The 55,282-nt window shown below is 66.7% G+C and carries 43 protein-coding genes, 1 other RNA gene and 1 pseudogene (1 of these 45 running past the window's edge); 24 read left to right on the top strand and 21 right to left on the bottom strand.

What is annotated here, in order from left to right; genetic code table 11:
* From ORI27_RS20740 to ORI27_RS20730, 3 genes and pseudogenes are all read left to right on the top strand, one after another.
* Positions 1-127: pseudogene (locus tag ORI27_RS20740) on the top strand (lipoyl synthase); the annotation flags it as partial.
* A gap of 42 nt (positions 128-169) precedes the next feature.
* Positions 170-922 (top strand): DUF4191 domain-containing protein, encoded by a 753-nt coding sequence (locus tag ORI27_RS20735; RefSeq protein WP_265998908.1) that lies wholly within the window; start codon positions 170-172, stop codon positions 920-922.
* An 18-nt stretch (positions 923-940) separates the two neighbouring features.
* On the top strand, positions 941-2,701 hold the full coding sequence (locus ORI27_RS20730) for an amidohydrolase (RefSeq protein WP_265998907.1): 1,761 nt from the start codon (positions 941-943) through the stop codon (positions 2,699-2,701).
* Here the strand turns inward: ORI27_RS20730 and ORI27_RS20725 are convergent.
* A complete protein-coding gene (locus ORI27_RS20725) occupies positions 2,698-3,981 on the bottom strand; it encodes an HNH endonuclease (protein ID WP_265998906.1) in 1,284 nt (427 codons plus the stop codon). The two genes, ORI27_RS20730 and ORI27_RS20725, sit on opposite strands and share 4 nt — an antisense overlap.
* Positions 3,982-4,014: 33 nt before the next feature.
* The gene (locus tag ORI27_RS20720) at positions 4,015-4,479 is read right to left on the bottom strand and encodes an RDD family protein (protein ID WP_265998905.1); all 465 of its coding nucleotides are present in this window, start codon (positions 4,477-4,479) and stop codon (positions 4,015-4,017) included.
* Between the two features lie 179 nt (positions 4,480-4,658).
* Here ORI27_RS20720 and glnA (ORI27_RS20715) point away from each other — a divergent pair, with 179 nt between their 5' ends.
* The 3 genes from glnA (ORI27_RS20715) to ORI27_RS20705 all read left to right on the top strand — a co-directional run bounded on the left by glnA (ORI27_RS20715) (position 4,659) and on the right by ORI27_RS20705 (position 10,954).
* Complete coding sequence (glnA, locus tag ORI27_RS20715) at positions 4,659-6,095, top strand: type I glutamate--ammonia ligase (protein WP_265998904.1); 1,437 nt, start codon at positions 4,659-4,661, stop codon at positions 6,093-6,095.
* 1,212 nt (positions 6,096-7,307) lie between these two features.
* On the top strand, positions 7,308-8,858 hold the full coding sequence (locus ORI27_RS20710; RefSeq protein ID WP_265998903.1) for a carbohydrate-binding domain-containing protein: 1,551 nt from the start codon (positions 7,308-7,310) through the stop codon (positions 8,856-8,858).
* Positions 8,859-8,947: 89 nt separating this feature from the next.
* The gene (locus tag ORI27_RS20705) at positions 8,948-10,954 is read left to right on the top strand and encodes a hypothetical protein (protein WP_265998902.1); all 2,007 of its coding nucleotides are present in this window, start codon (positions 8,948-8,950) and stop codon (positions 10,952-10,954) included.
* Here ORI27_RS20705 and ORI27_RS20700 read toward each other — a convergent pair.
* The 7 genes from ORI27_RS20700 to ORI27_RS20670 all read right to left on the bottom strand — a co-directional run bounded on the left by ORI27_RS20700 (position 10,951) and on the right by ORI27_RS20670 (position 19,635).
* Positions 10,951-12,186, bottom strand: a complete 1,236-nt coding sequence (locus ORI27_RS20700; RefSeq protein WP_265998901.1) for a glycosyltransferase — start codon at positions 12,184-12,186, stop codon at positions 10,951-10,953. The genes ORI27_RS20705 and ORI27_RS20700 overlap by 4 nt on opposite strands.
* Positions 12,183-13,331, bottom strand: coding sequence for a glycosyltransferase (locus ORI27_RS20695; protein ID WP_265998900.1), 1,149 nt, complete (start codon positions 13,329-13,331; stop codon positions 12,183-12,185). The genes ORI27_RS20700 and ORI27_RS20695 overlap by 4 nt, the downstream gene beginning before the upstream one ends.
* The gene (locus ORI27_RS20690) at positions 13,328-14,266 is read right to left on the bottom strand and encodes a hypothetical protein (protein ID WP_265998899.1); all 939 of its coding nucleotides are present in this window, start codon (positions 14,264-14,266) and stop codon (positions 13,328-13,330) included. The genes ORI27_RS20695 and ORI27_RS20690 overlap by 4 nt, the downstream gene beginning before the upstream one ends.
* 23 nt (positions 14,267-14,289) lie before the next feature.
* Positions 14,290-15,384 (bottom strand): glycosyltransferase family 4 protein, encoded by a 1,095-nt coding sequence (locus tag ORI27_RS20685; protein WP_265998898.1) that lies wholly within the window; start codon positions 15,382-15,384, stop codon positions 14,290-14,292.
* A gap of 62 nt (positions 15,385-15,446) precedes the next feature.
* Entirely contained in the window at positions 15,447-17,462 is a 2,016-nt protein-coding gene (locus ORI27_RS20680; RefSeq protein ID WP_265998897.1) for an O-antigen ligase family protein, read from the bottom strand.
* Positions 17,459-18,100, bottom strand: coding sequence for a hypothetical protein (locus ORI27_RS20675; RefSeq protein WP_265998896.1), 642 nt, complete (start codon positions 18,098-18,100; stop codon positions 17,459-17,461). Before ORI27_RS20675 ends, ORI27_RS20680 begins: the two co-directional genes overlap by 4 nt.
* The gene (locus ORI27_RS20670) at positions 18,097-19,635 is read right to left on the bottom strand and encodes a lipopolysaccharide biosynthesis protein (protein WP_265998895.1); all 1,539 of its coding nucleotides are present in this window, start codon (positions 19,633-19,635) and stop codon (positions 18,097-18,099) included. Before ORI27_RS20670 ends, ORI27_RS20675 begins: the two co-directional genes overlap by 4 nt.
* Before the next feature lie 143 nt (positions 19,636-19,778).
* Between ORI27_RS20670 and ORI27_RS20665 the strand changes: the two genes are divergently transcribed.
* Positions 19,779-21,038 (top strand): glycosyltransferase family 4 protein, encoded by a 1,260-nt coding sequence (locus tag ORI27_RS20665; protein WP_265998893.1) that lies wholly within the window; start codon positions 19,779-19,781, stop codon positions 21,036-21,038.
* Between the two features lie 355 nt (positions 21,039-21,393).
* On the top strand, positions 21,394-21,801 hold the full coding sequence (locus ORI27_RS20660) for a DoxX family protein (protein ID WP_265998892.1): 408 nt from the start codon (positions 21,394-21,396) through the stop codon (positions 21,799-21,801).
* On the opposite strand, the gene ORI27_RS20655 is transcribed toward ORI27_RS20660, so the two are convergent.
* The 4 genes from ORI27_RS20655 to glnA (ORI27_RS20640) are packed head-to-tail and all read right to left on the bottom strand — an operon-like array spanning position 21,798 to position 27,675.
* Positions 21,798-22,658 (bottom strand): TIGR03619 family F420-dependent LLM class oxidoreductase, encoded by an 861-nt coding sequence (locus tag ORI27_RS20655; RefSeq protein ID WP_265998912.1) that lies wholly within the window; start codon positions 22,656-22,658, stop codon positions 21,798-21,800. The two genes, ORI27_RS20660 and ORI27_RS20655, sit on opposite strands and share 4 nt — an antisense overlap.
* A gap of 5 nt (positions 22,659-22,663) precedes the next feature.
* The gene (locus ORI27_RS20650) at positions 22,664-23,323 is read right to left on the bottom strand and encodes a PaaI family thioesterase (protein WP_265998890.1); all 660 of its coding nucleotides are present in this window, start codon (positions 23,321-23,323) and stop codon (positions 22,664-22,666) included.
* Between the two features lie 5 nt (positions 23,324-23,328).
* The gene (locus ORI27_RS20645; RefSeq protein WP_265998889.1) at positions 23,329-26,304 is read right to left on the bottom strand and encodes a bifunctional [glutamine synthetase] adenylyltransferase/[glutamine synthetase]-adenylyl-L-tyrosine phosphorylase; all 2,976 of its coding nucleotides are present in this window, start codon (positions 26,302-26,304) and stop codon (positions 23,329-23,331) included.
* A 30-nt stretch (positions 26,305-26,334) separates the two neighbouring features.
* Positions 26,335-27,675, bottom strand: a complete 1,341-nt coding sequence (gene glnA / locus ORI27_RS20640) for a type I glutamate--ammonia ligase (RefSeq protein WP_265998888.1) — start codon at positions 27,673-27,675, stop codon at positions 26,335-26,337.
* Between the two features lie 98 nt (positions 27,676-27,773).
* On the opposite strand from glnA (ORI27_RS20640), the gene ORI27_RS20635 reads away from it, so the two are divergent.
* Positions 27,774-28,013 (top strand): hypothetical protein, encoded by a 240-nt coding sequence (locus ORI27_RS20635; protein ID WP_265998887.1) that lies wholly within the window; start codon positions 27,774-27,776, stop codon positions 28,011-28,013.
* Positions 28,010-28,948, top strand: a complete 939-nt coding sequence (locus ORI27_RS20630; RefSeq protein ID WP_265998886.1) for a membrane protease subunit, stomatin/prohibitin — start codon at positions 28,010-28,012, stop codon at positions 28,946-28,948. Before ORI27_RS20635 ends, ORI27_RS20630 begins: the two co-directional genes overlap by 4 nt.
* A 2-nt stretch (positions 28,949-28,950) precedes the next feature.
* Here ORI27_RS20630 and ORI27_RS20625 read toward each other — a convergent pair whose 3' ends face one another.
* From ORI27_RS20625 to ORI27_RS20615, 3 genes are all read right to left on the bottom strand, one after another.
* Entirely contained in the window at positions 28,951-30,492 is a 1,542-nt protein-coding gene (locus tag ORI27_RS20625; protein WP_407666380.1) for an alpha/beta hydrolase, read from the bottom strand.
* A 122-nt stretch (positions 30,493-30,614) separates the two neighbouring features.
* The gene (locus ORI27_RS20620; RefSeq protein ID WP_265998884.1) at positions 30,615-32,159 is read right to left on the bottom strand and encodes an alpha/beta hydrolase; all 1,545 of its coding nucleotides are present in this window, start codon (positions 32,157-32,159) and stop codon (positions 30,615-30,617) included.
* 58 nt (positions 32,160-32,217) lie between these two features.
* On the bottom strand, positions 32,218-33,618 hold the full coding sequence (locus ORI27_RS20615; protein WP_265998911.1) for a WS/DGAT/MGAT family O-acyltransferase: 1,401 nt from the start codon (positions 33,616-33,618) through the stop codon (positions 32,218-32,220).
* Between the two features lie 175 nt (positions 33,619-33,793).
* Here ORI27_RS20615 and panB point away from each other — a divergent pair, with 175 nt between their 5' ends.
* Positions 33,794-34,636 (top strand): 3-methyl-2-oxobutanoate hydroxymethyltransferase, encoded by an 843-nt coding sequence (gene panB / locus ORI27_RS20610; protein WP_265998883.1) that lies wholly within the window; start codon positions 33,794-33,796, stop codon positions 34,634-34,636.
* Here panB and ORI27_RS20605 read toward each other — a convergent pair.
* The gene (locus ORI27_RS20605; RefSeq protein WP_265998882.1) at positions 34,633-35,415 is read right to left on the bottom strand and encodes an enoyl-CoA hydratase/isomerase family protein; all 783 of its coding nucleotides are present in this window, start codon (positions 35,413-35,415) and stop codon (positions 34,633-34,635) included. The genes panB and ORI27_RS20605 overlap by 4 nt on opposite strands.
* 10 nt (positions 35,416-35,425) lie before the next feature.
* Positions 35,426-36,127, bottom strand: coding sequence for a TetR/AcrR family transcriptional regulator (locus ORI27_RS20600; RefSeq protein ID WP_323055639.1), 702 nt, complete (start codon positions 36,125-36,127; stop codon positions 35,426-35,428).
* 139 nt (positions 36,128-36,266) lie between these two features.
* Here ORI27_RS20600 and ORI27_RS20595 point away from each other — a divergent pair, with 139 nt between their 5' ends.
* Genes ORI27_RS20595 through ORI27_RS20585 form a run of 3 tightly spaced genes read left to right on the top strand, consistent with a single transcriptional unit; the run spans position 36,267 to position 39,645 of the window.
* On the top strand, positions 36,267-37,019 hold the full coding sequence (locus ORI27_RS20595; RefSeq protein ID WP_265998881.1) for a DUF1989 domain-containing protein: 753 nt from the start codon (positions 36,267-36,269) through the stop codon (positions 37,017-37,019).
* Positions 37,016-37,648, top strand: coding sequence for an urea amidolyase associated protein UAAP2 (locus tag ORI27_RS20590; RefSeq protein WP_265998880.1), 633 nt, complete (start codon positions 37,016-37,018; stop codon positions 37,646-37,648). The genes ORI27_RS20595 and ORI27_RS20590 overlap by 4 nt, the downstream gene beginning before the upstream one ends.
* Positions 37,645-39,645: a 5-oxoprolinase/urea amidolyase family protein gene (locus ORI27_RS20585; RefSeq protein WP_265998879.1), complete on the top strand. Its 2,001-nt coding sequence runs from the start codon at positions 37,645-37,647 to the stop codon at positions 39,643-39,645. The genes ORI27_RS20590 and ORI27_RS20585 overlap by 4 nt, the downstream gene beginning before the upstream one ends.
* Positions 39,646-39,857: 212 nt before the next feature.
* Here ORI27_RS20585 and ORI27_RS20580 read toward each other — a convergent pair whose 3' ends face one another.
* Positions 39,858-41,705 (bottom strand): sigma-54-dependent Fis family transcriptional regulator, encoded by a 1,848-nt coding sequence (locus tag ORI27_RS20580; RefSeq protein ID WP_265998878.1) that lies wholly within the window; start codon positions 41,703-41,705, stop codon positions 39,858-39,860.
* Positions 41,706-41,877: 172 nt separating this feature from the next.
* On the opposite strand from ORI27_RS20580, the gene ORI27_RS20575 reads away from it, so the two are divergent.
* The 10 genes from ORI27_RS20575 (at position 41,878) to ORI27_RS20530 (ending at position 54,208) form a co-directional block, all read left to right on the top strand.
* Complete coding sequence (locus tag ORI27_RS20575) at positions 41,878-43,791, top strand: hydantoinase/oxoprolinase family protein (protein WP_265998877.1); 1,914 nt, start codon at positions 41,878-41,880, stop codon at positions 43,789-43,791.
* Between the two features lie 44 nt (positions 43,792-43,835).
* A complete protein-coding gene (locus tag ORI27_RS20570) occupies positions 43,836-44,264 on the top strand; it encodes an acetone carboxylase subunit gamma (protein ID WP_265998875.1) in 429 nt (142 codons plus the stop codon).
* A gap of 30 nt (positions 44,265-44,294) precedes the next feature.
* Complete coding sequence (locus tag ORI27_RS20565; RefSeq protein ID WP_265998873.1) at positions 44,295-46,424, top strand: hydantoinase/oxoprolinase family protein; 2,130 nt, start codon at positions 44,295-44,297, stop codon at positions 46,422-46,424.
* 28 nt (positions 46,425-46,452) lie between these two features.
* Positions 46,453-48,756: a hydantoinase B/oxoprolinase family protein gene (locus ORI27_RS20560; protein ID WP_265998872.1), complete on the top strand. Its 2,304-nt coding sequence runs from the start codon at positions 46,453-46,455 to the stop codon at positions 48,754-48,756.
* Between the two features lie 74 nt (positions 48,757-48,830).
* Complete coding sequence (locus tag ORI27_RS20555; protein ID WP_265998871.1) at positions 48,831-49,619, top strand: hypothetical protein; 789 nt, start codon at positions 48,831-48,833, stop codon at positions 49,617-49,619.
* Positions 49,620-49,628: 9 nt separating this feature from the next.
* Complete coding sequence (locus tag ORI27_RS20550; RefSeq protein ID WP_265998870.1) at positions 49,629-50,432, top strand: CoA transferase subunit A; 804 nt, start codon at positions 49,629-49,631, stop codon at positions 50,430-50,432.
* Positions 50,432-51,100: a 3-oxoacid CoA-transferase subunit B gene (locus ORI27_RS20545; protein ID WP_265998869.1), complete on the top strand. Its 669-nt coding sequence runs from the start codon at positions 50,432-50,434 to the stop codon at positions 51,098-51,100. Before ORI27_RS20550 ends, ORI27_RS20545 begins: the two co-directional genes overlap by 1 nt.
* 10 nt (positions 51,101-51,110) lie before the next feature.
* Entirely contained in the window at positions 51,111-52,157 is a 1,047-nt protein-coding gene (locus tag ORI27_RS20540; protein WP_265998868.1) for a zinc-dependent alcohol dehydrogenase family protein, read from the top strand.
* Between the two features lie 116 nt (positions 52,158-52,273).
* Positions 52,274-53,779, top strand: a complete 1,506-nt coding sequence (locus ORI27_RS20535; RefSeq protein ID WP_265998867.1) for a CYTH and CHAD domain-containing protein — start codon at positions 52,274-52,276, stop codon at positions 53,777-53,779.
* A gap of 276 nt (positions 53,780-54,055) precedes the next feature.
* Positions 54,056-54,208 carry a hypothetical protein gene (locus tag ORI27_RS20530; RefSeq protein WP_265998865.1) on the top strand — a complete coding sequence of 51 codons (153 nt, stop codon included), beginning with the start codon at positions 54,056-54,058 and terminating at the stop codon, positions 54,206-54,208.
* A gap of 171 nt (positions 54,209-54,379) precedes the next feature.
* Here the strand turns inward: ORI27_RS20530 and ORI27_RS20525 are convergent, their stop codons facing one another.
* Both ORI27_RS20525 and rnpB read right to left on the bottom strand, forming a co-directional pair.
* Complete coding sequence (locus ORI27_RS20525; RefSeq protein ID WP_265998863.1) at positions 54,380-54,637, bottom strand: hypothetical protein; 258 nt, start codon at positions 54,635-54,637, stop codon at positions 54,380-54,382.
* Between the two features lie 267 nt (positions 54,638-54,904).
* Positions 54,905-55,282, bottom strand: an RNA gene (rnpB, locus tag ORI27_RS20520) — RNase P RNA component class A (it continues 14 nt past the right edge of the window).

Genomic DNA, 55,282 nt, shown 5'->3' with positions numbered 1-55,282 from the left:
CGAGCTGGCCAACTATGCCGAACGGCTCGGATTCGCCGGCGTGCTGTCCGGGCCACTGGTGCGGTCCTCCTACCGCGCCGGCCGCCTGTACCAGCAGGCCGCGGCCGCGCACGGGCTAACGCGGTGACCGCGGCCTACCGCTGATCGCCTGTCCGTATTCTTGGTAGTTATGGCGAAATCCCGCACCGCCGCCCAGAGCAAGGCGGCCAAGGCCGAGGCGAAGGCTGCCAGCAAGGCCGCAGCCAAGCAGCGTCGCAGCCAGCTGTGGCAGGCGTTCCAGATGCAGCGCAAGGAGGACAAGCGGCTACTGCCCTACATGATCGGCGCATTCGTGCTGATCACAGGAGCAGCGGTGGCCGCGGGCGTTGTCGTCGGCGGATTCACCATGTACATGCTGATCCCGCTGGGCGTCGTGTTGGGCGGCCTGGTGGCATTCATTATCTTCGGGCGGCGCGCGCAGAAGTCGGTGTTCCTCAAGGCGGAGGGGCAGACCGGCGCGGCGGCCTGGGCCCTGGACAACCTGCGGGGCAAATGGCGGGTGACCCCGGGCGTGGCCGCCACGGGACACTTCGACGCGGTGCACCGGGTGATCGGCCGGCCCGGTGTGATCTTCGTCGCCGAGGGCTCCCCGGCGCGGGTCCGGCCGCTGCTGGCCCAGGAGAAGAAGCGCACCGCCCGATTGGTCGGTGACGTACCGATCTATGACGTGATCGTCGGCAACGGCGAGGGCGAGGTGCCGCTGTCCAAACTGGAGCGGCACCTGACGCGGCTGCCGGCCAACATCACCGTCAAGCAGATGGATGCGCTCGAGTCCAAGTTGGCCGCGCTGGGGACCCGGATGGGCCCGGCCGCGATGCCCAAGGGGCCGATGCCCGCTCAGGCGAAGATGAAGGGTGTCCAACGCACGGTGCGGAGGCGCTGACCAGGCTGGGGGGCCGCTGTGTGTACTGCATGTGAGTGGGCGCCGCACTTCAGCGCCTTGGGAACCGGTGTCCTGACGCGGCGGACGGCGACGGCGACGGGGTGCGCGAAACCACCCACCGCGGCGGACCGGACAACCGCCGACTTCGTGTTCCGCAACGGGCGGGTCTACACCGTGTCACCGGCTCAACCGTGGGCGCAGGCGGTGGCCGTCACCGGAAACACGATCGCCTACGTCGGAGACGACGCCGACGCGATGGAACTGGCCGGCCCGGACACCGACGTCATCGACCTGGATGGCAACCTGATGCTGCCCGGGTTCGTCGAGGGTCACATCCATCCCTTCCTCGGCGCGTTCCTCACCAGCGGCGTCGACCTGCAGGTGCCGACCGGCGCGGATGCGCTGGCCGCCATCGCGGCGTACGCGAAGGAACATCCCGAGGGCCCGGTGCGTGGATTCGGTTGGCGGGTGGACATGTTCGGGCCCGACGGACCGACGCGCGGCGCACTGGACCGTGTGCTGCCCGACCGGCCCGGCTTCTTCTTCGCGATCGACGGCCACAGCATGTGGGCCAACAGCAAGGCGTTGGAGATGGCCGGCGTCGACCGCGACACCCCCGATCCGATCCCCGGTTTCAGTTACTACGCCCGAGACGAGCACGGCGAGCCGACCGGCTACCTCCTCGAGGTCGACGCCGTGTTGAGCCTGGTCAATGCCGTCGAGCCGATCTCTGCGCACGCAATGCAGACGCTGCTCGAGACCTGGCTGCCCACGGCGTCGGCCGCCGGGATCACCACTGTCTTCGATGCCGGGGTGCCGCCGATCGGCGAAGACCAGGGCGCTCTCATCGGCCTCTACACCGACCTGGAGCAACGCGGTGTGCTGCCATTTCGCGTGGTCGCCTGCTACGCGGTGAAGTCACCCCCGGTCGATGACGCGGTGGCCAAGCTGACCGACATCCGCGACCAGATCTCGACCGAGCTCGTCAACGTCACCGTGGTGAAGATCATCGGCGACGGCACCCAGGGCGGATACACCGCGTGGCTGATCGAGCCGTACGCGGACACGCAGGATTCGATCGGCGGATCGCCGTTCACCGAACAGCAGTGGCACCAGCTGGTCTGTGAGGTCGACGCAGCCGGATTCGACGTGCATGTCCATGCCTGCGGTGAGCACACCGTGCGGACAGCGTTGGACTCGATCGCGGCAGCCATCGCCGCCAATCCGCCACGCGACCGCCGGCACACCATTGCCCATCTGGTCTATGTGCAGGACCCCGACGGTCAGCGATTCGGCGAACTCGGTGTCATCGGCCAGTTTTCGGCCAACTGGATGTCGGCCGACCCCGATACGTTGCAGAACATGGCCGAGCGCTACGGCCGGCCCCGTCAGGATCTGATGTATCGCCCGCAGGACATCCTGCGCTCCGGCGGCCACATCTCGATGGGCACCGACTGGCCCGCGGCGGGCTATTTCTCCACCTACAAGCCGCTCGACTCCATCCAGATCGGGGTGACCCGGCAGTTGGTCGGCACGCCGGACGCTCCCGTGCTTTCCCCTGCCGATCAGCGGCTCAGCGTCGCGGAGGCAGTGCACGCCAACACCATGGGTGCGGCCTATCAACTACGGATGGAGGCCAAGGTCGGCTCCATCGAAGCGGGAAAGCACGCTGACCTCATCGTGTTGGACACCAACATCTTCGAGGTCGACCCGCACGATATCCACCGGGCTGCCGTGACGATGACCATGATGAACGGTCAAGTCCGGCATTGCGGTTAGGCGGCGATGACGCGTAACAGTTCGCCGTTGAGGTACATCTCCGCGGCGGTCATCGGGATCTTCGGTGTGCCGGGCATCGGTGGAGCGATCGAGTGGTAGTGCTTCCCGGTAGGGGTGGTGAATTCGGCGGTGTGCCTACCGTTCTCGTCGACGTCGGTGGTCACTGTCCAGCCCGCTGACTCCTTGGCGTAGTTGCACGCCTCACACATGCCCAGCCCGTTGACCGAACTGGTGGCACCGCCGCGCCGATACGGCTTCGCGTGATCACTGTGCCGGATGGGCGCATCACAATACGGGGTCCGACACCGCTGATCGCGCAGGCCGATGAAATCGGCCAACCCTTTCGGGAACAACCGCGACCGCGACTCCACGGCGACCAACGCCCCGCTGGCCGGGGCGGCATACAACCGGCGCAGCGTGGCCCGAGACCGCGTATCGGCCACCGCATCCAGCACCATCTTCTGAGCCACCGCCGAGGGCACCGACCCGTAACCGGCGATCACCGCCGCACCCTGCTGCACACCCAACAGCGCCTGATCAGAGATCACCACATTGACCGCCACCGGCACGGCCTCATCTGTCGGCCGACCGGTCACCCGCTCGACCAACACGTCGGCCATGACCTGCCCACGCGAGCGTCCATCACAACACCCGTCGGCCTCCCGCGTGAGCGCGGCATACACCGACACCCCCGCAGCCACCGGCAGTAGTGCGGTCAGATACGTCATGGTGTCCGGCGCGGGGCGGATCGTCACCGTACGCTCATCAGCAGCCTTGGCCGCCCGCTCCACCACCGCATGCGGATCCAGCCGGTAGGCGATCGCCTTGGCTTTGGCGGCCAGCGCCGCATCCCCGACACCGTCCAAGCAGTCGCGGTCCGAACACAATTCCTCATCCAGACGGCGGCGATCCTCAACATCCAGACAGGCCGACTCCCGCACCACGATGGTGGCCCGCCACTCCGAAAGCACCCCGGACTCCAACGCCGCCAACGTGTGCGGCATCTCGTACACCAACGCCTTCGCCAAACCCAAATGCCGCCCACCCCGAGCCGGGGAATCCCGCCGAGCCAACGCCACCTCGGCAGCCAGCCCGCGTCCCCGCCGCGCCGCCCCAACCCCCGCCGCCGCCTCAGCAGACCGACGCGCAGCATCCAGAGCGGCCGCCAACCGAGCCTGCCCAGCCGCCGCCGCCGACTTCAACCGCTCCAGCGCCGCGATCCGCTCCACCAGCACCGATTCCTCAGCGTCCGGATCAACCTCCCACAACTCTTCGAACATGCGTTCGAGTATGCCATAGGCGGGGGACAATTCTCAGCGGCGCACGACGGCCGTCATCGTGAACCGGTCCTGCAGCCCGCGCCCGTCGGCGTCGGTGAACAAGCCGGGGATCACCAGCGACAGCAGCAGACCGCGCCCGAGCGCACGCCCGCTCCCGACGTGTTGGCGGTTGTCCACCGGAATCACCATCAACCCGAGCGCGTACTGGCCCGGCGTGAACCCGAACAATCGCACCGACAGCACGCCCAGCACCAGCCAGATCAGCAGTACCGCCGTCGACAGCGTGGAGATGCCGACGATTCCCAACGACATTGCCAGCGCGGCCAGCCCATAGGCGATCAACCAGTCGATCAGCAGCGCCAGGAAGCGCCGGCCCATCCTCGCCAGCGAACGCGGCCCGGATTCGGGCAGCCCAAGCGCCTGGCCGGGCCGGCCGCCGTCGTCACCGGGCTTCACCCCTTCGGGTCCGGACAGCCAGGATCCGATCTCACGCGCCATGTGCCTAGGATAGGCGGGTCCGCGGCAACACCTTGCGCTGCGCCAGCACTCGGGATGCGTAACGTTGGCGCAACATGAGCTTGACGGAGGTGCAACATCAGCTTCATAGCGTCAGCCGCGGGTTTACAAACCACTGTGCCGACACATGCGCAAAACCGGCTGCACCGAAGGAGTTGTAAGTGGCAGAAAAGAACGCTGACGACATCATCAAGCTGATCAAGGACGAGAAGGTCGAGTACGTCGACATTCGGTTCTGCGACCTGCCTGGTGTTGTCCAGCACTTCTCGATCCCGGCCTCCGCGTTCGACGAGAGCGTGTTCGAGGACGGCCTCGCGTTCGACGGCTCGTCGGTGCGTGGCTTCCAGTCCATCCACGAGTCCGACATGATGCTGTTGCCGGACCCCGAAACCGCGCGCATCGACCCGTTCCGCGCCGCCAAGACGCTGAACCTGAACTTCTTCGTGCATGACCCGTTCACCCGGGAGGCCTACTCGCGCGACCCGCGCAACGTCGCCCGCAAGGCGGAGAACTACCTGGTCAGCACCGGCATCGCCGACACCTGCTACTTCGGCGCCGAGGCCGAGTTCTACATCTTCGACTCGGTGAGCTTCGACTCGAAGATGAACGGCACCTTCTACGAGGTCGACTCCGAATCGGGCTGGTGGAACACCGGTGAGCCGTTCGAGGCCGACGGCTCGGCCAACCGGGGCTACAAGGTCCGCCCCAAGGGCGGCTACTTCCCCGTCGCCCCCTACGACCACTACGTCGACCTGCGCGACGAGATGGCCACCAACCTGCAGAACGCGGGCTTCACGCTGGAGCGCGGCCACCACGAGGTGGGCACCGCCGGCCAGGCCGAGATCAACTACAAGTTCAACACGCTGCTGCACGCGGCCGACGATGTGCTGCTGTTCAAATACATCATCAAGAACACCGCATGGGCGAACGGCAAGACGGTCACCTTCATGCCCAAGCCGCTGTTCGGCGACAACGGTTCGGGCATGCACGCCCACCAGTCGCTGTGGAAGGACGGCAAGCCGTTGTTCCATGACGAGACCGGCTACGCCGGGCTGTCGGACCTGGCACGGCATTACATCGGCGGCATTCTGCACCACGCGCCGTCGCTGCTGGCGTTCACCAACGCGACGGTGAACTCCTACAAGCGTCTGGTTCCGGGTTATGAGGCGCCGATCAACCTGGTGTACAGCCAGCGCAACCGCTCTGCCTGCGTGCGTATCCCGATCACCGGCAACAACCCGAAGGCCAAGCGCCTGGAGTTCCGTTGCCCGGACAGCTCGGGCAACCCGTACCTGGCGTTCGCGGCCATGCTGATGGCCGGTATCGACGGGATCAAGAAGAAGATCGAGCCGCTCGCTCCGGTCGACAAGGACCTCTACGAGCTGCCGCCGGACGAGGCCGCCAACATTCCGCAGGCGCCGACGTCGCTTTCCGCGGTGATCGACCGTCTCGAAGAAGATCACGAATACCTCACCGAGGGTGGCGTGTTCACGCCCGATCTGATCGAGACCTACATCTCCTACAAGCGTGAGAACGAGATCCTGCCCGTGCAGATCCGGCCTCACCCGTACGAGTTCTCGCTGTACTACGACGTGTAATCACGTCCGGCTTCACGAGACCACCCGCGCGCATCCCACACCGGGAATGACGCGGGTGGTTTCGTTGTGAGCGGACCTCACCATTAATTCGGGCGCCGGTTCCGGGGCAGTCATCATTGACCGCCGGACCAGATGGACGCGAGCAGCAGATCGCCACACCGGTCGGCAAGAACGGCGCCCACCAGACGAACGGGCTTGTTCCTGGTGTCGCTGGAGTACCAGATGAATTGGATCGAGAAGATCAGCGCCAGCCACGGCGACCGCTTTGGCGCGAACCACTACCCCGGAATCCAAGACGACTACCCTTTGCGACCGTCTCCGGACACGGGCACGATTTAGCCTCAGCCGTTTCCGCGCCCCGTCGACCGGACCCGTCAAACTCTTTCGCGTCGCGGGGTTCTGCGCTGCATTGACGCCGCACATCAGCCAGACAAGGCACTCGTTTCATAAGGAAACCCGGTTGTCAATCGACAAATGGACTGCGACAACACCTTTCAAGTACGGCTGAGCACAGACCCACTCGCAACGTTGGAGAACCCCTGCGAAATTCTTGTCAACCACTTCGCGAAGCCCGGGCGGGATGCATTCGCAGCTGATAGTTTCCGTCCATCGGGATCTGTTGGTTCACCGCAGAACAGTCGCCGGACGCCAACCCCGAACTCGCTTGGGAGGCTGGACATGTCAGCAGGAGAACACATATCCATGCGCCAGCGGACAGGGACTGGCGGAACCCTCGAATCAAGCGACACGTTGGCTGATCCAAAGTTTGCTGCGATTGACAAACGTGGTTTGAAACAGTTCTTGCCGGGCGCTTCAGCGCGACACACCACCGACGCAGCAAAGCGCACTCAGTCCGCGAACACCAAGCATATCGGCCACGTCGGGGCATTGGCGGTGGCCCTGGGAGTCGGGGTCGCCATCGTCGCATCGCCCGGCATCGCCCTGGCAGACAGCGACGGCTCCGATTCGCCAAAATCCTCGACTGAGCGCACAAAGGGACCGGCCACCAAGCAAGATTCAGCCTCACCGTCTGCCCGCGGCGCCAAGCTGAAAACACCCAGATCCTCGAGAGAAGCCACGTTGGGCACTCGGGGCGACTCACCCCGAGTTGCCACCCGCGCCCGCAACGACAGAATCGCTCGGACTTCATCACCGTCCCGCTCCGCGACATCGGTATCCGAACCCACGGAGTCCTCGGCGAGCCTGTCGGCCGTGGCATCTGCTCCAGCCGCCACCGCCGCCGCCACTCACGCAACGCCAACTACTCGCGCGCAGGGCTCGCTCTTGCTGACCGCATTGACGTCCGTGTGGCGGCGGAGCCGACCCTTCTCCCCGGCACCCATTGTGACGGTCAGTGCAGCGCAAACCACTGATCCGAGCAACGGGTCGGATATCGCCGCCGCTACTGCGGGCACCACCGCCCCGGAAGGCGCGGACGTCGTCATCGAAGCCGAATCCCTGACCCTCTCCCGGGCCAGGAATGGCAGAACCTACACGGACGCGACCGCATCGGGCGGTGCGGCTCTTGTCCTGGCGAGGAATTCGTCAGCCTCGACGATCGTGTCGCTTCCCGAACTCACCAGTTTGGTGATCCGGGCCAAGGGAGACCAGTTCCGGGGTGCACCGGTCATGAGCGTCTCGGTTGACGGAAAACTGGTGTCGACGGTTTCGGTGTCGGCTACGTCCTGGGCCGATTACACCATTCCCTTCTCCGCGCCGGCCGGCACCCACACGGTGAGCATCGCGTTCACCAACGACCTTTTTTCACGCAGGTTAGGCGATCGCAACCTGAGACTCGACTCGGTCACGGTAGTCGCGGCCGCGGTCGAGTCGCAGCCGCCCGGCTCCGATATCCCCGGATACTTCCAGGCCGCAGACTGGCTCTGGAAACCGATCTCCGCGGACGCGGTGATGGACGACAACAGCGCGACCTGGGTCGGTTACCTGGCTGATCCCGGTGAACTTCACATCGCCAACCTCTACGAATACGCAGTCACCCTGGTTTCGACGTCAGACATCACAACCAGTACACCCCGGTACGACGTAGACCTCACCCAACCGTGGGGCAACGACCCGTTCGGTACCGCCACCGTACCGATCCCCGAGGGAACCGTGGTGCCCCCAGGTTCGGACGGCCACATTGCGGTTCTGGATTCCGTGACGGGAACGGCCTTCGGCATCTGGCAGGCCAAGTATGACCGCGCCACCGACACCTGGTCCGGGTCGTGGGGAGGTATGACAGCCCTCGACGGCGACGGCATCGACCAGTCAGGATCGGCGACCGCAGCGAATATCGCCCGGTATGCGGGAGTCGTCACGGCCGCGGAGTTCAGCGCCGCCGTCGAGGCCGATACCGGGCTCAACCACGCACTGGCCTTCTCCACCGACCTCGCGGGACCGGACTTCGTCTATCCGGCCGGGAAATCGGACGGTCAGAACTGGGCCGGAGTCGCCGTCCCCATACCCGAGGGCTACCGCATTCAGCTGAACCCCAACCTGGACATCGACTCCATCCCCGGGATCACGCCGGGCGAGAAGGTGATCGCCAAGACCCTGCAGACCTACGGCGCCTACATCGTCGACCAGGGGTCGGCTCGCATGGCGTTCGCGTTCGAACTGGCCGACGACGCCACCTCGAGCTATCCGGGATCGGTATGGGCCGACGCCGGGCTTGCCTGGGACTTTTACGACATGGGCAAGATTCCGTGGTCGGAGTTGAGGGTGCTCGCTCCGTTGGGCGGGACGGCTGGCCTGCAGGCTTGACCGAACGGCAGCACGCGCGTCCACAGCGGATAGACCGACAGCACGCGCCTTAAGACAACGAGAGGACGCGGCTGTCTACTATTCCAGCAATGAGACCGAGACTGCTGCTCCGCGTCGGAGCATTCACCGCCGTGATGGCTCTGCTGGTCTGGGTAGCACCCCCGAGCAATGCCGAACCGGATGACGACCCAGGTTCCGCCCTCGCCACGACACTGTCGCTGGCCGCTGTGGGTTCGGAGACCTCGCTGTGGTTCTTCGGTGACGCGACGTCGGCCTCGCTGTCGTTTCCGGTACCGCCGGGACTGATCCCCGACACCCTGAACGCCACCGTCGACCTGCCGTTTCCGATGAGGTCCGGGATCCTGTCCGTCATGCAGGACGACCGGCTGATCAGCAGGATCGGCTTGCCGCTGGCCGACCTCGCCCCCGTGGTGATTCCGCTGGGTGGCCTCGACGTCGTCGACGATTCGGCCAGTGTGACGCTCAGACTGACCTCGCTTGCCGAGGACGGCTACTGTCTGGATCAGCTGAACCCGGTCGGGCTGATCGACAGTTCGATCACCTATGCCGGTACCGAGGTGCCGCCGACAAACGTCGCCGACTTCCTGCCACCGATCCTGCGCGTGCTGACGATTGGGGTGCCGTCGACGCCGTCGCAGGCCGAATCCGACGCAGCGGTACAGTTGGCCGCTGCGGTGCAGGCACGATATCGAACCCAGGAACCACGCGTGATCCTCGCACCGCTGGCCGACGGCGCGACCACAATCGACGTGGCGCCGCAACCGATGGAACGCCAGATCGTCATCAAAGAAGGCCCCGACGCTGGTCTTTCACTCACCGGCCCCGCCCCCCAACTTCTCATCTCCGGGCCACCGGACAAACTGACCAACCAGACGAGGCTGCTCACCGACCCCTCCTTGAACATGGCGGTCAGCACCAAGGTCACAGCGAGTGAGTTGCATCCCAGCCCGCCGCTGCCGGGTGACTCGACGACGTTGGCTCAGCTGGGCCAGCCGTCGCTGTCCAACGCGAGTGTTTCTCCACAGGTGGGCATCGCACTCGATCAGACCCGTTTCGGCCACCCTAGTCAGGGGTTTCGGCTGCACTTGATGGGTTCCTACACCCCTGTCCCCAGTGACCTCGGTGCACAACTCACCGCATCGGTTGACGGAGAGATCTTCGACTCGTGGTCAGTCGAGCGGGCCGGCGCGATCGATCACTGGGTCGAGGTCCCCGACCGGCTCCTGAGCCGCTACACCAATCTCGTTATCGGGATCGAAACGAGCGGACACACCGGGCGCTGCAACGAGTTCAGGCCCATCACCCTGACGATCAACGGCGATACCGTCGTCGAGAGCACTCCGGCCCAGCCGCCTATCCCCGCCGGCTTCCTTTCGCTGCCGCAGGCCCTGATGCCGCGGATGCAGGTTGGCCTAGGGACTCAGAACTTTGCTGATACCGCACGCGCAACACAAATCATCGTTGGACTCCAACACCTCAGCGTCATGCCGCTGCAGACCCAGGTGACATCGCTGAAGCAGGCCATCGACAGCACCGACCCAGCGATCCTCGTCAGTCCAGACAGCTGGGAGGACTCCTCGGTCGTGCTCCCCGTCAGCGACCGGGACCGTCAGCTGACCCTCAAGGGCTTTGGCGATAGCGACCAGGAAACCACCCTGACCCTCGATCCGGGGATCCGGTTCGGGTCACTGCAGACCGTCATCGACGGCCAACGCTCACTGCTGGTGGCGACATCGAACGGGGCGCCGGAGCAGCTCGACGAATTGTTGCGGTGGCTCGACGACGATCCGAAGGGGTGGTCGAAGCTGCGCGGAAGCGTCGTGGTCGCGGTTGAGGGCCAAGCGCCGCAGCTGGTCCCGGGCCGCACACCGCAGAGTGTTTATGGCCCACCCGTGTCGCCCGAAAATGACCAGAAGTCTGGTCAGACCGCTGCCGCCGTACCGGCTTGGTGGACGGCAGTCGGCGTCACAACAGCGATAGTCATCGCTGTCGGAGCCTTCTGGCTGGGCGGTCGCAGATCGCGGAGGAGCCACGGCAATTCGCATCGCGCACACAAACGAGACGAGACGACCTAGAGGTGGCCTGTCCCGGAAAACGATCCGGCTAGCAGTTCGCCGAGTTCGCAGATCGTCTTCTCCAGATCGAACTCGCGAGTGACCAGCAACCTTCCGGCCTCGGCGAATTTCACTGCTGCGCTTCCCAATTGCACCATCTCCGCCAGGGTGCGGTTCAGGCCGACACTGTCGCCGGGCTTGGCCAGAAGCCCGGTGACCCCGTCGACGACGATCTCCGGGATGCCGGACAGATCGGTAGAGACCGTCGGCACCCCGCAGGCCAGCGCCTCCATCAAGGCCACCGGCAGCCCTTCCATCTGGCCGTCGTCGGCGACGATACTCGGCAGGACGAACAGGTCCGCAGTTTCGAGTGCGGAACGGACCTGGTCCTCGCTGCAGCTCCCCAGGAAACGGACCCGCTCACGCAGGCCGAGTCGGTCGACCAGATCCTCCAGATCGCCGCGCAACACGCCATCACCGATGAGGTCGAGCGCGATCCGATCGACGCCCGGGCCGCCTAGTGCGAGCGCATCCAGCAGCACCGCGTGACCCTTGTAGGACTGCAGCGACGCGACGGTCAGAGCCCGAACGGCGCCCTGCCTGGGCACACCACGGGGCCGGAATCGGTAAGCGGCGGTGTCTATGCCGGCATGCACCACGTGTATCGGCGTGTGCGCCGCGTTGTGCCGTTCCAACAGGACCCGGTTGTACTCCGAGATCGTCACTACGTAGCGCGCGTCAGAGATCTTCCGATCCAACATCGAGGTATCGACGTAGAGGTCGTGGGCGTGCACGGTGAAGCTGTAGTCCGTACCGATGAGGCGCCGACAAACCCATGCCGCCAGCGCAGGGTAGGTGGCATAGTGCGCATGCACATGCAGCGGGCCAGGCCGACGAGCCAGATCCCGTGCGTGCGCACATGCCAGAAGAACCGTGACCAACGCCCGGACAGCCAGCGGAGGACGTCGGTGGTAGCCGCCGATAACCGCTACAAGCACTGCCAACAGCGCCAGCGGCCGGGTCAGAAGCGCCCAGCCGAAGCCAACCGCCGCGGCGGCGGGAGTGGGCCGGACCAGGCGCTCATTCCATCGTCGGGCAATCTCATGCACCGGACTGTCCGGTGACGAGAACAGCGATCGCAGCTCCACGTCGAACCTGCCCGAGGAATTCAACGCCTCGATCTCGCGCACGATGAACGTCTCGGAGGTGACCGGGAAACGCGACACCAGGTAGACGACGGTGGGCCGGATCACCGGCGAGGGCCCATCGCCTCGAGGTACGTCGAGCGCAGCCGTCGCATCCAGGCGGCGGCCGAGAATTCCTCTCGCGCCCGCTCACCGGCCGCCGCCCCGAGATTCCGGCGGAGGTCGGGGTCACCGGCGAGCCGGCAGACCGCGTCGGCCAGCCCCTGCTCCGAACCCGGCTCGAAGAGCAGTCCCGTTCTGCCATCGAGCACGATGTCGGGGATCCCGCCGATTCGGGAGGCCGCGATGGCACGCCCCGTCGCCGAGGCCTCGATCAGCACGGTGGGGAGGTTCTCACCGTGGGTGGAGGGCAGCAGCACGACGTCGGCGGCGCGGTAGACGGCGGGCATGTCGGTGCGCACGCCCGCGAAGATCACCGATTCGGCCAGTTCCAGCTCGGCGACGAGTCGGCGCAGTTCCTCCTCGGCCTCACCACCGCCGGTCAGAGCCAACACCGCGCCGGGGAACCGCCGCCTGACCAGCGGCCAGGCCCTGATCGCCACCGGGATGCCCTTGAAATCACGGAATGCGGCAGGCAGCACCACGATCGGACCGTCGGTGCCGCCCCCCAGCTCGGCCCGCAATCTCGGATCACAATCGCCCGGGGCGAAATTCGAGATGTCGATGCCATTGTGCATGACCTCCCAGTTGGCCGGCACGGCCCGCGGACGGTACGTCTCGGCGAACGAACGGAGCGAGGCCTCCGACACGAACAGTGCGCGGCGGGAACGGGTCGCTGCCTCGACCGCCAGGCGCTCGCGCCACGCCGCCCGACCCTCCAGGGGACGCGCCACATGGTGGAACGTACACACCGCCGGCCGTCGCACCAGCCGCGCCGCTGGAACCGCGAGCGTCATCGCCATCTCCAGATGCGCGTGCACGACGTCGTAGTGGCCCCGCCGGATTGCCCCGGCCAACCGGGGTAGCGCAACAGGGTCGAGCAACCGGCGTATGCCGAGTGAGTAGGTAGCGATCCCCGCCTCGGCCAAGATCGTCATCGTCTTCTCGGAATTCCACGCCGCCGGCGACACGCTCATCACGTCCATGGCGACATCCGTGTCGCGGGAGGCCACGATCATCGGTGCCAGCAGGGTTTCCGCGCCGCCCATGCGGAAGGCGTCGATGAGCACGAGAGCCCGGATACCGGGCGTCACTTCAGCACCCTGAGCTTGTCCCACGGGACATGTTCCATCGCGTCGTAATCCCAGCGGAAGCCTGCGTCGGCATAGGTCTTGCCGACAGTGCCGGGAGCCGCGTCCCGGTCAAGCTCGAAGCTGACGCTCAGCGGCGTCGCCGCGACGTCCATCAAGTAACCGCCGTAGCGCTGCATCGCTGTCGCGACCGCCCTCTCTCCGGGTGTGAGGTTCAATGCATTCAGATCCAGCGAAGGGTCGAGTTGCAGAAGGGCCCCCTCCGGAATGCAATCGTCGCGGGTCGAGTGGCCGTCACTCTTCAGCGCCGGCGGTCGGAACGTCGTGCAGGCGTTGTCGGATTGCAGTGCCAATGCATGCGGGATCTCTCCCTTGGCGATCTCGGCGATGCGCACCACGCCGGCGAGCCGGGATGCACCCGACCCGGTGGCCGCTCCTCCCCAACCGGATCCGTGCAGGCTGTTAACGGCGGCGAAGGCCGTTGACCAGGTTTCGCCCTTCTTGGCCGCTCGCCAGAATTCGAAGACGACACCGCTGGACTCGTCGACGGTCACCAGGGCGCCGTCGGAGCCGGAATTGGGCTTCGCGTCATCCGGAATGGCGACTGGCCAGCCGGCGAATGGGCACACACCGTAGTTGACCTCGATGCAGCTGACCTCATGGGTGGGCGTGTACTTGTCGGCACCGTAGATCGGGATGCCGAATTCCACCAGGTTGGCGAACAACCCAGGCCGGGGCTGCACGGCGGCGATCATCACCGCACTGTCCGGATCGACCGACGCGTCCGCCGGGATCACCTGGCGCCACGGGCTTGAGGACGCGAATGGGCTGCTCAGCGTCCCGGAGACCGGCGCGGACGTGCAGCCTCCCAGCCCGCTCACCACGACAGCGGCCAGGACCGCACCGACCACCTGTGCTCCCCGGGCGGTGATGGCCATCGGTATCCCTCGTTTGCAGCGGCTCATGCCACCTCGGCCAGTGCCCCGGCGACCCGGGCTGCCGCGACAGCCCACGCGTCGTCGACGCTCTTCTCGCCTGCCGACCCCAGTCTGGCGGCCAGGTGTGGGTCTTCGAGGAGCCGCACCATCGCCCGAGCGAGCCCCTCCACGTCACCGGCGTCCACCAGCAGTCCCGTCACACCGTCCTGGATTACCTCCGGCAGGTCTCCGATGGCACTGGCGATCACGGGCCGGCCGAAGGTGTAGGCCAGATGGGCAACGCCGCTCTGGGTGGCCCTTATGTACGGGGTCACCACCACCCGCGCGGAATCGAACAGTGGAGCCACCTCCTCGATCGGCACGTAGCCAGGACGCGCCTCGACGTTGCCGATTCGACGAGCGCGATCCAACACCGCATCCACGTCGATATCGGCACCTACAGCCCCCGCCAACACCAGTCGGGACTCCGGTAGCTCAGCTCTCACCCGCTCGAACGCGTCCAACAACAACTCGAGCCCCTTGTATTTGGACCACACTCCGAAGAACAGCGCCACTGGCCCGGTCTCGGTGATCGGGCGCACCTGCGCTCCTCCGCGCATCCCTGGCTCTGCACCGTGCGGGATGACGTGGACCGGACACCGCGGCTGCCAGTACGAGACCGCGAGCTCACGGGTCCGCGGGCCGAGCACAAAGGCCACATCCAACCGCTGCCAGGCAGCGCGGAAGGTCCGAGTCAAAAGCCCGCCCGTCTTCGGAATGCTGGTGTCCTTGGCGTCCGACCGGGGGACCGGTTCATGCGCAACGATCCCGAAAATGGTGGAGCGCAATACCGTCGACAGGACGACGACAAACACCGGTTCGAAGGCGAATCGCCACTGTGACCACAGCACCGCGCACGGCCGGGCCACCAGCAATCGCACACTGAGCACCACCCAGGCGACGATCAACTGGGCTGCCCGCAGCGCCCGTCGTGCCAACCGAAACAGACGGGATCGCACTTCGGTGTCCCCGGGGTGCCATGTCGGCAGCACGGGCCGGACGGTGAAGCCCGGCTGAGCCGAGACCAATTCGGGTTCGGGGCCGGTCCAGAGTTCGACCCGCAGACCGCGTTCGGCCAACGCACTGCCGAGTTCAAAGGCGAACTGAAACAGTCCCCCGGACGGCGAAAGCTCAACGAGGACTATCGATTCAGACTTGGTACCGATGGTGACTCCTGTGTCGCAGGTCGGCCGACCAAACCGTGTATGCGCCATCTGGTCTGCGCCCGAAGCAGCAGCACACCGGTCACGATCACAGTAGCGGCACCCACCCCGAGAGCCCCGACGAATGCGGGCGCCGTGTCGACTCGTGAGCGGGTGATGGTCATGCTGCCGACGTTGTACAGGTAGTACTGCTGATATCCGATTGCGCCGTGCAACGCGGAATCCGCATGGGCGACGGCGACCTGGATTTCGTCGCGGGCCTGGTCCGGTGTCTCGGCCATGGCGCTGAACGTCAGCACGCCACGCACCGGGTCGGCGACGACCTGGACGTTGGACCCGGTTTCCTCGAGCAGTATCGCGAACGTGTAGAGCTGTTCGATCCTGGAGCGGACGTCCAAAGCGTAGGAGTACCAACCGTCAATCGGCCCGGCCGGAACCAGCGTCACCGCCTGACTGGCGGTGACGACCATGGAACCGGTCGCCCATAGGCAGCCCAGAGACGCCGTGGTTCCCACCAGCCCGGCCGCGCTCCAGGCGATGACGCCACGAGCCAGTCTGCGTAAGGGCTCGGCCGGCACGGGCCAGATGGGAACCACCCCGGCCGCGAGTGCCAGAACCACTCCGAAAGTCCGGAAATAGGCCAAATGCAGCCCGATGCTGCCCACCGACCACGCTACGATTGCCGCACATACCGCAGCCGCGAGGATCCGATCCCGCGGATGCGGGCAGGCCATGACTCCGAGCACGGCCACCATGATGAATCCGATTACCACCACTGCCCAGCCGAGCAGACCGACGACGCCGGACTCTGCGGCAAGCTCAGCATAAAGGTTGTGCGGGGCGTTCGTCGGTTCCCGGACCGCGATGGCGACGCGGCCGGCGAACTGGATCACCTGTTCCGGAAAGGTCGCCGGGCCGAATCCGAACACCGGGCGTTCGCCGAACATCGCCCACGCCTCCTGCTGGGCGGCGAGCCGCCCCAGGACCGACGGGTCGACGTTGCTGTGCTCTTTAGCCCGCAGAACATCATCGAGGGCGGCCACCAGCCGGTTGCCGATGCCGGGTACCAGAAAAACCGCCAGTCCCGCAGGCAGCATCAGCAGGCTCCATCGCCGCACCGGCCGTTCGGCAGCCGCGAACCACACGAGTATCGCCGCACCGGCAGCCAAAAACGTTCCGCGGGACTGCGTCAGATAGGTGCCGGCGAGAAGGATCAGCAGCACCGCCACCCACGCCGCGATGGCCGGCGGCCGCCGGAAGCGCAGCGCCCGTGTCAACAGCGCGGCGGACATCGGCAATCCCATCACCAGATGCCGGCCCCAGAAATTGGAGTCAGGGAGGGGGCCTCCGTAGCGCAGGGTGGTGATCCCCTCCCCCGATGCCGTCGTCACCGTCGACAGTCCTCCGAAGGATGCAGTACCGCCGAAGAAAACCTCGTCGATCACGGTGAGGGCAGATATGGCAGCCAGCGTGACCACGATGACGGTGGCCACCGTCCAGGGCCGCCCGGTGATCTGGACCAACGCCAACACCACCACGATGAACACGCAGTCCACGGTCAGGCGGTACATGCCCGCAAAGGATGCCCCTGGGTCGACGCTTCCTATCGTCGCAACCAGCTGGGTGGCCAGGAAGACGGCCAAAAAACCGCAGCAGAGGACGGTCCACGAGTTGAGCCGCCCCCTAGCGTGTGGATCACGCAACGCCAGCGCGACGGCCAGCACCCCCAGCATGAGCGAGGCCGGGAAAATGGGGAGTCCGCTGCGCGCCCCGACCAGCCCGGACAAATTGGTGAACTCGACGACTACCATGATCGACAGCGCCAGCAGGGGCCGCCTCGCCGCGACAACGAGCGCAATCATTCCGATCGGCGCGAGGACCAGCAGCAGTGGGCTGCGTGATCCCAGCATCGTCAGCGCCCCGAATTCGGCGATCCCCCCGACGACGACGAGCATCGCAAGCTCGCGCGACCGTGCTCGGGGCGGATCGGTCACGGGTGCGCTTGGGTGGCAGCGCCGTCTCTATCGGCGTCGGGCAGGAGGGCCCCCGGGGAGAAGTCAGCGAGCCGCCGGCCGTATCGCCGGCGTGCAACGAACCACCCGACGCCCGCGCCTACCAATAGGCCCCCGAGCCCTCCGGCCGCCCCGACCTGCATCGGGCCGGGTGTGGCCTCTGGATAGGCACTGTTCTTGGGCGGCCACAGCACCTTCACGAAGTACGGGGCGGCCAATGAACTCACCTCGGGGGTGGCGGTGACGAGGACGCTGTTCAGCGCCGCCTCCGCGGCGGCGGCCGAGTTGGCTGTCACCGTGACCGTTAGCATCGTGGTTTCGGGCACCGCCGCCGCCATGAGGGTCAGTTCGCCGATCGGAACCTTGGCGGCATCGGCTGCCGGTGTCAGCCAGCGCGCGTCGTTGTATACGATGGCAGCGGTCCGGGTGATCTGCCCTCGGGTGAGGACCTCCCAGAAGTTCGAGGCTTCGACCGTAGTCAGGTCGGGCCCTGGGAGGAATGCGACGTTTGCTGAAGCCACAAATCGACTGGGTTTCGGCGCGGCGAGCACGCCGAGCACCGCTCCAAGGACGGCACCGATCACCGCAACGACCACTATGGTGATTCGACGCTTGGTCATGATCCCTCTTTCGCCGTCGTCGATGTCGGCGCCCCGGAGGAAAACAGTCGGCGCCGGATCACGCCGTACGCCGACTTGGCGAGCGCCGGTGCAGTGAATCGTAGTACGGCGCAGTATGTGCATAGACCGACGCCAATCAGGACCGCGAGTTCGGCCGGTGCCGCCCAACTGTCCATCCACCAGCCCAATCCCAACAAAACAAGGCCCATCGGCGCCGCGGCGGCCGCGGGGCGCAGCAGTGCACCGGCAACAGCAGCCCACCGAGTACCCGTCAGGCCGTGCAGCACCGCCATACGCACCGCGAAGTGCAGCAACTCGACCCCTAACAGTGCCCAGGCGACCATCAGTGCGCTGTGCCCTGCGGCCCACCAGATGGGGCCGACGAGAACGACGAGCTTTCCAGCGTTTATCGCCGTCAGCAAACCCGGGCGACCGAGCGCCTTAAAGACGTCCCCGGCGTGGAAGGAAGCCGAGTACACCGCAGTGTAGATGGCCAGAACCGACAGGATGGGGGCCGAGGCAGCGTAGTCACCGCCGTAGAGGGTCTCCACCAACGGACCCGCCGCGACTGCAAGGCCGATGCCAAGAGGGGCCGTCAGAGCGAACACGACGGTCAGCGCCTGCATGTAGTGCGCGGTCAGTGAGTCGCGGTCGCTCTGTAGCTGAGACAACGCACTGAACAGCACCTCGCTGACCACCACGCACAGATTGAGCACCAATAGTTCGGGAATCCGGTATGCCAGCGTGTACAACCCAAGGTCCGTGGCTCCTAGACGCTCACCGATTGCAAGGTAGTCGACGTTGTAGATGGCATAGGCCAACAGCGTGACAGCGGTTACCGGCAACCCGAAACGAACGAGTTCGCGTGACACCGTGCCATCGAAAGCGAACGCCGGGCGGGTGTGGGCCACCGCCCAGTAGAGGACCGTCATGATCACAACGGCGGCCAATTGGCCGTAAGCGAGGCTCCAGACGCCGAATCCCGCGGCGGCGAGTCCGATGGTCAGGCCAGCCTTGACTACCGCTCCGGCGAATTCCGGTACCAGCCGGGCCGAGAAGTTCATCGACCGTCGCAACCACGCCGCCGGAATGGTGCTCAGCGCGGAGATCGCCAAACTTATCGCAAGAACCCTGATCAGCCCGGTGAGCTCGGCGTGGCCGAGAGCGCTCGCGGCCGGACCGGCAGCGGCGGCCAGCGCGCCGCTGGCCAGAAGCCCGAATAGTACGGATAGCGTCAGGCCCGTCGGCGCGAGCAGGCGCCAGTCCCGCTGGTTCTGTACCAGGGCGGCTGCGACGCCCAGATCCTTGACATAGTCAAACAGGTTGACCACCAATACCGCCAACGCGAAGATGCCGAATTCGGTGGGAGTCAGCATCCTCGCGACGACTACGGTCATCAGCAGCGTCGAACTCTTACTCAACGCGAAGATCAGGTAGTTCCATATAGTCTGCCGGCCAGTCGAGGGTGTTGAAACGGACCCGTCCCCGCCAGAACCGGCTGTTGCGGGCCCGTCCCTCGGCTCCGACCCTGTCACAACACACCCCCAGCGAATGGCGCGACGTCGCGCTTCCAGGCCTGCTCCTTCCGGAGAAGGTACAGGCCCGCCTTTCAATCCGGACGCTGCCGGGGCCGGCGATCTTCCTCCGCGTCGTGAAAAACCCGTGCGAGGATGTCGCGGTGTCGGTTGCGCTGATCAGTGCCGTGGACCCGTACCCCACCGATGCCGGCAAGAAGGTCGTCCTCGCCGGATTCCTCGACTACTTCGCCGACCGAAACGGTCCCAGCAACGTGCACTACATCAAGATCGGAAAGCCACCGCCCGGGGAGTTCCCGGTCACGCTGCACTGTGTGCCGGGCCCCAGCAGCGCACACATCCTGAGAAACGTCGTCACCAAGGTGATCACCGGGCGGGCCAGCATGCAGGAGGCATTCTTGGGCTCCCGGGACACGCGAGCTGCCGTGCACCGCGTTCTCGATGACATCAAACCTCGCCTTCAGGTCTATGACACGGTCCGGATGGCGCAGTACGTACCCCATGGGGTCGCACGGCACCAGATCTGCTATCTCGACGACCTCTTCTCGGAACGCTATGACCGGATGCTGAAAGCCGCGGCGCTCTATCCCGAACTCGAGGTCAGCCCGCTCGGCAACTTCGCCGAACACGTTCCGCACTGGCTGCACCCACTGGCCACCCATCGCAAGAGCCAGTCGGCGCTGCTTCGCCTCGAGCGGGCGGCCATCGCGCGAAGCGAGAACAGGGTGGCCACCACCTTCGGACGTTGCCTGCTAATCAACGATGAGGAGGCCGACAAGCTGAGCCGGCGCACCGGAGTGCCGGTTGGCCGGGTGCAGAGCCTGCCTCCCCTGGTCAACGTCCCCACTTCCGCCAGAAGGCGGTACCAGGGGGTGCCGGTGTTCGTCTTCATCGGGCTCCTGTCGTTGCCGCATAACGACGATGGGTTGAAGTCCTTCCTGCGGGATGTGTGGCCGCTGGTGCTCGATCAGCTGCCCGATGCCCGGCTTCGGGTGATCGGCCGCGACGCACGGCAGACGCTGCTCGCACAGGCGGCCGAATTGGCCGACAGTGTCACCGTTGAGGGCTACGTTCCCGATCTGGACGGAGTGCTCAACGAGGCGGTCGCACTCGTCAACCCGCTTCGCTTCGGTTCCGGTATCAAGCTCAAGGTGTTCGAGGCGCTCGGGCGGTCGGTGCCGGTGGTCTCAAGCCGAATCGGCGCCGAAGGTATCGCCAGCGGGCCGGGAACCGGCATCCTGGTCGCCGACGACCCCGCCGAAACCGCGGACCTGCTCTGTTCCCTGACCTCTCCGGCCCGCAACGCGGAGGTTTCCCGCGAGGCCGGGGACCACTTTCTTCGGACCTACTCTCGCCAGGCGGTGTTCGAGGCTTACGACGACGCTTTCGCGCCCCCGCTTTGAGCCGGTCGGAGAGGGACGCCGGTGCAGCGGTTGACCTCAGGACCGGGTCGCCCCGGTCGTTATCACCCATTCCGACGATGCAGAGACCGCGATGCGGATGGCTGAGAAGCCGTGGCGCCCGTCCGCGGACGCCGCGGGACCCCAACCGGTCACCAAACGGCAGGTGGGCGCCGTCGCCGTGGCCGTACACGGACTCGAGGCGATGACCACCGAGGCTCGGCGCCGACATGGCGGTGACGCTGCTCGTTGCGGGACCGGTAAACGGTGCTGCTCGAATTGAACACGCCGTGACCAGGCGTGAACAGACCGTTTCAGCCCTATTCGGACTGCGGTCCGATGACTATGCTTCACAGCCATGGCACAGAAACTGGATGCCCGCCTCGACGCCTACTCCTCCCCCGTTCTCGGCCTGTTCCGGATCGTCATCGGCTTCCTGTTCGCCATCCACGGCACAGTCAAGCTGTTCGCCTGGCCCATCGCCCAGGGTGGTGGCCCCGTCCCTGTCGGCACCTGGCCGTACTGGTGGGCCGGACTGATCGAACTCGTCGTCGGCGTGCTGGTGATGGTCGGATTCTTCACCCGGATCGCCGCACTCATCGGATCCGGCCAGATGGCCTACGCCTACTTCACCGAGCACCAGCCGAAAGCCCTGTGGCCCATCGAAAACGGCGGGGAAATGGCCGTGATGTACTGCTTTTCGTTCTTCCTCATCGCGTTCGCCGGGGCCGGCGCTTTCGCCCTGCAGGGTGCGGTGCGGCGCTAGGCGTCCAGCGCCAAGTCCTTGCGGAATCGCCGCATTCCGTCGATCTTGTCGGCCAGCGACGCGTCCGGTCCGGAGTAGAACATCCACGGCATCGTCACGATGCCGGTGATACCGGCGGCGGCGGCCCGCTCGTAGTGCGGGATCGTGAACGCATCGGTGAGCGGCGTGAGGATCTCGAAACCGTCCATGGTCAGGCCATTCTCAGCGCGCAGTTCACGCAGCTTGTCGACGCGGAGAATGGCCTGGTCGAGGCTGATCAAGTCGCCGATCCAGCCGTCCAGGCGGGCCGCTCGTCGCAACGCGATATCCGACAATCCCCCGCTGTAGACCGGGATGTGCGGCGGCGTCGGGGTCATCTCCAGCCGGGGGGTCTGGTAGAACTCACCGTCGAACTCCGTCCAGCCCGGCTGCCACAGCGCGCGCATCAACTCGATCATCTCGTCGGTGCGTTTGCCGCGTTTGGCGAACTGCTGGCCCATCAGCGTGAACTCTTCTTCACACCATCCCACGCCGATCCCGAGTTCCACCCGGCCATCGGCCAGATATGCGGCGGTGCCAATCGATTTGGCCGCGGAGTACGGATCGCGCATAGCCGGGATGTACACCGTCGTCACGAACTTCAACCGCTCCGTGGCCTGCGCGAGCGCACCGACGAGCACCCACGGATCGGGCCAGTCGGTGAACGGTTGCCAGCGCCGCTCGCCGTTCTTCGTGTAGGGATAAGGGGTTTCCAGGGTTTCGAGGTTCACCACGTGGTCGGGGATGCCGAGCCCGTCGTAACCCAGGTCGTCGGCGGCCCTGGCGATCTCGATGATATCCCTGGTCTCCAGGAATGCGACGCTGACATAGAACTTCAACTTCATCAGGTCACGACCCCCGAGTCGCTTCGCTCCTGCCCGCCGCTCTCCCTGGCCCACGCCGGCATGATGAACACTCCTTCTGCTTCGACGGTCTTACCCTGAGCGTCACCGAGAAATCCACGCGCGTACGTCTTGTAGCCTTCACTGCGCTCGACCCACGCTTCGCCGCGCAACGGCCCCAACGGTGTGCCGCGCAGGTACTTCAGCGTGATCGTGCCGGTGAACTTGGGCTTGCTGAGCTGGCGGGTCGCGACCTCACCGAGGAGCTGGTCGAGCAGCAGTGCGCAGATGCCGCCGTGGACCAGACCGGGTGGCCCCTCGTAGACCGGTCCGAGCGTGAACTCCGTCCAGACCCGGCCATCCTCATGATGGGTCGTCATCGGCGGCGCCAGCGGGTTATGGCTTCCCACAGCGGGATTGCGCCACACTACGGGCAGGCCCGTCTCGGCATGCCGCAGTGTCCGCGGCCGGTCAGTGGGGGTGCGCTCCAACATCTCGCTCACCGAGTCGATCGCCTGGCGCGCCGCAAGGATCGTGTCTGCGTCGGCTCCGCTGTGCAGGCTGGCGTCGATCAGCCGGCGCACGGCCTCCGCCAACGGCTCATGCAACGCCTTGATCCGGTCATGCTCGTCGGCGCTGATGACGCCCCAGTCGAAGTCCATCGCGCCTAACTTCCGAATGCCTTGAGTACCACAGCTTTCGCCCGGCGGGTCACGCGCAGATAATTGTCCAGGAACTCCCCGCCGTCATCGCTGTGCCAGCCCGCGGCCACGGCGACCGCGTTCAGTTGACGGCCGGGGCCGGGCAACTGGTCAGTGGGCTTTCCGCGCACCAGTACCAGCGCGTTGCGTGCACGGGTCGCCGTCAGCCAGGCCTGACGCAGCAGGTCCACCTCGTCCTCGGCCAGCAGTTCGGCAGCGCCGATGGCATCCAGCGTCTCCAGCGTCGAGGTGTTGTGCAGCGCGGGGACCTTATGCGCATAACGCAGTTGGAGCAGCTGTACGGTCCACTCCACGTCTGCCAATCCACCGCGACCGAGCTTGGTGTGGGTATTCGGATCGGCGCCGCGGGGCAACCGCTCGGCATCCACCCTGGCCTTGATCCGCCGGATCTCGTGCACCGCATCGGCGGACACCCCGCCGGCCGGGTAGCGCGTCTTGTCCACCATCAGCAGGAAGCGGCGACCGAGGTCCAGGTCGCCGGCGACCCGGTGGGCCCGCAACAACGCCTGGATCTCCCACGCCTGCGCCCACTGTGCGTAGTACGCCGCGTAGGAAGCCAGGGTGCGCACCAGCGGACCCTGGCGGCCCTCCGGCCGCAGATTGGCGTCGACCTCCAAAGGCGGGTCGGCACTCGGTGTTCCGAGCAGGGTACGCACCTGCTCGGCGACCGTCACCGACCATTTCACGGCACGCGCGTCCTCCACGCCGGGGGTGGGTTCGCAGACGAACATGACATCGGCATCCGAGCCGTAGCCCAACTCCCCGCCGCCGAGGCGGCCCATGCCGATCACCGCGAGCTTGGCCGGTGCCACCCCGTCGTCAGGAGTGTTCGCACGGATCACCGCGTCCAGCGCCGACTGCAGCACCGCCACCCAGACCGAGGTCAGCGCGCCACACACCTCGCGGACCTCCAGCATGCCCAGCAGATCCGCGGATGCCACCCGGGCCAGCTCCCGGCGACGCAGGGTCCGCGCGGCCGCGATCGCCCGCACCGGATCGGGATGACGTCCGGCCGAGGCGATCAGCGCCCGGGCCACCCCGTGGTGCTCGATGTCGAGCAGCTTGGGCCCGCCGGGGCCGTCGGCGTACTGCTGGATGACCTCCGGAGCCCGCATCAACAGCTCGGGCACGTAGGCCGAGGTACCCAACACGTGCATGAGCCGTTTGGCGACCGCGCTCTCATCGCGCAAAGTGCTCAGATACCAACGTTGTTCGGACAGGGCCTCACTGACCCGCCGGTAGGCCAGCAGGCCGATGTCCGGGTCGGGCGTGTCCGACAGCCAGTCCAGCAGACGAGGCAACAGCACCGATTGCACCCGGCCGCGACGGCCGCTCTGGTTGACCAGCGCGCTCAGATGCGTCAGTGCGCTCTGCGGGCCCTCGTAGCCCAGCGCCGCGAGCTGCCGCTCGGCGGCGGCCGGCGTCATCCCGGGCGTCAGCCCCACGGACGGGCCGACCGATTCGAGCAGCGGCTGGTAGAAGAGTTTGGCGTGCAGGCGCGACACTCGCAGGTTCTGGCGTTTGATCTCTTCCCGGAGTACACCCAGCGCGTCGTGGGTACCGTCGGGACGGATATGCGCCGCCCGGGCCAGCCAGCGCAGCGCCTCCTCGTCGTCGGCCGCCGGTAGCAGGTGCGTTCTCTTCAGACGCTGCAATTGCAGCCGATGTTCGAGTAGCCGCAGGAACTCATACGATGCGGTCAGGTTGGCGGCGTCGTCGCGTCCGACATAACCACCGGAGCCCAGCGCTGCCAACGCGTCGACCGTCGACGGCACCTGCAGCGACGGGTCGGTGCGGCCGTGCACCAACTGCAGAAGCTGAACGGCGAATTCGACGTCGCGCAGCCCCCCGGTGCCGAGCTTGATCTCGCGATCGCGCACGTCGGCGGGCACCAGCGCTTCCACCCGGCGGCGCATGGCCTGGACCTCGGGCACGAAATCCTCACGCTCGCAAGCGGTCCAGACCATCGGCTTCAGCGCGTCGATGTACTGCTCCCCCAGTTCGGCGTCCCCAACCGCCGGTCTGGCTTTCAACAGTGCCTGGAATTCCCACGTCTTGGCCCACCTCTGGTAGTAGGCGACGTGCGAGTCCAAGGTGCGAACCAGGGCACCCTGCTTACCTTCGGGCCGCAGCGCGGCGTCCACTTCGAAGAAGGTGTCGGATGCCAGCCGCATCATCTCCCCGGCCACCCGGGTGGTCACCGAGTCGGCGTTCTCACCGACGAAGATGACGTCCACGTCACTGACGTAGTTCAGTTCGCGCGCACCACATTTGCCCATCGCGATGACGGCGAGGCGGGGCGCCGGCGCGCCGTCCTTGCACACCGTCGCCACGGCGATTTTCAGCGCGGCGTCCAGCGCCGCATCGGCGATGTCCGACAGGTGTTCGCCGACGGTGGAGAACGCCGGCACCGGTTCGTTCTCCACCGCGGGCGCCAGGTCGAGCCCGGCCAGGATCAGCACCTGGTCGCGGTACAGCGCGCGCAACCTCGGCATGATCGTCGCTGGGGCGGTGCCGAATTCGGCGATTCGGTCATCGAACAGACGGCGCAGCGCGGCGGCATCGGGGAGCGTCACGGCGCCTTCGAGCAGATGCCACGACTGCGGGTTGGCCACCAGGTGGTCCCCCAGCGCCAGCGACGATCCGATCACCGCGAACAGCCGGCCGCGTAGGCCGCGATCCTTGAGAAGTGCCGCGTTCAGCTGCTGCCAGTCACCGTCCAGCGCATCCGCCAGACGGGTCATCGTGTGCAGCGCCAGGTCGGCGTCGGGAGCCCGCGACAACGACCACAACAGCTCGACGTGGGCATCGGTGTCCCAGCCCAGCCCGGTCAGATCGGCGGCTGCGGTGGGTTCGACCAGACCGAGTCGACCCACGCTCGGCACGCGTGGACGCTGTGTCGCCGGTTTTGCCACGTGCACGACGGTAGCGCACGCCGTTAGAGGGGTCGGCTAGAGAGACAGATACTGCTTCAACTCGTAGGGCGTGACGTTGCTGCGGTACTCCTCCCACTCCGCGCGCTTGTTGCGCAGGAAGTAGTCGAAGACATGCTCGCCGAGCGCCTCGGCGACGAGCTCGGAGCTCTCCATCTCCGCCAGGGCGATGCCCAGGCTGCCCGGCAGCTCGCGGTAGCCCATCGCGCGGCGCTCCTCGGGGGTCAGCATCCACACGTTGTCCTCGGCCTGCGGGCCCAGCACATAGTTCTTCTCGATACCGCGCAGCCCGGCGGCCAGCAGCACCGCGAACGTCAGATAGGGGTTGCAGGCCGAATCGGGGCTGCGCACCTCGATGCGCCGCGAGGAAGCCTTGCGCGGGGTGTACATCGGCACCCGCACCAGCGCCGAGCGGTTGGCCGCACCCCACGACGCCGCCGTCGGGGCCTCGCCGCCGTGCACCAGGCGCTTGTAGGAGTTGACCCACTGGTTGGTGATCGCGCTGATCTCACTGGCGTGCTCCAGGATGCCCGCGATGAACGACTTCGCGACGTCGGAGAGCTGCAGCGGGTCGTCGGGGCTGTGGAAGGCGTTGTTCTCGCCCTCGAACAGGCTCATGTGGGTGTGCATCGCCGAGCCGGGATATTCGGCGAACGGCTTGGGCATGAACGACGCCCGCACCCCCTCACCGAGGGCGACCTCCTTGACGACGTAGCGGAATGTCATCACATTGTCGGCCATGGACAGGGCATCCGCATAACGCAGGTCGATCTCCTGCTGACCGGGCGCGCCCTCGTGGTGGCTGAATTCCACCGAGATGCCCATCTGTTCCAGCGCGTCGATCGCGTGCCGGCGGAAGTTGGGTGCCGAATCGTGCACGGCCTGGTCGAAGTAGCCGCCGTTGTCGGCCGGTACCGGCACCGAGCCGTCGTAGGGGCCGGGCTCGAGCAGGAAGAACTCGATCTCGGGGTGCACGTAGCAGGAGAACCCGAGGTCACTGGCCTTGGCGAGCTGGCGACGCAGGACGTGTCGACTGTCGGCCCACGACGGGGAGCCGTCGGGCATCGTGATGTCGCAGAACATCCGCGCCGAGTGATGCTGGCCCGCGCTGGTGGTCCACGGCAGCACCTGGAAGGTCGACGGGTCCGGGCGGGCGACGGTGTCGGATTCGAAGACACGCGCGAACCCCTCGATCGAGGAGCCGTCGAAGCCGATCCCCTCTTCGAAAGCACCCTCCAGTTCGGCGGGTGCGATCGCCACGGATTTGAGAAAGCCGAGCACGTCGGTGAACCACAGTCGGACGAAGCGGATATCCCGTTCTTCAAGCGTGCGCAGCACGAATTCCTTCTGACGGTCCATGACCGCGAGCGTAGGCACCGGCTGTTAATTCCGTGTTACGCGAGCGGTAAAAGCCGCATCGTCAGGCCGATTGCCGACTTTGTCCAGATACTGAGCCGATGAAGGCGGTTATCCCTATTCTTCTCATCGCGGGCATCGTCATCGTCGCAATGGGCATCTACATCCACCAACTCCGTAAGGAGCTTCGCGGCGTGAAGGATCCCCTCCTGTTCCTGTCGGCCAAGGAGCGCAGGGCATACGCCCGCGAATTGCTCCGGCGCGAGCAGGAGCGCTACGAAGCCGAGCGTCAAGAAAGACTGAACGAGATCATCTGGAACCGAGGAACGGAAGACAGTTGAAGAGTCGGATAATCGCCATCGGCGGCGTGGTCGCGGTGCTCGTGGTGGGCGGGATCGTCCTAAGCGGCTGCAGCACGCAGGTCGGGGCCGGAACAACCGCCGTCAAGGTGGACGACTACTTCATGATTCCCACCGACCCGAAGGTGGAGGGCTGTATCAACCCGGAAACCTCGGAGTTCAACCCGCCCGGCGGATTCACCGCCTATCTCTACCCGTCGCGACAGATCAGCTGGGATGCCCTCGACGCCCCGGACGCCGAAGCACCGGCCACCATCGTCGTGTCGAATGCGTCGGCTCCCGCCGAGCTGAAGGTCCCGGTCTCGGTCACCTTCGATCTGACCACCGACTGCCAGAGGCTGATGAACTTCCACCGTGATTTCGGCACGAAGTACCAGGGCTGGCTCAACAGCGACGGAACAGTGTCGCAGGGCTGGAAGAACCTGCTTCGCTACGTCGTTGGTCAGCCCTTGCAGAACACTCTGGTGTCGGTGGCCCAGAAGTACACCTGGCGGCAGATCTGGAACGACGAGAAGGTGCGCATCGAATTCCAGAACGCGCTGCGCGACAACCTGCCGCAGGCCACCAGGAACCGCACCAACGGCGAGGAGTACTTCACCAACTTCCAGGTGACCGTCATGAAGCCCGATCCGGTGGACCCGAACCTGAAAGCCGCGATCACCGCCGAGCAACAGGCCATCGCCGATGCGAACGCGGTCAAAGCCAAGGGCATCGCCGACGCGGAAGCCGCCAAGGCCAAGGCCGATGCCGACGTGACGGCGGCCCGCGCCCAGACCGAACTGGCCCATCAGCAGGCCCTGCAGAAGCAGGCCGAGATCGCCGGATACCCGTCAGTCGACGATTATCTGAAGGCCAAGGCCATCGAGGCGGGCCAGAACCCCTACCAGCCCACCTATGTGGTCCCGCAGGCGGGCTGAATTCAGCAGTGAAGGTTCACTGGCGGCGTCAGGTTGATGAAGTAGTTCATGATCGCCAAGTCGATGCATTCGTCTCCGTTGAATACGACCGTGTGCTGGGTGCCGTCGTAGGTGACCAGCGGCGCACCCAGTTCGCGCGCGAGGCCGACACCTGCCTCGTACGGGGTGGCCGGGTCGTGTGTGGTCGACACGACCACCACACTGCCCGGCGGAGCCGGGGGTGCCGGGTGCGGCTCCGACGTGGGCGGCACCGGCCAGAAGGCACACAGATCGCGCGGCGCGAACCCGGTGAACTGCCCGTAGGCCTGGAACGGGGCGAGTTCGCGGGTGCGCCGATCGATCTCGGCCCACACCGCGGGGTCGGTGGGAGTCGGGGCGTCCACGCAGCGGACCGCGTTGAACGCGTCCTGCCCGTTGTTGTAGTGCCCGTAGAGATTGCGACCCTCGTATTCGTCGGCGAGCATCAACAGGTCACCGGCGTCGGTCTGGCGTTGTAGGCCCAGCAGGCCACTGGTGAGGAACTTCCAGTACTGCGGCGTGTAGAGCGCATTGAACGTGCCGGTGATCGCGTCGGTGTAGCTCAAGCCGCGCGGATCGGACGTCGGGCCGGGATTGGTCACCAGCGGATCGACCAATTGATGGAAGCGGTCGACCCAGTGCGCGGGGTCGGTTCCCAACGGGCAGCCGGCCGATTTCGCACAGTCGGCCGCGTAGTCGTTGAACACCACCTGGAAGCCGTCCATCTGCTGGATGATCGAGTCCACGGTGTCCTGCGCGGGGTCGATCGCCCCGTCGAGCACCATCGCACGGACCCGGTTGGCGAATTTCTCCAGATACGCGGTGCCCAGCTCGGTGCCGTAGCTGAACCCCAGATAATTGATCTTGTCGTCGCCGAGCACCTGGCGAATGGTGTCCATATCCTTTGCGGCCGAATCGGTTCCGAGCCCGGCCAGGAACGCGGTACCCATCTTGTCGGCGCATTCCTTGGCGTAGTCACGGTTGATCTGCTCGATCGCGGCCACCCCGGCAGGGCTGTAGTCGACCATCGGATCGCGCCGCCACGCATCGAACTCGGCATCGGTGCGGCAGCGCACCTCCGGCGTCGAGTAGCCGACCCCGCGCGGGTCGAACCCGACGATGTCGAAGTGTTCGGCGATCGGGCTACCGGCCAACGCATAGCCCATCCCGGCGGCGGCATCGACCGCCGAGGCGCCGGGCCCGCCGGGGTTGATGAACAGGGCGCCGATCCGCTCACCGCTGGCAGGGATCTTGATGACAGCCAGCTGCGCTTGCGGCCCAGCGGGATCCGCGTCGCTGATCGGCACCGGCACGGCAGCGCACTGCGCGGTCCGGAGGGCGTCGGCGTCGTCGCCGAGGAATCGCTGACAGCTCCCCCAGGTGACCTGAGGCGCCGACGTCTGTCCCGGCTCGGGGGTGGGCGCGGCAGCGGCCGGCGGGGCCATCACACCGACGGCCAGTGACACACAGACGGAAGTGACAAACACAGCCGAGCCGATTCGACCCGTGTGTTTCATGGCAGCCATCGTCGCATGTGAGCGCACCGACCGCGGCAAGGCTTCGGTCACACTCCGATCTCAGATCCGACGGAGATCGGTAACGAATGTTGACGCGGGCGTAGAAGTGTTGGGGCGTCGGATATTTGACGTCAGCAGGTCGCGCCGGGCGGCGGCAGCTTCAGGTCGACCAGATACGCGGCGGCATAATTGTCGACGCAGGTGTTGCCCTGGAAGACAACCGTGTGCTGAGTTCCGTTGAACGTCAGCAACGCTCCACCGAGCTGCTTGGCCAGATCCACGCCCGCTTGATACGGCGTCGCCGGATCGTTGGTCGTCGACACCACCAACACCGGTGGCAGTCCCGGCGCATTGGCCGCGTGCGGGGTACTGGTCGGCGGCACCGGCCAGAAGGCGCAGGTGCTCAGCGGCGCGTGCCCGGTGAATTCGCCGTAGCTCATGAACGGCGCCACCTCACGCATCTTCTTGTCTTCCTCGATCACCTTCTGGCGGTCGGTGATCGCCGGCTGGTCCACGCAGTTCACCGCGATACGTGCGTCGGTGGCGTTGGTGTAGTGGCCTTGCGCGTCGCGACGCATGTACATGTCGGCCAGGGCCAGCATGGTGTCACCGCGGCCGTCGGTCATCTCGGTCAGGGCCCGCGTCAGGTGTCGCCACAGGTTCGGCGAGTACAGCGCCATGATCGTGCCGATGATGGCGTCGCTGTAGCCGAGTCCGCGCGGGTCGGTGGTCGGCAGCGGTTTGTCGACCAGCGGGTCGACCAGGTTGCGATAGACGTCGACGGCCTTGGCGGGGTCGGTGCCCAGCGGACAGCTGGGATCCTTGGCACAGTCGGCCGCGTAGTCGTTGAAGGCCTGCTGGAATGCCGCGGCCTGGTCGATGTCGGCCTGGATCGGATCGGCATTGGGGTCGACGGCGCCGTCGAGGATCATCGCCCGCACCTTGTCCGGGTACTCCTCGGCGTACTCCGCGCCGATCCGGGTGCCGTACGAGTAGCCGAGGTAGGTCAGCTTGTCGTCGCCGACGGCGGCCCGCAGTGCGTCGAGGTCCTTGGCGACGCTGGCGGTGCCGACGTTTTCCAGGAACTCCTTGCCCATCTTGTCGACGCAGCGCTGGACGAAGGCCTTGGTCTCGTTCTCGATGTGCTGGACGCCCTTGGGGCTGTAATCGACCTGCGGATCGGCGCGCAGCCGATCGTTGTCGGCATCGGAGTTGCACCACAGCGCCGGGGTGGACGAACCCACCCCGCGCGGATCGAAGCCGACCAGGTCAAAGCGCTGCCGCACCTCGTCCGGCAGGTTCTCCACAATGCTGGCGGCGGCCTCGATCCCCGATTCGCCCGGCCCGCCGGGATTGATGATCAGCGAGCCGATCTTCTGCCCCGTCGCCGGGAACCGGATCAAGGCGAGGTCGGCGACGTCGCCGTCCGGGTTGGCGTAGTCGACGGGAACGGCGATCTTGCCGCACTGCGCGCTGGCCGGGATCGGCAGGGCGTTGCCGCCTCCGCCACCGGCCAGCCGGCATGGACCCCACTGCGTCGGCCGCCCGACCTGGGGCCCGGCGAGCACAGCGGTTCCCCCCACCGTGGTGCTGCAGCCCGCGCTCGCGACGAGCGCGGCCACGGCGGAAAGCACCAGGGCCGTACGGACAGCGCGGGGTCGGTGGTTGAGCCTCATGGCAAACATGCTGCCATGCTCGGCGCGGACACCTCGGAAACCGACCCGCCGGGGGCGGTTATTTGGTGGCGTCGAGCAGTTCCTTCATGCCGACGGCGAAGTCGTCGGCCAGATCCCACAGATCCGGCAGCAGTTCCGGGCATCCGATGATCCCGACGTCGAGCTTCCCGTTCAGCGACATCACGGTGATGTTGAGACCAGACCCGTGGAAGATCGGCCCCAGCGGATACATCGCGGTCACCTCGGCGCCCAGGAAGTACAGCGGGATCTGCGGACCGGGCACGTTCGAGATCACCAAGTTGTGCACCGGGCGCGCCTCGGTCAGCCGGCTGCGGGCGTACACCCGCATGGCGACACCGAAGATGGCCGGACCGGCGAACTGGCTCCAATCCTGCAGCAGGGTCGCCCCGATCGCGGAGCTGTGCGCCTTGGCAGTGGTATTCGCCGCGGCGATCGCCTTCAGCCGCTCGGCGGGATCCTCGATATTGGTCTCCAGTTTGGAGAACATCCCGGACACCTGGTTGCGGCCGGGACGATCGGAGCGGTCGTGAACCGACACCGGCACCATCGCCACCAGCGAGGTCTCCGGCAGTTCGTCGTGATCGAGCAGGTACTGCCGCAATACCCCGGCGACCAGGGCCATCACCACGTCGTTGACCTTGACCCCGAAATGGTTCTTGACGGTCTTGATGTCCTCGAGGTCGAGTTCGGCGAACGCGACGTTGCGGTGGGCGGTGATGCTGGCGTTGAACTTGGTCTGCGGTGCCGCGAACGGCGCGGCCATCGCCCGGCCGCCGACCGCGCGGCCGATGGTGTCGACGACGGTGCTGACTGTCGAGGGAATCACCTTGGTGGCCAGGTGCAGGGGCCGGGTTGCGAAGTTGCCCAGCCCGCCCAGGGCGATACGCAGCTGATTGGTGGCGCTGCCGCTCGCGGCTTCGACCGGATCCGGCGGCGGGGCGTCGGGTTCGGTGCTGCAGAGCTGCGACATCAGGTTGGCGCCGGTCACACCGTCCACGGCGGCGTGGTGAACTTTGGTGAGCACGGCCAGCCGGCCACCGTTGCGGGCATCGGTGCCGTCGACACCCTCGATGACCCACGTCTCCCACAACGGGCGGCGGCGGTCCAGGGGCAGGGAGGCCAGGTGGCCGCAGATCTCGCCCAGCTCGACCCGCCCGCCGGGCGCGGGCAGCCCGATGCGGTGCAGGTGCCGGTCGATGTCGAAGTGCTCGTCTTCGACCCACACCGGATGGTCGAGGTTGAGGAAGCTGTTCGCGAGCCGTTCGCGGAAGCTCGGGATCGCCTTGACCCGCAAGGCCAGTTCGTCGCGCAGCCGCTCGAAGGTATAGCCGCCCGGGATCGTGGAGGCGTCGAGCTCCAGAATCGAACACACATGCAGTGGCTGTGAAGGGGTTTCGAGATACAGGAAGCTGGCGTCGAGTCCGCTGAGCCGCTGCAGGTGTTGCACCATGCCGCCGATCGTATGACGGCACCCGTGTGACAGGTGTGAGAAAGTCCACTTCACTGGGCGTTCACCTTTGCGGTGTCGCGGTGGCACACTTGAAAACGTCAGACGAACCCGGGGACCCGGATGGGCCACGAGGATCGACAGAGACGAAATACTAGGGACAACGATGTCTGAACAGACTGTCTACGGCGGCGCCGGCGTGCCGCCGGTGTCACGCACCAAGGTCCGCACCCACCACCTGCTGAAGTGGAAGTCCGAAGGCCACAAGTGGGCCATGCTCACGGTCTACGACTACTCGACCGCCCGGGCCTTCGACGAGGCCGGGATTCCGGTGCTTTTGGTCGGCGACTCCGCCGCCAACGTCGTCTACGGCTACGACACCACCGTGCCGATCTCGGTCGACGAACTGATTCCCCTGGTCCGGGGGGTGGTGCGCGGCGCCGAGCACGCGCTGGTGGTGGCCGACCTCCCGTTCGGCAGTTATGAGGAGAGCCCGCGCCAGGCGTTGGCGACGGCCACCCGGTTCATGAAGGAGACCGGCGCGCACGCGGTCAAACTCGAGGGCGGTGAGCGGGTCGCCGAGCAGATCGCGACGCTGAGTTCAGCGGGCATTCCGGTGGTCGCCCACATCGGTTTCACCCCGCAGAGCGTCAACGGCCTGGGCGGCTTCCGCGTCCAGGGCCGCGGTGACGCCGCCGAGCAAACCATTCACGACGCGATCGCGGTCCAGGAGGCCGGCGCCATCGCGGTGGTGATGGAGATGGTGCCCGCGGAACTGGCCACCCAGATCACCGGCAAGCTCACGATTCCGACCATCGGCATCGGTGCCGGACCCAATTGTGATGCGCAGGTGCTGGTCTGGCAGGACATGGCCGGGCTCACCAGTGGCAAGACCGCCAAGTTCGTCAAGCGATTCGGTGATGTCGGCGGCGAATTACGGCGTGCGGCAACGCAATACGCTGAAGAGGTAGCGACCGGCGCATTCCCGGCCGAGGAGCACAGCTTCTAGCCGAACTTCGGCGCGCGTTTGCCCAGGAACGCGGCGATCCCCTCGCGTCCGTCGGCACTGTCGGCGCACGCGGCGATCAGCCGGCCCTCGAGTTCCATCTGCTCCTCGAGCCCGCTGCCGAACGTGGCCAGCATGAGCTTCTTCACCGCACTGCTGGAACCCTTTGCCGCAGAGGCGATCTGCTCTGCAACTGCCTGAGCTCGCCCCTCGAGTTCGGCGGCGGGTACCACCTCGTTGACCAGGCCCCAGTCGGCGGCCTCGGCTGCTTTCAAGGTGCGGTTGGTCAGCATCAGCTCCTGGGTGCGGCGCACGCCGATGATCCGGGGCAGGTAGTACGAGGAGCTGCCGTCCGGGCTCAGCCCGGCTTTGGTGTAGGCCATGGTGAACGACGCGGTGTCGGCGGCCAGCACCAGATCGCCCGCGACCGCCAGGCTGAAACCGGCACCGGCGGCCACGCCGTTGACGGCGGTGATCAGCACGGCATCCATCCGGGCCAGTGTCGAGATGGCGCGGTGCAGATCGTCGGCGATCCCCTTGACGAACCGCCCCGGCCCCAGTGGCGACGCCGCCATCGCCTTGAGGTCTCCCCCGGCGCAGAAGAACCGACCGGCTCCGGTGAGCACGACGGCCTTGATCTCCGCGACGTCACAGCACGCGGCGACCTCCGCCAGCTCGCGGGTCATCACGTCGTTCATCCCGTTGGCGGCGTCAGGCCGGTCCAGCACGATCCGCGCGATCGGGCCGGCCTGCTCGAAGGACAGGGTCTGATAGGCGCTCACCGCCCGAACGTTAGCCGGTGACCGCGGGCTCCCAGCGGGCGGTCTCCAACAACTCGGCGCTGCGCTGGCGAAGGCGGCCGAAATCGCTGTGCCAGCCCAGGATGCGAAGGGCCGCGTCGGCGATCACCGCCGGCGTCTCGGGGACGCATTCCTCGTCGTCGGATCGGCGGTTGATCACCGACTCTACGAGGCGAAACGGAAGATCGTCGGCGTCGGCGATCCCGTCGCACTCGGCGATCACCAGGGCCGCCAACCGGCGGTAGCGGCGACGCAACTCCTCGCGGTTGGCGCGGAACTGCGCGAACCGGTCGACGCGCAGTTCCGGCAGCAGATACAGAGCTCCGAGGTTCCAACGACTGGCGCACAACTGCGAGCAGTCCGCGACCAGAAGCGCGTGCAGGCGTTCGGCGGCCGGACCGCCCTGCACCAGCAGGTCACCGGCCAGCCGCAGGGCCTCGTCGACGGTTCCGGCCAGCAACGCGTCCAGGATGTCGTCCTTGGTGGCGAAATGGTGGTACAGCGAGGCCTGACGCATCCCCACGGCGTCGGCGATCCGGCGGGTCGAGGTTCCGGCGTAGCCGATCTTGGTGAACAGTTCGGCGGCGGCGTCCAGGATCTCTTCGCGCGCCGTGCTCCCCGGCCGACGAGATTGTTCGAGCCGGGGACGGCCTCGCCCATCGTGGCCCGCGCTGCGCATACGCCATTGTCGCATCCACCGGTCACGCTAATAACTGTCATCCGATAGAAATACAGTCAACCCAGTCGTTACACCCGCGACACCCGGCGGGAACGGTGGCTGGGAAAACTTTCAAGTGACAGTTAATCGGGCGCGGGCCCGGACAGGAGTGAAGATGACGACCGCGTCGACCGACGGCGCCCGCTCGCACGCACGTTCCCAGGCGAGCGGCGCCAATATGCGGGTGCCCACCATGCCCGACGGCGTGGACAGCGGCCGGCTGGTCTGGGCCGAGGCCGTGCCGGCGGAGTCCTACGTCGCCCGGGTGCTCGGGCGGGGCACACGCCTGCGCCTGTCCGACCCCGACGGCGGCGCCTGCGCGCACCTATTGCTCTTCCGCGCCGATGCGTCCTGGGAGCGGCTCAACGTCGCGGACACGATGAAGGTGCCCTGGCAGGCCTACCTCGGGGTGGGCCATCCGCTGTTGTCCGACCAGGGCCGCCTGCTGGCGACCATCGTCGCCGACAGTTCCGGCCACCACGACCTGCTGTGCGGTCTGCCGCCCGCCGGCCGGCACAAGATGCTGCTGGCAGCCGCGAAGCACGGCATGGACATTCGCGACGTCGCGCCGTCGGCCACCCTGTTCAAGGGGGTGCGGGTCGAGAACTCCGGCGAGCTGACGTTCTCCGGCTCGGCGGGTCCCGGCACGGCCGTCGAACTGCTGATCCACCTGCCCGTCGTCGTCGCGGTGGTCAATACCGCTCATCCGCTGGATCCCCGGCCCGCCACGACCGCACTCGACATCGTGGCCTGGCGCGCCGACGAGGAACTGGGGCTACCGATCAATACCGACCCGGAGTACTACCGGGCCCTGTTCAACACCGAAGCCACTTGGGCGGCAGCACAATCCAGTGAGGAACTGCGATGACGTCGGCACTCTCGGCGACGATCTCCGACGAGATCGTCGCCGCCTGCACACCCTGGTCGGCGATCCTGCGGGCCGGACAATCCCTGCAGATCATCGATCTGCAGGGCAATCAGGCGGTGGACACCCTGTTCTACGCGGTCAACGGTGACCGGGTGGACCCGGCCGGCCGCTACAGCGCACAGGCCACCGTCACCGCACAGCGCAACATCTTCCTGACCACCGGCTCGGTGCTGCGAGGGGCTGACGGCCGGGCGCTCGTGACAATCGTCGCGGACGAGGTCGGCAACCACGACACCATCGCCGGCGCCTGCTCCAAGGAATCCAACACCCTGCGATACGGACACCACACCGCCCACCAGCACGCCTGCGCGGAGAACTTCCTCGCCGAAGCGGCCAAGTGGGGAATGGGCAAGCGCGACATCGTCTCCAACATCAACTTCTTCATGAACGTGCCCGTCGAGGCCGACGGCACGCTGGGCATCGTCGACGGGCTCTCGGCACCGGGCAAATCGGTGACCGTGCGCGCCGACACCGACACCCTGGTACTGGTGTCCAACTGCCCGCAGATCAACAACCCGTGCAACGGATTCGACCCCACCCCGGTGCGGATGGTGATCACGGGCCCATGAGAACCCTCGAGGTGGCGCGGCCGGGAATGCTGACCACCGTTCAGGACTGGCCCGGCCGCGTCGGCTACTGGCATGTCGGCGTGCCCCCTTCCGGACCGATGGACGACCTGTCCTTCCGGATCGGCAACCGGGTACTCGGCAATCCCGAGGGCGCCGCCGGCCTGGAATGCACGAAAGCCGGTCCGGCACTGCGATTTCCCGACGGTGGGCGGGTCTGTGTCGCCGGCGCGGCCGCGCCGGTGACCCTCGACGGCGCCGCGGTGCCACAATGGCAATCCATCACCGTACCCGCCGGCGGCGTGTTGGACGTCGGCATGGTCCCCGGTCCGGGCATGCGCTGCTATGTACTGGTAGCCGGCGGCCTGTGCGAACCTGAATACCTGGGCAGCTCTGCCACGTTCACCCTCGGCTGCTTCGGCGGCCATGACGGACGCCCACTGCGGGCGGGCGACCTGCTGGTGCTGGGCGACGATCCCGGCCCGACGTCGGCCCGGCCGGCGCGCGCCGCCATCGACGAACAGCCGGCCATCGGCCATCGTTGGCAGCTCGCCGTCACCGAAGGCCCGCACGGCGCACCGGAATTCTTCACCCGCGACGACATCGCGACACTGGTCGCGACCGACTACACCGTGCACTTCAATTCCGACCGCACCGGTGTGCGCCTGCTCGGCCCCAAGCCCCAATGGGCCCGCACCGACGGCGGTGAGGCCGGACTGCACCCGTCGAACATCCACGACAACGCTTATTGCGTCGGCACTTTGGACTTCACCGGTGACACACCCATCCTGCTCGGCCCCGACGGGCCCAGCCTGGGCGGTTTCGTGTGTCCGGTCACCGTGGTACGGGGTGATCGCTGGAAACTCGGGCAGATGGCACCCGGCGACACCGTGCGGTTCGTGCCGGTGCGCGCCGACCGTGCGCCGGCACTGGGCAGTATCGGCGCCGACCGCCGGGCCGCGATGCCGCTGGTGATCTCGAACTCCAGCGACGCCGACGACGGCGTGTTGACCCGATTCGTCGGCACCGAGGGCACCGACGTCACGGTTCGGCGCGACGGCGACGGCGGCATGCTCGTCGAGTACGGGCCGATGGTGTTGGACCTGGCAATGCGCGCGCGGGTTCATGTGCTCTACGAATCCCTCTCGGCCAGTGCGGTTCCCGGTATCACCGAGCTGACTCCCGGCGTGCGATCGCTGCAGGTGCAGTTCGATCCCGCCGTCGTGAGCGCAGCGGAGTTGGTGGACCTGCTGGCCCGTACCGAGGAGTCGTTGCCGACCACCGACCAACTCGTCGTGCCCAGCCGGACCGTACGCCTGCCGCTGTCCTGGGACGACCCCGCCACCCACGAGGCCATCCAGCGCTATATCCACGGAGTGCGCGCCGATGCCCCGTGGTGCCCGTGGAATATCGAATTCATCCGGCGTATCAACGGTTTGGCGGCTGTTGAGCAGGTGCATGACATCGTCTTCGCCGCCCAATACCTGGTGCTGGGCCTCGGTGATGTCTACCTCGGTGCACCGGTCGCCACTCCCCTGGATCCCCGGCACCGGCTGGTCACCACCAAGTACAACCCGGCACGCACCTGGACACCGGAGAACGCCGTTGGAATCGGTGGCGCCTACCTGTGCATCTACGGCATGGAGGGACCGGGCGGCTACCAGTTCGTCGGGCGCACGACACAGGTGTGGAACCACCGCCACCCGCACGACTCTCGCTCCTTCGAGCCGGGGACCCCCTGGCTGCTGCGCTACTTCGACCGGATCGGCTTCTATCCGGTCAGCGCCGAGGAGCTGCTGGACCTGCGCGCCGACATGGCCGCCGGGCGGGGCGACGTCGAGATTACCGACGGCACGTTCTCGATGCCCGGCTACCATCAGTTCCTGGCCCACAACGCGCACGGGATAACCGAATTCCGGGCTCAGCAGGCCGAGGCGTTCGCCGCTGAGCGTCGGGCATGGGACCAGGCCGGCGAGTTCGCTCCTCAGCTGGTCGGTTGATCTGCCGCCGGCCCCGCCGCGCTCACCCGCTCAGCACGGTGCTGCGCCGTCGCTGACCAAGGAGCAGTCGGTGTGCCTCAGCGGCGCAGCGACGATCGGATTACGTTCGGACACCGTCGAACAGAAATCCACACCGAGATCCTCACGGATCTGGTAGGCGGTGTCCGCCGGCCGCGGCGTGTCCCAAGTTGGGACACTTCCCGGGCACCGGATCATGCGGTGATCCCGTAGGTCTTGAGCTTGCGGTACAGACTCGAGCGCGACATCCCCAGATGCGCCGCGGCCGAAACCCGATTGCCGCCCGCTTCCCGAAGCGCCGCCACGATGGCGTCACGCTCGGCGGCCTCGATGGGAGTCAGCGAATGCCGCGAAACCGTCTGGCAATAGCCGGGCAGATCGGCGTCCTGGATCTCGCCCACGGGGCGGCGCCGCAGCGCGTGGACTAGAGCTTCCCGCAACTGGGAGATATTGCGCGGCCAGGAATACCGGTTGATGAGCCGCTGGGCCTCCGGGCTGATCCGCACCTTACGGTCGGGAGCGATTCCCTTCAGCAGGGTGGCGGTGATAGCGGGCAGGTCGTCGGTGCGGCACCGCAGCGGCGGCACCGTGATCGCCACCGTGAAATGGTCTAGCAGCTCATTGACCGGCAGGTCGGCGAGCGGGGCGGATTCCGCGAGCGTCGCCACCGCCCATACCGGGCCGTCCAGCTCCTCGATCGCGCACAGATAGGCCTCGAGCCGATCGACACCATCGGTGCTCGCCTGATCGATGTTGCGCACGATGTGCAGGGTCGGCTCGCCCGGGTTGCCCAGCAGCGAACTGATGTCCGAAGGCGGACCCTCCACACCGAGCTGGGTGGCATCGACGGAGATGCTGCGTGCGCCGGGATACACGGAGTGAAAGAGCTCGGCGACCGCCGTGAACTTGCCGACGCCACCCTCCCCCACCACGAGTGCCGGCCGCTGTGCTTCCAGTGCGGCGCGCAACTCGCCACACGCGCGCAGCCACGTCGACGACCGCGCGCCAGCCAGCGACTGAGACCGGAACAGACCGTCGACGATCTGCGACGTCTGCTGGGTGGCCACCCCGATCCGCGGCAGTACCCGTTCGTCGATGTCGCCCGGGGAGCCCGCCCGCGTCGAGGTCACCAAGTCGGCGATCACCACCATGCCTGCGACCTGTGATCCGGTGACGATCCGGGTGCCCCGGATGTGCACGAGGCGGTGGCCGTCCGGCAGAGCCAGCGTGTCGCTGGCCTGGTCCCGACGCGCCATGAGGAACGTCGCGTGCTCACGCAGCATCCGCTGCTCGTCGGCGTCGAACAGCTGCTGGGCCACCGGGTTCGCCATGAAGACCGCATCACCGAAGGCGAACACCGCCTGGCGGGTCGACCGGGCGACCACCCGCAGGAAAGTGTCGAATATGGCCTGTTGCGCCTGGCTGCGGTCCAGCAGCAGGTTGCGGCTGATGTCCTTGGCGGCGCTCTTGACCAAGGCATGCATGATCGGACTCCAGGCCTGGGCCAGCGAGGAGATGTCCAGCACACCCTCCACCCGCCCTGTTATCGGGTCGATCACCGGCGCGCCTGTGCAGGCGAACATCTGCAGGTTCTCGGTGAAGTGCTCCGGGCCGACCACGCTGACCGGTTGGCCGGCCTCGAACACCGTCCCGACGCCGTTGGTGCCCATGGCCGACTCCGAGTAGTCGAAGCCGGGAGCGAATTGCACCCGGTCGAGCAGGCGCGCCACCGCGGTCGAAGAATCGATGCGTTGCACCACCCTCGCCTTGTTGTCGGTCAGCGCGATGACCAGCGGCATATCGGCGGTGTCGATCTCCAACTGCTGCAATACCGGGCGCGCACAGCGAACCAGTAACGATTCGCGGTCGATCTCACCGGTGAACGCGGTACTCGGGCGGGCCACGTCGACCCCCGCCGCCTGGCTGCGCTCCCAGGACGCGGCCACCACGTCGGATACACCGGCAGCCCCCGACGGGCCGTGCTCCAGGAAGTCGGCGCGGGCCGCCGCGACCCTGAGCAACCGGGTATCGCTGTTGGGCATCGGCGCTCCTCGACTCGTACACCTGCAATTACATAGTGGACGAGATCCAGATCACAACCAAGCCGCGATGTGTCCCATCTTGGGACATTCGGCGCTCCTGAGACCCGGGCCACTCTGTTTGGAGCGGTGTGGCACAGCGCACACACCACCTCCGGGACAGAAACGGAACGGCATGCAAACCCTCATCAACATCGACAACGGTGGAACTCTCACCGACATCTGCGTCTGGGATGGCAGCGGGTTCACCTTCACCAAGACACTGACCACACCACACGACCTATCGGAGTGCCTGTTCACCGGCATCGAGAAGGCGTCCGAGGCGGTCTACGGCGAAGCGGACATAACCCGGCTACTACACGCCACCGAGCACATCCGTTACTCCACCACCCAGGGCACCAATGCTCTAGTCCAACGACGCGGGCCGATGATCGGCATCCTCACGACACTGGCGGGTCTGGACGGCGATATGACGCGGGCCGCCGCCGAACAGAAGCTCTTCACCGGCCTGGTGGCTGATCGCTTCCTGTCCATCGACCCCGTCTCCGACGACGAGACCTTCGAGTTCGACGCGGTGCAGCAGATCAACCGGCTGACCACCCTGGGCGCAGCGCGGGTTGTCGTCGCCGGATCCAGCCCGCAGGAGGAGCACCGGCTGCGCCACGTACTGCTTCGAAAATTCCCGCGCCACCTGCTCGGCTCGGTGCCCTTCATCTACAGCTGGGAGCTGGCCGGAGACCGAGACGACGCCAGACGGGTGTGGTCGTGCGTGGTCAACGCGTTCCTGCACCCGACCATGGAGCGGTTTCTCTACAGCGCCGAGCGGCGGCTGCAGGCCTACAAAGTGGTCAACCCGCTGCTGGTCTACCGCAACGACGGGGCCTCGTCACGGGTGGCGAAATCGATCGCGCTCAAGACGTATTCGTCGGGTCCCCGCGGCGGGCTGGAAGGCACCGCGGCGCTGGCGAAGGTCTATGGGCTGGCCCACGCGCTGATGATGGACATCGGCGGGACCACCACCGATGTCGGCGTGGTGCGGGACGGCACGGTGGCCGTCGCCGACCGGGGCGGCATCGAAGGTGTGCGCATCTCCTACCCGATGAGCGACGTCAGATCCGAGGGTGTGGGGGGCTCGTCGGTGATCCAGATCGTCGACGGGTCGATCACCGTGGGTCCGCAGTCGGTGGGTGCCGCGCCGGGACCCGCATGCTTCGGTTTCGGCGGCAAGCAGGCCACCATCACCGACGTCAACCTGCTGTTGGGAATCCTGGACCCCGACACCTACCTCGACGGGACGTTCACCCTCGATCCGAGCCGGTCCCGCACGGTGATCACCGAGACCATTGCCGAACCGTTGGGCATCTCGCTCGAAGAGGCGCTGATCCGGATGGAGCAGGCGTATTTCCAGGCGCTGTCGGCCGCGTTCGCCCCCTTGGTCACCGAGGACACCACGCTGCTGGCCTTCGGCGGTGCCGGTCCGATGAGCGCGACCGGCGCGGCGCGGCTGGCCGGCATCACTCGAGTGCTGATTCCCCGGACAGCTGCGGTCTTCTCGGCCTTCGGCATCTCGTTCTCCGACATCGGCAAAACCTATGAGGTGATCGTCCCCGAGTCCACCACCGGCTCGGCCCTCATGACACACGACGCGCTGCTGGCTCGCGCCGAGCGGGACATGTTCCAGGAAGGCTATTCACTTGACGGTTGCCATCAGTCGTGGCAGTTGCTGGTCGAAAGCCTCGACGAGGCAACGACTTCCCATCTGCCCTACCGTCCGGGCGACGAGGTCGACTACCCAGGCAGCGTGGTATCCCTGCGGCTGACCGTCGCTGCGACCCTGTCGCATCCCGACCTAGCCGACAACAGTGCGGTCGAGGCCGATGCCGCCCCCGCGGCGGGCCGGCGCACGGTCCGCTCGGCGGCCGACGCCGTCGACGAGGTGCCCGTGCACGTCCTCGACGAGCTGCGCCCCGGTCACCGCGGCGAGGGGCCGGCGATCGTCGAGGGACCCTTCTTCACCGCCCGGGTCATGCCGGGCTGGTCGTTCCAGGTCACCCGGGCCGGCGACCTGATGCTCACCGACAACATCTGACCGTCAACACATCACCGAATCCCCTGCACGAAAGGAGGACTCCGATGCGGGTCCCCATGACCGAATATCTCGTCATCGATCTCGACACCGAGCGCTGGGTGTGCCGGGTGTGCGCCCAGGACATGGGCTCGGCACACGGCAACTACAAGCCGGGCACGCTGGTCTACGACCGCGATCCGCGCGAGATCCACCAGCCGATCCTGGATCCCGATCGCTACGAGTACACGTTCAGCCCCGACCCGACCTACTGCCGGATCCTGGAGTACTACTGCCCGGGCTGCGGCACCCAGATCGAGTGCGAATACCTGCCCCCGGGCCATCCGCCCAGCATCGACATGGTCATCGACATCGCCGCGCTGCGCAAACAGTGGGAGGAGCGCGGCCTAGACGCCGAGCAGGTGCACAACTACGGCCCCGGCGAGGACGCCCAGAAGTACACCGCCGCGCTCAAGGCCATCGGCCACGTCCACTGATCACCCCCGAACCTCTGGAGACCTGAAGAGATGAAACGCATTTCAGTCGACATCGGCGGCACGTTCACCGACTGCTTCTTCGTCTGGGACAACCTCTACGTCGACGCCAAGGCACTGACCACCCACCACAATCTGGCGATCGGCTTCAACGACGCGCTCGACTTGGCCTGCAAGCGAGCCGGGCTGGACCGTTCCACGGTGCTCTCGGAGGTCGACTCCGTGCGCTACGCGACCACCCTGGGCACCAACGCGCTCATCGAGCGCAACGGACCGAAGGTGGCCGCCATCGTCACCCACGGCTTCGAGGACACCATCCCGCTGTCGCGGGGGCGCGGCTACGGCGAGGGGCTGGATTACGCGATGCAGCAGAACCTTCCGGCCGCCGAACGTCCGGAACCGCTGGTGCCGCGGGCGATGATCCGCTCGGTCAGGGAACGGGTCAATTCGGCTGGTGCCGTGGTGGCCCGGCTGGATCCCGAGGACGTGCGTGCGGTGGTGCGCGAACTCGTCGACGCCGGCGCCGAAGCCATCGTGGTGTCCCTGGTCAACGCCACCGAGAACCCCGAGCATGAGCTGGCGATCCAGGAGATCATCCTCGACGAGTTCCCGCCCCACGAGCTCGGGGCCATCCCGGTGCTGCTGGGCCACCAGGTCTCGGGCCGCAAGGGCGAGTACGTGCGGGCGACCTCGACGATCATCGACGGCTATCTGCACGAGATCATGTTCCACGCGCTCTCGCAGCTGTCGAACAACCTGCGCGACTTCGGTTACGACAAGCCGATGCTGGTGATCCACAACTCCGGCGGTATGGCGCAGATGAACTCGACCGACGCGCTGCAGACCATTCACTCGGGTCCGATCGCCGGAGTCGGTGCAGCCGAGCACCTTTCCAACGAGACCGGCATCGGACACGTCATCGCCACGGACATGGGCGGCACCTCGTTCGACATCGGGCTGGTCCCCGAGGGCGGGGTCAAACACTACGACTTCCTGCCCACCATCGATCGCTGGCTGGTGTCGGTGCCGATGGTGCACCTGGACACCCTGGGCGCCGGCGGCGGTTCGATCGCCACATACGACCGCATCCACAACTCGGTCAAGATCGGCCCGAAGTCAGCCGGCTCGAATCCCGGGCCGGCCTGCTACGACCGCGGTGGTCTGGCCCCCACCGTCACCGACGCCGACCTGCTGCTCGGTTACCTCGACCCGGACAACTACGCCAACGGCTATATCACGCTCAACCCGAAGCGCTCGCTGTTCGCCATCGAGGAAGAGCTGTGCGATCACCTGGACATGGACCCCATCGACGTGGCCCGGGTGATCAAGGACGGCGTCGACGAGCAGATGGCCATCGGCATCGGCAAGGAGCTGCGCGTGCGCGGCTACCTGCCCGAGGACTTCACCATGCTGGCCTACGGCGGCAACGGCCCGCTGCACGCCTGCGGCATTGCCCGGCACGCCGGCATCAAACGGGTACTGGCGCCGCCGTTCTCGTCGGTCTTCTCGGCATGCGGCGCGGGCAACATGAAGCAGCTGCACTTCCATGAGCGTGGCGTGCATGTGACGATGTACAACGCCACCACCCGGACCCTGTACGACAGCTACGACGAGTTCAACTCCGTCGTCGAGGAACTGGAGGCCCGGGGCCGCGAAGACCTCATCCGGCAGGGATTCCCGGCCGACGACGTCAAGTACCGCCTGGAGCTGGACATGCGGTACGGCAACCAGCTGCTGACCCAGGCCGTTGCCCTCCAGGACATCCGCCGCATCAACGGTGTGGGCGACGTGCTGGAGATCATCAAGACCTTCGGCGACGTCTACAGCCACCGGTTCGGCGCCGCGTCGGCGGCACCGGAGGCCGGGATTCGGTGCAACACCGTCCGGGTCGCGTCGTTCGTCGACGGCGATGTGGTGAATTTCGAAACCCTCGAGCACGGTGGACAGCGCAGCGCGCCGAAGCCGGCCGGCACTCGCTCGGCGCACTTCATCGGCTTCGACGACCCCATCGAAACGCCCGTGTACACCCAGAGCGCCCTGCACCCCGACAGCGTGATCGCCGGCCCGGCGATCGTGACGACCGAGAACACCACGTTCCTCGTCGAACCCGGGTGGCGGCTGGAGCCGACGAACCAGGGCGCCGTCTGGTTCCTGCAGGACTGACATTCCGACACAGTGAGGACAAGGACAAATGACCGCAGTTAACGAACGAACGACGGGCAAGCTGACTGCCGAGGAGCAGCAGTGGGTGGACCAGTTCATGGACGAGACCACCCTGTTCCTCGGGCCCGACCGGGAGATCATGCGCAGCCACTCCATCTCCGAACGGTCGCTGCACGAGGAGGTCGCGATCGCCGCCGGCGTGGACCGGCTCCAGGTGGAGCGGATCCGCAAGCGCATCGCCGGTGCCCTGGACGAGGGCTACGAGATGTGCGAGGCGCAGGGCGCGGCCCCGGGCGCCAAGTGGGGCGACCTGACGACGGCCATCTACACCGGCGCCGGCGACGTGTCCTACCTGTCGTGCCACGGGGTGATCGCGTTCAGCGCGATCCTGCACCACCCGATCCGCTACATCATGAAGTACTGGAAGGACGAGCCCACCGTCGGCATCCACGAGGGTGACGGGTTCATCCATAACGACGCCCGGTTCGGCAACGTGCACAACACCGACCAGTCGATGATCATGCCGATCATCCGTGACGGGGAGATCATCGCCTGGGTGGCTGCCACTATCCACGAGGGTGAGAACGGCGCCTGTGAGCCCGGCGGCATGCCGTCCGGGTCGGAGACCGCGTTCGACGACGGCCTGCGGATGAGCCCGTTCAAGATCGTCGAGCGTGGGCACCTGCGCCGGGATCTGCTGACCTTCCTGCAGCACTCGGTGCGCGACCCCAAGCTGCAGCTGGCCGACCTGAAGGTCAAGATCACCGCGGTGCGCAAGATCATGGAGCGCATCGACAAGGTGATCGACGAGGTCGGCGTCGACACCTTCGTCGCCGCGCTGCGGGTCACCGTCGAGGACGTCGACGCCGAGGTACGGCGCCGGATCGCCGAACTTCCGGACGGCACATACCGTTTCGACCAGTTCATGGACAGCACCCTCAAGGAGAACATCCTCATCAAATTCGCCTGCAAGATCACCGTGGCCGGCGACCACATGACCGTTGACCTGCGCGGCACCGGACCGGAGATCCTCAACCGGGCGATCAATTCCCCGCTGTGTTCGGTGAAATCCATGATGATGCAGGCGATCCTGGCGTTCTGGTGGCCCGATCTGCCCCGCTGCACGGCGGCGATGAGCTGCATCGAGATCATCTCCGACGAGGGCACCTGGGCCGACGCCTCCTACGACGCCCCGATGGGGCAGTCACTGCAGGCCTCGTTCCGCGGGTTCTCCGCGATGCAGGCGCTCTACAGCCGGATGTCCTTCTCCACCCCGCACAAGTACAGCAACGTGGTGGCCAACTGGTTCAACCAGATCAACACGTTCCTGTGGGGCGGCATCACCCAGCACGGCGACATGGTGGGCAACCTGTGTGCCGACCTCAACGGCATGCCCGGTGGGGCCAAGCCGTTCCGCGACGGCGAGGATGCCGTCTCCCCGCTGTTCTGCGCCATGGCCGACACCGCAGAACAGGAGGTGATGGAAGAGGAGGTGCCGTTCATGCAGCTGGTCGCCAAGCGCCTGGTCCGCGACAACATGGGCTTCGGGAAGTTCACCGGCGGCATGGGATACGAGATGATCGTCGCCGCCGAGGGGACCCCGCAGTGGGGGTTCATGACGGTGACCTCGGGGGCAAAGTTCTCTTCGATCTACGGCATGTACGGCGGCTACGGTTGCGGCACCTATCCGCTGGCCATGGTCAAGGGCACCAACGTCTATGAGCATTTCCGGCGGGACAACAAGACGTTCGACCTGTCCATGGAGAAGGTCATGAACTCCCGTCCCTTCCCGGACGGGCGCTACTCGACCTACCACATGGGTCTGCAGTTCGACCTCGCCAAGGACGGCGAGCTGTACATGATCAGCCAGGGCGCCGGCGGCGGCTACGGCGATCCGCTGGAGCGGCTGCCCGAGTCGGTGCTGCGCGACGCCGAACTGGACCGGATCAGCCAGAAGGTCGCCGAGGATGTCTTCGCGGTGCGCTACGACCCCGCGACGTTCCGCCTCGACGTGGTCGGCACCGAGCGCGCACGAACCGAGGCCCGCCGGGCCCGACTGAAGCGGGGCAAGCCATTCGCCGAGTTCTGTGCGGAGTTCGTCAAACCCGAGGCGCCCACGGACCTCGCCTACTACGGCTCCTGGGGGTCGGAGACCGACGAGATCACGGCCACCGTCTACAACATCGACGGCCCGGTGCGCGTCACCGCGCCGCTCGCTGAGCTGCCGATCGTCATGGTGCCGGATCGCCGTGAGGTGAAGATCGCCAGGCTCGAGGCGCGGATCGCCGACCTCGAGGCGAAGTACGGCGAGAACACCACCCGGCTGACCTGACCGGACGGTGCGGTGGTCCCGAGTCCGGGCCGGGGCCGCCGCGCCGCCACCCACACGAGCGAAGGGAACCATCCATGAGCGTCAAATCGCTTGTCGCCGCACCGCCCAGCGGGCGCCGGCGACCGTTGTTGATCGACGACGTCGACTACTCCACCGCGGTGATCCGCCAGGGGGCACCGGTGCCGTGGACCGACACGACCCTTGCGACAGGACATTTCGGCCAGGTCCGCGGCCTGCTCGACCCGGACGCGCTGTGGATTGACGTCCAACGGCTCCAGGCGGCGCACTGCGCGGCGCGGCCGGAACTCGTCGAGGCCATGCGGGCGCGGACCCGCACCGGCTACCCGTTGCGGACGATGTTGGGCGACGAGGCGACGTTGACGGCGACCCTCGAGCTGCTGACGACGCTGGGCAACACCGCCCGGCGTGAGCTCGTGCTGCACGTGCCCTCGCCGGCGTGCTGGCTGGCGTGGGCACACGAGGTCCCCGGCAATCCGCTGGACGGGGTGGACGCCGACCGGGCCGATTCCGCCTCGATGTACATCGCGGAGTGGCTCGGCCGGCTGGGCACCCTGCCGGTGGCGCTGGTCCTGCTCGACGGGCGTGGCGCTTTGGGCCCGGAGCCCGAACAACTCGACTCCTACACCGCGATCGCCAATGTGGTCGGGCATTTCGACTGGTCGTTGGCGCTCTGGGGACGATCCGGGATCGACACCGCACCGGGCGGCCCGAGGATCGGGGTCGTTCCCGACGAGTACTGGACCGTCGGCGCCGATGTCCCGGACGCGGAGGTCCTAGCCACCACGATCCCGAGCTCGGCCTCGCCCGAACGGGTACTCGACCAACTCGCCGGACTGCGCTGAAGGAAGCACATGGACAAGACCGTTGCGACCGCCGCCGAGGCGGTCGCCGACATACCCGACTCGATCATGCTGGCCGCCGGGGGTTTCGGGGTCTGCGGCATCCCCGCGGTGCTGGTGGCAGCCCTGGCCGAGCTGGGCAGCCGCGATATCACATTGGTGTCCAACAACTGCGGGATCGTCGGGGTCGGCAATTCCCTGCTGCTGGAGAACCATCAGATCCGCCGCCTGATCGCCTCCTACGTCGGGGAGAACAAGGAGCTCGAGCGGCAGTACCTCTCCGGTGAGATCGAGATCGAGTTGATCCCCCAGGGCACGCTGGCCGAGCGGTTGCGGGCCGGTGGCGCCGGCATCGCCGCGTTCTACACCCGCAGCGGCGTGGGAACCCAGGTCGCCGATGGCGGGTTGCCGATCCGGTTTACAGCCGACGGGTCGGTTGCCCTGGCCTCGCCGGCCAAGCCGGTCGAGTACTTCCCCTGGGACGGCCGCGAGGAGGCCTTCGCCCGCGAGGAGGCGCTGCGCCCGGACTTCGCCCTGATACATGCCTGGAAGGGTGACCGGCACGGGAATCTGGTGTTCCGGAAGGCGGCGCGCAACTTCAACCCGCTGTGCGCGATGGCGGCCAGGGTGACCGCCGCCGAGGTCGAGGAACTCGTCGAGCCCGGCGAGCTCGATGCCGATGCCATTCACCTGCCCGGTATCTACGTCGACCGGGTGCTGCTGCTCACCGGCGCGCAGACCGCCGCCAAGGGGATAGAGCGACGCACCGTGCGCCGGTTGGGGGTTCCCGGCGATCCCGCGGCGGGAGCTGCGTGATGGCCTGGAATCGCGAGGAGATGGCGGCGCGGGCCGCGGCCGAGCTGCACGACGGTGACTACGTCAATCTGGGGATCGGACTGCCCACGCTGGTACCCGGACACGTGCCCCCCGGTGTCCACATCGTGCTGCAGTCGGAGAACGGCATACTCGGACTGGGTCCGTATCCCGTTGCCGGGATGGAGGATCCGGATCTGATCAACGCCGGCAAGGAGACCGTCACCACCGTTGCCGGCGCCAGCTTCTTCGACTCGTCGGCCAGCTTCGCGATGATCCGCTCCGGCAAGGTCGACGCGGCGATCCTGGGTGGGATGCAGGTCAGTGCGCGCGGAGACCTCAGCAACTGGGTGGTGCCCGGCAAGCTCGTCAAGGGCATGGGGGGTGCGATGGACCTGGTGCACGGAGCCCGGCGGGTCATCGTGCTGATGGAGCACCGCACCCGGGACGGGTCACCGAAGATCCTGTGCGAGAACGATCTTCCGTTGACCGGTCGGGGTGTGGTCGATCGGATCATCACCGACCTCGGGGTTCTCGACGTCACCGCCGACGGGCTTCGGCTCGTCGAGCTCGCCCCGGACGTCAGCGAAGAACACATCCGGCTATGCACGGCGGCCCCGATTCTCCCATCCGTCTCCGCGGAGCCGGGACTGGCCACCGCCGACAGTTAGGGGAACGGCCATGAAAGCGCTTGTCTACCACGGCCCGGGGCAACGCTCCTGGGAGGACGTCGAGAATCCGGGCGTGATCGATCCCACCGACGCGGTGGTGCGGGTCGATGCCGTCACCATCTGCGGGACCGACCTGCACATCCTGCACGGTGACGTCCCGGCCGTGACTGACGGCCGGATCCTGGGTCACGAGGCGGTGGGCACCGTCACCGAGGTCGGTGCCGGTGTCCGACGGGTGGCGGTCGGCGACCGGGTTCTGGTGTCCTGTGTCAGTTCGTGCGGCAGCTGCCGCTACTGTCGCGAGAGCAGTTACGGGCAGTGCATCGGCGGCGGTGGCTGGATACTGGGCCACCTCATCGACGGCACCCAGGCCGAGTACGTCCGGGTCCCATTCGCCGACAATTCGCTCTATCCGGTTCCCGAGGGGGTTTCCGACGATCAGATGATCGTGCTGGCCGACATCCTGCCCACCGCCTACGAAGTGGGAGTGCTCAATGGCCGAGTGCGGCCGGCCGACGTCGTCGCGATCGTCGGTGCCGGTCCCGTCGGCTTAGCCGCAATCATGACCACGCAGCTGTTCAGCCCGAGTCACATCGTCGCGATCGACCTGGCTGACGCCAGGCTGGAGGCCGCCGGGAGCTTCGGCGCGGACGTCGTGGTCAATCCGGCGCGGGAGGACCCTCGTGCGGTCATCGAGGGTCTGACCGCTGGGTTGGGCGCCGACGTGGCGATGGAAGCCGTCGGCCTGCCGCAGACATTCGAACAGGCGGTCACCCTGGTTCGACCAGGCGGCCACATCGCCAATATCGGCGTCCACGGCGCTCCCGCGACGCTGCACCTCGAGGACATCTGGATCAAGAACCTCACCATCACCACCGGCTTGGTCGACACGTTCTCCACCCACACCCTGATCGATCTGGTGGCCAGTCAGAAGCTGGACGCCGCAGCGATGGTCACCCACCGGTTCCACCTGAACGAATTCGAACTGGCCTACGACGTGTTCGGCCGGGCCGGTGAGACCGGAGCGCTCAAGGTCCTTCTCACCGCGTCGGACTAGCCACGCCGTCACCGGAGTCGGCACTGGGCCACCGGACCGCGGCGTCGTGTTCACTTGGATATGACACGCTGTGCGGCACTATGTACCGACGGTGATCGTCGCGAGTGAAGGTGAAGATGGGTTCTGGTAACCGCCATGTCGAGGTGGAGAAGAAGTTCGACGTGCCAGCAGGCACGGTGTTCCCGTCCTTCGACGGACTCGCCGCCGTTGCCCGCGTGGAGCGACAGCCGGCACAGTCACTGGACGCCGTGTACTTCGACACCCCCGGACGCGACCTGGCCGCCCACCGGATCACCCTGCGGCGCCGCACCGGCGGCCCCGATGCCGGCTGGCATCTGAAGCTGCCCGCCGGGCCCGACGCCCGAACCGAGGTTCACGCGCCGCTGGACACGTCCGCCGAGGCCGGCGAGGCGACGGTGCCGGCGGATCTGCTCGACATCGTGCTGGCGATCGTCCGCAACCGCCCGTTGGCGCCGGTGGCGCGCATCGCGACGGCCCGCAATGTGGTGATGCTCTACGGCGGTGACGGCGCGGCGTTGGCGGAGTTCTGTGACGACGAGGTCAGTGCCTGGGCACTCGACCCGGGCGACGGCGGGACCGGGGAGGAACAGCGCTGGCACGAGTGGGAGCTGGAGTTGGTCGACGGCGAGATGGACGGCGCCACAGACCTGCTGCAGCGGCTGGGAAACCGGCTCCTTGACGCCGGCGCGGTGCCGGCCGGGCACGGATCCAAGCTGGCGAAGGTGCTCGATACCGCCGCCACGGCGCCCGAGGAGCCCGAGGTGTCCTCGGATCCCGTGCATCAGGCGGTCGCCGAGCAGGTGGAGCAGCTGCTGGTGTGGGACCGCGCGGTGCGGGCCGACACGTACGACTCCGTTCATCAGATGCGGGTGATCACCCGCAAGATTCGCAGCCTGTTGCAGGCGTCCGAGGAGTCGTTCGGGCTGACCGACGACGCCTGGATCCTCGACGAGCTGCGCCAGCTGGCCGCCGTGCTGGGGGTCGCCCGCGACGCCGAGGTGCTCGCCGAACGCTACGAGGCGGCGCTGAAGGGCCTCCCGTCGGAGCTGGTGCGCGGTCCGGTGTACGAGCGTCTGGTCGAGGGGGCCCAGCGCGGCTATCAGTCCGGTCTGCGGCGATCGCTGTCCGCGATGCGGTCGGCCCGCTACTTCCGCCTGCTCGACGCACTGGAGGAGCTGGTGGCCACGCAGCCGCCGGAGGCCGCTCCCGGCGAGGAGCCGGCACCGGTGAGCATCGACTCGGCCTACCGGCGGGTGCGCAAGGCCGCCAAGAACGCGGCGGCGGCCACCGAACATCGAGACGAGGCACTGCACCGGATCCGCAAGGGCGCCAAACGGCTTCGTTATGTGGCTGCGGCCACCGGCGAGCCCAAGGTGTCGGATCGGGCGAAGACCATCCAGACCCTGCTCGGCGATCATCAGGACAGTGTGGTCGCCCGCGCACACCTCGCTCAGCAGTCGCTGGCCGCGTACGCGGCCGGTGAAGACACCTTCACCTACGGCCTGCTCTATCAGCTTGAGGACGATCTGGCGAACCGGTGCCGTGAGCAACTCGACGACGCGCTGAGCGCCCTGCGGAAGGCCTTCAAGAAGGCGCACTGACGGTTTCGACGCCTCCTTGACCAGCAACAAGTAGCGCAATACTTGCCCCTAGGCCAGCCTCCTCCTCGACGCCGGCGGACAAAACTCCACAACTGCGGCCGTCGGCGAATTCAACAATGCGACCTCGCTGTCGGGCACGCTTACCTATACCCAGGCTGGCCAGCCACCGGGCGGCGCGGTGGCGAGCTGGGCTTTCACGGTGTTCAGCACCGGCACCTCGGTCGTGCCGGGGAACCATGCGACTGCGGGCCCGGGCCCCTGGCGATAGCGGGCTCGTTGTTCCAAACGGACGCAGCGGTCACCAAAGTCGGCTCCGGCTTCAACATCAACGGCGTCAAGGTCGGTGGGGCCGCCGCGATCGACAACACCGGCCACAAGGCTGCCGCACATCCAGCGGCCCACGGTGTCGGCGGTAGCAGAAGAACGTAGAACACGTCCCTCATCCGCGCTTGGCCGGTAAGCCGGAAGATGTCACCCGAGCGTTTGTATGGGCACGCTGTGTTGGCTGCCGACGACAGCCGCCAATTCTTGTGCGGACGCTCGGCGGACGACACCCGGACCAGACCCGCTGCCGCACGCGTGGCAGGCGGATCCCCGGAATTACGTGGTGGGGTGGCTGGCGCTGCGCTGATGCTCCGATGCCAGATACTCCACCATCTGGCAAAGGTTGACAACGGCCGCGTTCAACTTCGAGATGGTGGCGTCCCGATCTTCCACGCATGACTGCCAGTCCGGGAACTCCTGCGGCAACTTGTAGTTGTCGGCGTTGGTATGGATTTTTTGCTCGATTTGGTCGCACAGATCAGCGAGGGTCAACTGTCCCGGGGCGCCGAGGTCGGTGAACCATTTATCGGTCATGTCAGATCGCTCCCTTGCCAAGAATCAAAGCTGTTGATTCTCGCAGGTTATCGGGACCGTTCCATACGGTTTCCGCGCCCCCGCAGCCGACCTATCGGTGGCTGAGGTTGGCTGAGTCCGCGCCATGCCGGAGGCGGGCCGAAGGACCACCAGTCCGGGGCGGCCCGACCGGATTCCGACGACCGGACGCGAGACGCGATCGACTCGGCACCTGGACAATCTGCGGGCCTACGGCCCGGAGTGGATCAGCAGGTCGCAGAGCGAGGGCGAACGAGTTGGCCTGTAAGCCGGATTCTGTCCCGCCCCGCCACGGTTGACCGCGGCGGGACGGCGGCGACCATCCATCTGGGCACACCGTCGCCGGGTGCCTCGAGCGGCCTACCCGCAGGCTCAGGCGAGCAGCCCTCGATCGCCTGCGCAGCCGCACCAGGTGCGGCCTCTTGGCCTTGCTTCGGGTGGGGTTTACCGAGCCATCCCGGTCACCCGGAATGCTGGTGCGCTCTTACCGCACCGTTTCACCCTTACCACCCGGGGGTGGCGGTTTGTTTTCTGTGGCACTGTCCCGCGAGTCACCTCGGATTGCCGTTAGCAATCACCCTGCTCTGTGAAGTCCGGACTTTCCTCGACTCGTCAAGAGCCGCGGCC

It is taken from the genome of Mycobacterium pinniadriaticum, from assembly GCF_026242045.1.
Classification (GTDB): Bacteria; Actinomycetota; Actinomycetes; order Mycobacteriales; family Mycobacteriaceae; genus Mycobacterium; species Mycobacterium pinniadriaticum.
Note: the sequence above shows the minus strand (reverse complement) of the source record. Positions and strands in the feature narration are given on the sequence as shown.

Bases quoted from the DNA above. Each gene is read 5' to 3' on its own strand.
- ORI27_RS20735 (WP_265998908.1), top strand. From the start codon at position 170: ATGGCGAAATCCCGCACCGCCGCCCAGAGCAAGGCGGCCAAGGCCGAG.
- ORI27_RS20725 (WP_265998906.1), bottom strand. From the start codon at position 3,981: ATGTTCGAAGAGTTGTGGGAGGTTGATCCGGACGCTGAGGAATCGGTG.
- ORI27_RS20720 (WP_265998905.1), bottom strand. From the start codon at position 4,479: ATGGCGCGTGAGATCGGATCCTGGCTGTCCGGACCCGAAGGGGTGAAG.
- ORI27_RS20705 (WP_265998902.1), top strand. From the start codon at position 8,948: ATGAGACCGAGACTGCTGCTCCGCGTCGGAGCATTCACCGCCGTGATG.
- ORI27_RS20690 (WP_265998899.1), bottom strand. From the start codon at position 14,266: ATGGCCATCACCGCCCGGGGAGCACAGGTGGTCGGTGCGGTCCTGGCC.
- ORI27_RS20675 (WP_265998896.1), bottom strand. From the start codon at position 18,100: ATGACCAAGCGTCGAATCACCATAGTGGTCGTTGCGGTGATCGGTGCC.
- ORI27_RS20660 (WP_265998892.1), top strand. From the start codon at position 21,394: ATGGCACAGAAACTGGATGCCCGCCTCGACGCCTACTCCTCCCCCGTT.
- ORI27_RS20650 (WP_265998890.1), bottom strand. From the start codon at position 23,323: ATGGACTTCGACTGGGGCGTCATCAGCGCCGACGAGCATGACCGGATC.
- glnA (WP_265998888.1), bottom strand. From the start codon at position 27,675: ATGGACCGTCAGAAGGAATTCGTGCTGCGCACGCTTGAAGAACGGGAT.
- ORI27_RS20635 (WP_265998887.1), top strand. From the start codon at position 27,774: ATGAAGGCGGTTATCCCTATTCTTCTCATCGCGGGCATCGTCATCGTC.
- ORI27_RS20625 (WP_407666380.1), bottom strand. From the start codon at position 30,492: ATGGCTGCCATGAAACACACGGGTCGAATCGGCTCGGCTGTGTTTGTC.
- ORI27_RS20620 (WP_265998884.1), bottom strand. From the start codon at position 32,159: ATGAGGCTCAACCACCGACCCCGCGCTGTCCGTACGGCCCTGGTGCTT.
- panB (WP_265998883.1), top strand. From the start codon at position 33,794: ATGTCTGAACAGACTGTCTACGGCGGCGCCGGCGTGCCGCCGGTGTCA.
- ORI27_RS20600 (WP_323055639.1), bottom strand. From the start codon at position 36,127: ATGCGACAATGGCGTATGCGCAGCGCGGGCCACGATGGGCGAGGCCGT.
- ORI27_RS20595 (WP_265998881.1), top strand. From the start codon at position 36,267: ATGACGACCGCGTCGACCGACGGCGCCCGCTCGCACGCACGTTCCCAG.
- ORI27_RS20590 (WP_265998880.1), top strand. From the start codon at position 37,016: ATGACGTCGGCACTCTCGGCGACGATCTCCGACGAGATCGTCGCCGCC.
- ORI27_RS20585 (WP_265998879.1), top strand. From the start codon at position 37,645: ATGAGAACCCTCGAGGTGGCGCGGCCGGGAATGCTGACCACCGTTCAG.
- ORI27_RS20580 (WP_265998878.1), bottom strand. From the start codon at position 41,705: ATGCCCAACAGCGATACCCGGTTGCTCAGGGTCGCGGCGGCCCGCGCC.
- ORI27_RS20575 (WP_265998877.1), top strand. From the start codon at position 41,878: ATGCAAACCCTCATCAACATCGACAACGGTGGAACTCTCACCGACATC.
- ORI27_RS20570 (WP_265998875.1), top strand. From the start codon at position 43,836: ATGCGGGTCCCCATGACCGAATATCTCGTCATCGATCTCGACACCGAG.
- ORI27_RS20565 (WP_265998873.1), top strand. From the start codon at position 44,295: ATGAAACGCATTTCAGTCGACATCGGCGGCACGTTCACCGACTGCTTC.
- ORI27_RS20560 (WP_265998872.1), top strand. From the start codon at position 46,453: ATGACCGCAGTTAACGAACGAACGACGGGCAAGCTGACTGCCGAGGAG.
- ORI27_RS20555 (WP_265998871.1), top strand. From the start codon at position 48,831: ATGAGCGTCAAATCGCTTGTCGCCGCACCGCCCAGCGGGCGCCGGCGA.
- ORI27_RS20550 (WP_265998870.1), top strand. From the start codon at position 49,629: ATGGACAAGACCGTTGCGACCGCCGCCGAGGCGGTCGCCGACATACCC.
- ORI27_RS20545 (WP_265998869.1), top strand. From the start codon at position 50,432: ATGGCCTGGAATCGCGAGGAGATGGCGGCGCGGGCCGCGGCCGAGCTG.
- ORI27_RS20540 (WP_265998868.1), top strand. From the start codon at position 51,111: ATGAAAGCGCTTGTCTACCACGGCCCGGGGCAACGCTCCTGGGAGGAC.
- ORI27_RS20535 (WP_265998867.1), top strand. From the start codon at position 52,274: ATGGGTTCTGGTAACCGCCATGTCGAGGTGGAGAAGAAGTTCGACGTG.
- ORI27_RS20525 (WP_265998863.1), bottom strand. From the start codon at position 54,637: ATGACCGATAAATGGTTCACCGACCTCGGCGCCCCGGGACAGTTGACC.